Origin of the sequence: Kosakonia sp., from assembly GCF_032104925.1 — a bacterium.
Lineage (GTDB): Bacteria > Pseudomonadota > Gammaproteobacteria > Enterobacterales > Enterobacteriaceae > Kosakonia.
The window spans coordinates 56,606-112,604 of record NZ_DAMCGF010000001.1 but is presented as its reverse complement, the minus strand read 5'-3'; the positions used below and the strand labels follow the sequence as shown (position 1 = coordinate 112,604).

At 53.3% G+C, this 55,999-nt stretch carries 58 protein-coding genes and 1 other annotated feature (1 of these 59 only partly in view); of the genes, 25 read left to right on the top strand and 33 right to left on the bottom strand.

Annotated features, from left to right (window positions below; translation table 11 throughout):
* The 11 genes from RT644_RS00600 to fumD all read right to left on the bottom strand — a co-directional run.
* Positions 1 to 382: the 5' portion of a glutathione peroxidase gene (locus RT644_RS00600; protein ID WP_016496335.1), read on the bottom strand. Its footprint begins 170 nt before the window's first position; only the first 382 of its 552 coding nucleotides appear in the window; the start codon lies at positions 380 to 382; its stop codon lies beyond the left edge, outside the window.
* 34 nt (positions 383 to 416) lie between these two features.
* Positions 417 to 1,397, bottom strand: a complete 981-nt coding sequence (btuC, locus tag RT644_RS00595; RefSeq protein ID WP_313625034.1) for a vitamin B12 ABC transporter permease BtuC — start codon at positions 1,395 to 1,397, stop codon at positions 417 to 419.
* A gap of 100 nt (positions 1,398 to 1,497) precedes the next feature.
* Positions 1,498 to 1,797, bottom strand: a complete 300-nt coding sequence (gene ihfA / locus RT644_RS00590; RefSeq protein WP_006820203.1) for an integration host factor subunit alpha — start codon at positions 1,795 to 1,797, stop codon at positions 1,498 to 1,500.
* 4 nt (positions 1,798 to 1,801) lie between these two features.
* Entirely contained in the window at positions 1,802 to 4,189 is a 2,388-nt protein-coding gene (gene pheT / locus RT644_RS00585) for a phenylalanine--tRNA ligase subunit beta (protein ID WP_313625032.1), read from the bottom strand.
* Positions 4,190 to 4,203: 14 nt separating this feature from the next.
* A complete protein-coding gene (gene pheS / locus RT644_RS00580) occupies positions 4,204 to 5,187 on the bottom strand; it encodes a phenylalanine--tRNA ligase subunit alpha (protein ID WP_313625030.1) in 984 nt (327 codons plus the stop codon).
* Between the two features lie 40 nt (positions 5,188 to 5,227).
* Positions 5,228 to 5,352 (bottom strand) — a sequence feature (Phe leader region).
* Complete coding sequence (pheM, locus tag RT644_RS00575) at positions 5,303 to 5,347, bottom strand: pheST operon leader peptide PheM (protein ID WP_001386830.1); 45 nt, start codon at positions 5,345 to 5,347, stop codon at positions 5,303 to 5,305. Its footprint overlaps the feature before it by 45 nt.
* Before the next feature lie 119 nt (positions 5,353 to 5,471).
* A complete protein-coding gene (rplT, locus tag RT644_RS00570; protein WP_013366084.1) occupies positions 5,472 to 5,828 on the bottom strand; it encodes a 50S ribosomal protein L20 in 357 nt (118 codons plus the stop codon).
* A 49-nt stretch (positions 5,829 to 5,877) separates the two neighbouring features.
* Positions 5,878 to 6,075 (bottom strand): 50S ribosomal protein L35, encoded by a 198-nt coding sequence (rpmI, locus tag RT644_RS00565; protein WP_001124225.1) that lies wholly within the window; start codon positions 6,073 to 6,075, stop codon positions 5,878 to 5,880.
* A 92-nt stretch (positions 6,076 to 6,167) separates the two neighbouring features.
* Positions 6,168 to 6,710, bottom strand: a complete 543-nt coding sequence (infC, locus tag RT644_RS00560) for a translation initiation factor IF-3 (protein ID WP_071908164.1) — start codon at positions 6,708 to 6,710, stop codon at positions 6,168 to 6,170.
* 3 nt (positions 6,711 to 6,713) lie between these two features.
* The gene (gene thrS / locus RT644_RS00555) at positions 6,714 to 8,642 is read right to left on the bottom strand and encodes a threonine--tRNA ligase (RefSeq protein ID WP_313625028.1); all 1,929 of its coding nucleotides are present in this window, start codon (positions 8,640 to 8,642) and stop codon (positions 6,714 to 6,716) included.
* Positions 8,643 to 9,228: 586 nt separating this feature from the next.
* Positions 9,229 to 9,441, bottom strand: a complete 213-nt coding sequence (gene fumD / locus RT644_RS00550; RefSeq protein WP_097407051.1) for a fumarate hydratase FumD — start codon at positions 9,439 to 9,441, stop codon at positions 9,229 to 9,231.
* A 278-nt stretch (positions 9,442 to 9,719) separates the two neighbouring features.
* Here fumD and RT644_RS00545 point away from each other — a divergent pair, with 278 nt between their 5' ends.
* Complete coding sequence (locus RT644_RS00545) at positions 9,720 to 11,165, top strand: flagellin (RefSeq protein WP_313625025.1); 1,446 nt, start codon at positions 9,720 to 9,722, stop codon at positions 11,163 to 11,165.
* 166 nt (positions 11,166 to 11,331) lie between these two features.
* On the opposite strand, the gene RT644_RS00540 is transcribed toward RT644_RS00545, so the two are convergent.
* Positions 11,332 to 11,547, bottom strand: coding sequence for a hypothetical protein (locus RT644_RS00540; RefSeq protein ID WP_045511646.1), 216 nt, complete (start codon positions 11,545 to 11,547; stop codon positions 11,332 to 11,334).
* 265 nt (positions 11,548 to 11,812) lie between these two features.
* The gene (locus RT644_RS00535) at positions 11,813 to 12,568 is read right to left on the bottom strand and encodes a YdiY family protein (protein WP_044489379.1); all 756 of its coding nucleotides are present in this window, start codon (positions 12,566 to 12,568) and stop codon (positions 11,813 to 11,815) included.
* Between the two features lie 291 nt (positions 12,569 to 12,859).
* Here RT644_RS00535 and pfkB point away from each other — a divergent pair, with 291 nt between their 5' ends.
* From pfkB to RT644_RS00520, 3 genes are all read left to right on the top strand, one after another.
* The gene (gene pfkB, locus RT644_RS00530; protein ID WP_313625022.1) at positions 12,860 to 13,792 is read left to right on the top strand and encodes a 6-phosphofructokinase II; all 933 of its coding nucleotides are present in this window, start codon (positions 12,860 to 12,862) and stop codon (positions 13,790 to 13,792) included.
* Between the two features lie 111 nt (positions 13,793 to 13,903).
* On the top strand, positions 13,904 to 14,194 hold the full coding sequence (gene ghoS / locus RT644_RS00525) for a type V toxin-antitoxin system endoribonuclease antitoxin GhoS (RefSeq protein WP_020453994.1): 291 nt from the start codon (positions 13,904 to 13,906) through the stop codon (positions 14,192 to 14,194).
* A 104-nt stretch (positions 14,195 to 14,298) separates the two neighbouring features.
* Positions 14,299 to 15,159 (top strand): fructosamine kinase family protein, encoded by an 861-nt coding sequence (locus RT644_RS00520; protein WP_045511531.1) that lies wholly within the window; start codon positions 14,299 to 14,301, stop codon positions 15,157 to 15,159.
* Between the two features lie 44 nt (positions 15,160 to 15,203).
* On the opposite strand, the gene RT644_RS00515 is transcribed toward RT644_RS00520, so the two are convergent.
* Entirely contained in the window at positions 15,204 to 15,740 is a 537-nt protein-coding gene (locus RT644_RS00515; protein ID WP_097407048.1) for a YniB family protein, read from the bottom strand.
* Between the two features lie 144 nt (positions 15,741 to 15,884).
* Between RT644_RS00515 and hxpB the strand changes: the two genes are divergently transcribed.
* The 4 genes from hxpB to RT644_RS00495 all read left to right on the top strand — a co-directional run bounded on the left by hxpB (position 15,885) and on the right by RT644_RS00495 (position 19,671).
* Positions 15,885 to 16,553: a hexitol phosphatase HxpB gene (gene hxpB, locus RT644_RS00510; protein ID WP_313625017.1), complete on the top strand. Its 669-nt coding sequence runs from the start codon at positions 15,885 to 15,887 to the stop codon at positions 16,551 to 16,553.
* Positions 16,554 to 16,699: 146 nt separating this feature from the next.
* A complete protein-coding gene (gene kduD, locus RT644_RS00505) occupies positions 16,700 to 17,461 on the top strand; it encodes a 2-dehydro-3-deoxy-D-gluconate 5-dehydrogenase KduD (protein WP_020453998.1) in 762 nt (253 codons plus the stop codon).
* A 97-nt stretch (positions 17,462 to 17,558) separates the two neighbouring features.
* Positions 17,559 to 18,149: a metal-dependent hydrolase gene (locus RT644_RS00500; RefSeq protein WP_313625015.1), complete on the top strand. Its 591-nt coding sequence runs from the start codon at positions 17,559 to 17,561 to the stop codon at positions 18,147 to 18,149.
* 130 nt (positions 18,150 to 18,279) lie between these two features.
* Positions 18,280 to 19,671, top strand: a complete 1,392-nt coding sequence (locus tag RT644_RS00495; protein WP_313625013.1) for an L-cystine transporter — start codon at positions 18,280 to 18,282, stop codon at positions 19,669 to 19,671.
* An 85-nt stretch (positions 19,672 to 19,756) separates the two neighbouring features.
* Here RT644_RS00495 and cedA read toward each other — a convergent pair whose 3' ends face one another.
* On the bottom strand, positions 19,757 to 19,999 hold the full coding sequence (gene cedA / locus RT644_RS00490; RefSeq protein ID WP_017456539.1) for a cell division activator CedA: 243 nt from the start codon (positions 19,997 to 19,999) through the stop codon (positions 19,757 to 19,759).
* Positions 20,000 to 20,214: 215 nt separating this feature from the next.
* On the opposite strand from cedA, the gene katE reads away from it, so the two are divergent.
* Positions 20,215 to 22,470, top strand: a complete 2,256-nt coding sequence (gene katE, locus RT644_RS00485; protein WP_313625011.1) for a catalase HPII — start codon at positions 20,215 to 20,217, stop codon at positions 22,468 to 22,470.
* A gap of 68 nt (positions 22,471 to 22,538) precedes the next feature.
* Here the strand turns inward: katE and osmE are convergent, their stop codons facing one another.
* Positions 22,539 to 22,877 (bottom strand): osmotically-inducible lipoprotein OsmE, encoded by a 339-nt coding sequence (gene osmE, locus RT644_RS00480; RefSeq protein WP_017456537.1) that lies wholly within the window; start codon positions 22,875 to 22,877, stop codon positions 22,539 to 22,541.
* Between the two features lie 253 nt (positions 22,878 to 23,130).
* Here osmE and nadE point away from each other — a divergent pair, with 253 nt between their 5' ends.
* Both nadE and cho read left to right on the top strand, forming a co-directional pair.
* Positions 23,131 to 23,961 carry an ammonia-dependent NAD(+) synthetase gene (gene nadE / locus RT644_RS00475; protein ID WP_020454002.1) on the top strand — a complete coding sequence of 277 codons (831 nt, stop codon included), beginning with the start codon at positions 23,131 to 23,133 and terminating at the stop codon, positions 23,959 to 23,961.
* Positions 23,962 to 24,043: 82 nt separating this feature from the next.
* Entirely contained in the window at positions 24,044 to 24,907 is an 864-nt protein-coding gene (gene cho / locus RT644_RS00470) for an excinuclease Cho (protein ID WP_313625008.1), read from the top strand.
* Here cho and ves read toward each other — a convergent pair.
* The 7 genes from ves to RT644_RS00435 all read right to left on the bottom strand — a co-directional run bounded on the left by ves (position 24,904) and on the right by RT644_RS00435 (position 32,605).
* A complete protein-coding gene (gene ves, locus RT644_RS00465) occupies positions 24,904 to 25,461 on the bottom strand; it encodes an environmental stress-induced protein Ves (protein ID WP_020454004.1) in 558 nt (185 codons plus the stop codon). The two genes, cho and ves, sit on opposite strands and share 4 nt — an antisense overlap.
* A 309-nt stretch (positions 25,462 to 25,770) precedes the next feature.
* The gene (gene spy, locus RT644_RS00460; protein WP_045511546.1) at positions 25,771 to 26,250 is read right to left on the bottom strand and encodes an ATP-independent periplasmic protein-refolding chaperone Spy; all 480 of its coding nucleotides are present in this window, start codon (positions 26,248 to 26,250) and stop codon (positions 25,771 to 25,773) included.
* A 314-nt stretch (positions 26,251 to 26,564) separates the two neighbouring features.
* Positions 26,565 to 27,530 (bottom strand): succinylglutamate desuccinylase, encoded by a 966-nt coding sequence (astE, locus tag RT644_RS00455; RefSeq protein WP_313625002.1) that lies wholly within the window; start codon positions 27,528 to 27,530, stop codon positions 26,565 to 26,567.
* An 11-nt stretch (positions 27,531 to 27,541) separates the two neighbouring features.
* Positions 27,542 to 28,867: an N-succinylarginine dihydrolase gene (astB, locus tag RT644_RS00450; protein WP_313625000.1), complete on the bottom strand. Its 1,326-nt coding sequence runs from the start codon at positions 28,865 to 28,867 to the stop codon at positions 27,542 to 27,544.
* Entirely contained in the window at positions 28,864 to 30,342 is a 1,479-nt protein-coding gene (gene astD / locus RT644_RS00445) for a succinylglutamate-semialdehyde dehydrogenase (protein WP_313624998.1), read from the bottom strand. Before astD ends, astB begins: the two co-directional genes overlap by 4 nt.
* A complete protein-coding gene (gene astA, locus RT644_RS00440) occupies positions 30,339 to 31,388 on the bottom strand; it encodes an arginine N-succinyltransferase (protein WP_020454009.1) in 1,050 nt (349 codons plus the stop codon). The genes astD and astA overlap by 4 nt, the downstream gene beginning before the upstream one ends.
* Positions 31,385 to 32,605, bottom strand: a complete 1,221-nt coding sequence (locus RT644_RS00435; RefSeq protein WP_160270557.1) for an aspartate aminotransferase family protein — start codon at positions 32,603 to 32,605, stop codon at positions 31,385 to 31,387. Before RT644_RS00435 ends, astA begins: the two co-directional genes overlap by 4 nt.
* Positions 32,606 to 33,039: 434 nt before the next feature.
* Between RT644_RS00435 and xthA the strand changes: the two genes are divergently transcribed.
* The 3 genes from xthA to RT644_RS00420 are packed head-to-tail and all read left to right on the top strand — an operon-like array spanning position 33,040 to position 35,129.
* Positions 33,040 to 33,846, top strand: a complete 807-nt coding sequence (gene xthA, locus RT644_RS00430; RefSeq protein ID WP_160270560.1) for an exodeoxyribonuclease III — start codon at positions 33,040 to 33,042, stop codon at positions 33,844 to 33,846.
* A 3-nt stretch (positions 33,847 to 33,849) separates the two neighbouring features.
* The gene (locus RT644_RS00425) at positions 33,850 to 34,713 is read left to right on the top strand and encodes a sulfurtransferase (protein WP_313624994.1); all 864 of its coding nucleotides are present in this window, start codon (positions 33,850 to 33,852) and stop codon (positions 34,711 to 34,713) included.
* Positions 34,713 to 35,129, top strand: a complete 417-nt coding sequence (locus tag RT644_RS00420) for a pyrimidine (deoxy)nucleoside triphosphate diphosphatase (protein ID WP_020454013.1) — start codon at positions 34,713 to 34,715, stop codon at positions 35,127 to 35,129. Before RT644_RS00425 ends, RT644_RS00420 begins: the two co-directional genes overlap by 1 nt.
* On the opposite strand, the gene RT644_RS00415 is transcribed toward RT644_RS00420, so the two are convergent.
* Positions 35,095 to 35,382, bottom strand: a complete 288-nt coding sequence (locus RT644_RS00415) for a DUF1496 domain-containing protein (RefSeq protein ID WP_020454014.1) — start codon at positions 35,380 to 35,382, stop codon at positions 35,095 to 35,097. The two genes, RT644_RS00420 and RT644_RS00415, sit on opposite strands and share 35 nt — an antisense overlap.
* Before the next feature lie 235 nt (positions 35,383 to 35,617).
* On the opposite strand from RT644_RS00415, the gene gdhA reads away from it, so the two are divergent.
* Positions 35,618 to 36,961, top strand: coding sequence for an NADP-specific glutamate dehydrogenase (gdhA, locus tag RT644_RS00410; protein ID WP_020454015.1), 1,344 nt, complete (start codon positions 35,618 to 35,620; stop codon positions 36,959 to 36,961).
* 29 nt (positions 36,962 to 36,990) lie between these two features.
* Here the strand turns inward: gdhA and RT644_RS00405 are convergent, their stop codons facing one another.
* Entirely contained in the window at positions 36,991 to 38,946 is a 1,956-nt protein-coding gene (locus RT644_RS00405) for a DNA topoisomerase III (RefSeq protein WP_160270566.1), read from the bottom strand.
* 4 nt (positions 38,947 to 38,950) lie between these two features.
* Positions 38,951 to 39,994 carry a selenide, water dikinase SelD gene (gene selD / locus RT644_RS00400; RefSeq protein WP_045511568.1) on the bottom strand — a complete coding sequence of 348 codons (1,044 nt, stop codon included), beginning with the start codon at positions 39,992 to 39,994 and terminating at the stop codon, positions 38,951 to 38,953.
* A 264-nt stretch (positions 39,995 to 40,258) separates the two neighbouring features.
* Between selD and phoC the strand changes: the two genes are divergently transcribed.
* Entirely contained in the window at positions 40,259 to 41,005 is a 747-nt protein-coding gene (phoC, locus tag RT644_RS00395) for an acid phosphatase PhoC (RefSeq protein WP_020454018.1), read from the top strand.
* Positions 41,006 to 41,030: 25 nt separating this feature from the next.
* Here phoC and RT644_RS00390 read toward each other — a convergent pair whose 3' ends face one another.
* The 3 genes from RT644_RS00390 to RT644_RS00380 form a co-directional block, all read right to left on the bottom strand.
* Complete coding sequence (locus RT644_RS00390) at positions 41,031 to 41,609, bottom strand: hypothetical protein (RefSeq protein WP_313624986.1); 579 nt, start codon at positions 41,607 to 41,609, stop codon at positions 41,031 to 41,033.
* 14 nt (positions 41,610 to 41,623) lie between these two features.
* On the bottom strand, positions 41,624 to 42,202 hold the full coding sequence (locus RT644_RS00385; protein ID WP_233500381.1) for a hypothetical protein: 579 nt from the start codon (positions 42,200 to 42,202) through the stop codon (positions 41,624 to 41,626).
* A 109-nt stretch (positions 42,203 to 42,311) separates the two neighbouring features.
* Positions 42,312 to 42,863, bottom strand: a complete 552-nt coding sequence (locus RT644_RS00380; protein ID WP_097407034.1) for an NAD(P)H nitroreductase — start codon at positions 42,861 to 42,863, stop codon at positions 42,312 to 42,314.
* A gap of 162 nt (positions 42,864 to 43,025) precedes the next feature.
* Between RT644_RS00380 and sppA the strand changes: the two genes are divergently transcribed.
* The 3 genes from sppA (at position 43,026) to pncA (ending at position 46,609) form a co-directional block, all read left to right on the top strand.
* Positions 43,026 to 44,879 (top strand): signal peptide peptidase SppA, encoded by a 1,854-nt coding sequence (gene sppA, locus RT644_RS00375; RefSeq protein WP_313624980.1) that lies wholly within the window; start codon positions 43,026 to 43,028, stop codon positions 44,877 to 44,879.
* A 61-nt stretch (positions 44,880 to 44,940) separates the two neighbouring features.
* Positions 44,941 to 45,957, top strand: coding sequence for an asparaginase (ansA, locus tag RT644_RS00370; RefSeq protein ID WP_086869499.1), 1,017 nt, complete (start codon positions 44,941 to 44,943; stop codon positions 45,955 to 45,957).
* Positions 45,958 to 45,967: 10 nt separating this feature from the next.
* Positions 45,968 to 46,609: a bifunctional nicotinamidase/pyrazinamidase gene (pncA, locus tag RT644_RS00365; RefSeq protein WP_313624975.1), complete on the top strand. Its 642-nt coding sequence runs from the start codon at positions 45,968 to 45,970 to the stop codon at positions 46,607 to 46,609.
* Positions 46,610 to 46,651: 42 nt separating this feature from the next.
* On the opposite strand, the gene RT644_RS00360 is transcribed toward pncA, so the two are convergent.
* The gene (locus RT644_RS00360; protein ID WP_020454025.1) at positions 46,652 to 46,927 is read right to left on the bottom strand and encodes a YeaC family protein; all 276 of its coding nucleotides are present in this window, start codon (positions 46,925 to 46,927) and stop codon (positions 46,652 to 46,654) included.
* Between the two features lie 38 nt (positions 46,928 to 46,965).
* The gene (msrB, locus tag RT644_RS00355; RefSeq protein WP_020454026.1) at positions 46,966 to 47,379 is read right to left on the bottom strand and encodes a peptide-methionine (R)-S-oxide reductase MsrB; all 414 of its coding nucleotides are present in this window, start codon (positions 47,377 to 47,379) and stop codon (positions 46,966 to 46,968) included.
* A 343-nt stretch (positions 47,380 to 47,722) separates the two neighbouring features.
* Here msrB and gapA point away from each other — a divergent pair, with 343 nt between their 5' ends.
* Both gapA and RT644_RS00345 read left to right on the top strand, forming a co-directional pair.
* Positions 47,723 to 48,718, top strand: coding sequence for a glyceraldehyde-3-phosphate dehydrogenase (gene gapA / locus RT644_RS00350; protein WP_020454027.1), 996 nt, complete (start codon positions 47,723 to 47,725; stop codon positions 48,716 to 48,718).
* Between the two features lie 75 nt (positions 48,719 to 48,793).
* Positions 48,794 to 49,678, top strand: a complete 885-nt coding sequence (locus tag RT644_RS00345) for a D-hexose-6-phosphate mutarotase (protein ID WP_313624972.1) — start codon at positions 48,794 to 48,796, stop codon at positions 49,676 to 49,678.
* Positions 49,679 to 49,720: 42 nt separating this feature from the next.
* Here the strand turns inward: RT644_RS00345 and RT644_RS00340 are convergent, their stop codons facing one another.
* Together RT644_RS00340 and RT644_RS00335 are read right to left on the bottom strand one after the other, a co-directional pair.
* Entirely contained in the window at positions 49,721 to 50,578 is an 858-nt protein-coding gene (locus tag RT644_RS00340; RefSeq protein WP_313624971.1) for an aldo/keto reductase, read from the bottom strand.
* Positions 50,579 to 50,667: 89 nt separating this feature from the next.
* Positions 50,668 to 51,414 (bottom strand): MipA/OmpV family protein, encoded by a 747-nt coding sequence (locus tag RT644_RS00335; RefSeq protein ID WP_020454030.1) that lies wholly within the window; start codon positions 51,412 to 51,414, stop codon positions 50,668 to 50,670.
* Positions 51,415 to 51,755: 341 nt separating this feature from the next.
* Here RT644_RS00335 and RT644_RS00330 point away from each other — a divergent pair, with 341 nt between their 5' ends.
* From RT644_RS00330 to RT644_RS00315, 4 genes are all read left to right on the top strand, one after another.
* Positions 51,756 to 52,895, top strand: a complete 1,140-nt coding sequence (locus tag RT644_RS00330) for a D-alanyl-lipoteichoic acid biosynthesis protein DltD (RefSeq protein ID WP_313624969.1) — start codon at positions 51,756 to 51,758, stop codon at positions 52,893 to 52,895.
* 126 nt (positions 52,896 to 53,021) lie between these two features.
* Complete coding sequence (locus RT644_RS00325; protein ID WP_097407029.1) at positions 53,022 to 54,140, top strand: MBOAT family O-acyltransferase; 1,119 nt, start codon at positions 53,022 to 53,024, stop codon at positions 54,138 to 54,140.
* Positions 54,137 to 55,570 carry an AMP-binding protein gene (locus RT644_RS00320; RefSeq protein ID WP_313624967.1) on the top strand — a complete coding sequence of 478 codons (1,434 nt, stop codon included), beginning with the start codon at positions 54,137 to 54,139 and terminating at the stop codon, positions 55,568 to 55,570. The genes RT644_RS00325 and RT644_RS00320 overlap by 4 nt, the downstream gene beginning before the upstream one ends.
* Positions 55,571 to 55,586: 16 nt before the next feature.
* A complete protein-coding gene (locus RT644_RS00315; protein ID WP_020454034.1) occupies positions 55,587 to 55,808 on the top strand; it encodes an acyl carrier protein in 222 nt (73 codons plus the stop codon).
* Positions 55,809 to 55,999 lie beyond the last annotated feature (191 nt).

The following is a 55,999-nucleotide window of genomic DNA, read 5'->3' as shown; positions in this document are numbered from 1 at the left end:
CGTAGAAACCGCTGCCCTGAGGTGCAACGGCCTTCGGCGCTGCGGCAACCAGCTTTTTATACAGCGGGTGACGTGCTTCGCCATTCACATCGATTTTGCTGAACAGCGGAAATGTTACGCCATACGTGGTGCTACAGAAGGTTTTAATTTCCTCTTCTGAACCCGGTTCCTGGCCGAGAAACTGATTGCAGGGGAAACCGAGTACGGTAAAACCTTCACTTTCAAATTCTTTTTGCATCTGCTCCAGCTGTTCGTACTGCGGCGTCAGCCCACATTTCGAGGCGACGTTGACCAACAGCAGCACCTTGCCGTGGTAACCGGCAAGCGTTGTCTGCTCGCCATCGATAGTCTTAACTTCAGTATTGAGAATATCCTGTTGCATAGCGTCACCTTAATGAATGTTATGGTTTGCGGGCTCAACGCCCGGCTCTCAATAATAGCCAGATAAATACCGGCGCGCCCAGCGTCGAGGTCACAACGCCTATCGGCAACTCGGCCGCACTGAGCGCCAGACGCGCTATCACATCGGCAAATAACAGTGCCACCGCCCCTGCCAGTGCGCAGCCAGGCAGTAATGCCCGATGATCGGTCAAACCGCACAGACGTAAGATATGTGGAATAACCAGACCGATAAAACCAATTGAGCCTGCCAGCGCGACGCTTACCCCGACCAGCCAGCCCGTGGCTACCACCAGCACGTTTCGCCATATCCACATCGGTAACCCTAACTGGCGCGCGGAAATGTCTCCCAGCGCCAGCATATTCAAGGGCCGGGACTGGAAACAGACCCAAATGATGACTGGCACCAGCGCCGCCATCAGCCAACTTTGTTGCCAGTCCACGCCACCGAAACCGCCCATCATCCAGTACATCAACTGGCGCAAATCGAAGGAGGAAGAGAAATAGACGGCCCAGGTCATCAATGCGGTACAGATAATACCCAACGCGACACCAGCCAGCAGTAAACGGCTGGTAGAGATATGGCGGCGCGCGAAACGCAGCAGAATCAGCGTCACAACGAGCGCGCCAGCGATCGCACAAACGCCGAGCGCCCAGCCAGGGAGCAATCCGCCACCCAGCAATACAGCAGCAATGAGCCCAACGCCCGCACCGCTTGAGACACCAAGCAATCCTGGTTCCGCAAGCGGGTTTTCGAACAGTGCCTGCATCACCGCACCGCACAACGCCAGTGCAGCCCCAACCAACAACACGGCTAGCGTGCGCGGCAAACGAATTTGCCAGACAAACAGTTGCCCATCCGGCGTAAACCAGGCGCCCGGAAAAATCCATTGATCGCCCGCGCAGAGACTAAACAGCAGCGCGAAGAGTAAGAGCAGCAGTAATCCACCCAGCCAGCGGCGGTTGCGTTGCTGTTGAAGATGAGCGTATGCCAGCATGTTTTCCGTTTTCTTGGTCAGCAAGGCCACTGATTCTAAGGTTGATGCCGGATGCTGAAAAGAAAAAAGGCCGCGATGCGGCCTTTTTAATTAGTTCATATCATTCAGCTTTGGGCGAAGCGTTTTCGACACGGCTCTTTAACTTCTGGCCGGGTCTGAAGGTCACCACGCGCCGGGCTGTAATGGGAATATCTTCGCCCGTTTTTGGATTACGACCCGGACGTTGATTTTTGTCGCGCAAATCGAAATTGCCAAAGCCGGAGAGTTTTACCTGCTCACCGTTTTCCAGAGCACGACGGATCTCTTCGAAAAACAGCTCTACCAGCTCTTTTGCGTCCCGTTTGCTAAGCCCAAGCTTATCAAACAGATATTCTGACATTTCAGCTTTTGTAAGCGCCATAGGTTCAATCCCTCAATGATGCCTGGAATCGCTCTTTTAATGCCTCTACACATCTGGCAACGGTAGCGGCAATCTCCTCTTCTTCGAGTGTACGGCTGGTATCCTGAAGGATCAGGCTAATGGCAAGGCTCTTATACCCTTCCGCTACACCCTTACCGCGGTACACGTCAAATAAGTTTACGCCAACTACCTGATTTACGCCAACTTTCTTACATTCGCCCAAAACATCTGCTGCAGGCACATTTTCTGCGACCACGACAGCGATATCACGACGGTTCGCAGGGAAGCGCGAAATCTCCTGAGCCTGAGGAACCACGCGGTCTGCAAGCGCATTCCACTCCAGTTCAAATACCAGTGTGCGGCCGTTCAGATCAAGCTTACGTTCCAGTTCCGGGTGAACAACCCCAATAAAACCAATGCGCTTATCTTTCAGATAAATCGCTGCAGATTGGCCTGGGTGCAGTGCAGGATTCGTTTCCGCGCGAAACTCAATGGCGGAAAGTTTACCTGTAAGTTCCAGCACGGACTCAAGATCGCCTTTTAAATCGAAGAAATCGACGCTTCCTTTCACCAGATCCCAGTGCTCGTCATAACGGTTACCGCAAATCGCGCCGGCCAGCATCACATCCTGACGGATGCCAAGATTAGCTTGCGTATCAGGTACAAAGCGCAGGCCGGTTTCGAAAATACGCACACGGCTCTGCTGACGATTCTGGTTATAAACGATAGTGCCGAGCAAACCGGTCCACAGAGAGAGGCGCATCGCCGACATCTCGCTGGAGATTGGGCTTGGCAGGATGAGTGCTTCCTCACCTGGATGAATCAGTTGCTGCAGCTTCGGATCGACAAAGCTGTAAGTAATGACTTCCTGGTAGCCTTTATCGTTAAGCATGGTTTTAACACGCTTCATCGACAGGTTTGCTTCGCGGTGCTCGCCCATAATCAGGCCAGCCTGCACCGGCTCATCAGGAATATTGTTGTAGCCATAAACGCGAGCAACTTCTTCGACCAGATCTTCTTCAATTTCCATGTCGAAACGCCAGCTCGGGGCAACCGCCAGCCACTCGTCCTGGCCTTCAGTCACTTCGCAGCCCAGGCGGTTCAGAATATCGCTGACCTGTTCGTCGGCAATATGATGACCAATCAGACGATCCAGTTTGCTACGGCGCAAACGGATGGTCGCGCGTTTCGGCAGAGTGGCTTCATTAGTGACATCAATCACCGGGCCGGCGTCACCGCCGCAGATATCAAGCAGCAGACGCGTGGCGCGTTCCATCGCTTTGTATTGCAATTGTGGATCGACACCACGCTCATAACGATGAGAAGCATCAGTATGCAAACCGTGACGGCGCGCGCGGCCAGTAATGGACAGCGGGTTGAAGAAAGCACATTCCAGCAGCACGTTCTGCGTTTCGCTGTTTACACCAGAGTGCTCACCACCGAAGATACCGCCCATTGCCAGCGCTTTGCTATGGTCGGCAATCACCAGCGTGTCTGCGTTCAGTTTGGCTTCATTACCGTCCAGCAGCACCAGGGTTTCACCCTCTTTCGCCATACGCACCACAATGCCGCCATCCAGGCGGTCGCGGTCAAACGCATGCATCGGCTGCCCCAGTTCCAGCAGCACGTAGTTGGTAACGTCCACAACGGCGTCAATCGAGCGAATGCCGCAACGGCGCAGCTTCTCTTTCATCCACAGCGGAGTTGGCGCTTTGACGTTAATCCCTTTCACTACACGGCCAAGGTAGCGCGGACAGGCCTCTGCCGCTTCCACAGTAATCGGCAGCGTATCGGCGATGGTAGCGGCAACGGGTGCGATATCCGGCTCGGTCAGCGGAGATTTGTTGAGCACCGCAACATCACGCGCCACACCGATGATCCCGAGGCAATCGGCACGGTTCGGCGTCACGCTGATTTCGATGGTGTTGTCATCCAGTTTTAAATATTCACGGATATCGGTGCCGATCGGCGCATCTGCAGGCAGTTCAATAATGCCGGTATGATCGTCAGAAATACCCAGCTCGGAGAAAGAACAGAGCATGCCTTCCGACGGCTCGCCACGCAGTTTTGCCGCTTTGATTTTGAAATCGCCCGGCAGTACCGCACCGACAGTGGCGACCGCGACTTTGAGCCCAAGGCGACAGTTTGGCGCGCCACAGACGATGTCCAGCAGGCGCTCACCGCCCACGTTTACTTTCGTTACGCGCAGTTTGTCGGCGTTCGGGTGCTGAGCGCACTCCATCACTTCGCCCACGACCACGCCATGAAATGCACCGGCAACCGGTTCAACCCCATCGACTTCAAGACCCGCCATGGTGATTTGCCCGGACAGCGCTTCGCTATCAATGGCTGGATTAACCCATTCGCGTAACCACAGTTCACTGAATTTCATTATTTTGCCTGCCTTTATTTAAACTGTTTGAGGAAACGCAAATCGTTTTCGAAGAACGCGCGCAAGTCGGTGACACCGTAACGGAGCATTGTCAGGCGCTCCATCCCCATACCGAATGCAAAACCTGAGTAAACTTCCGGATCAATACCGACATTACGCAGTACGTTCGGATGCACCATCCCGCAGCCAAGTACCTCCAGCCATTTGCCGTTTTTACCCATGACATCCACTTCCGCTGAGGGCTCAGTAAAAGGGAAATAGGATGGACGGAAGCGGATCTGCAAATCTTCTTCAAAGAAGTTACGCAGGAAGTCGTGCAGCGTACCTTTCAGATTGGTGAAGCTGATATTTTTATCAACAATCAGCCCTTCCATCTGATGGAACATCGGAGTGTGCGTCTGGTCGTAGTCGTTACGATATACACGGCCCGGCGCAATAATGCGGATCGGCGGCTGCTGATTTTCCATCGTGCGGATCTGTACACCTGAAGTCTGGGTACGCAACAGACGGGTTGCGTCAAACCAGAAGGTGTCGTGATCAGCACGCGCCGGGTGGTGGCTTGGGATGTTCAACGCATCGAAGTTATGATAATCATCTTCGATTTCCGGACCCGTGGCGACAGTAAAGCCAAGCTCACCAAAGAAGCTTTCGATGCGGTCGATTGTGCGGGTCACCGGATGCAAACCGCCATTCTCAACTCGCCGCCCCGGCAGCGACACATCAATAGTTTCGGCAGCCAGGCGTGCATTTAATGCAGCATTTTCAAGGTCCGATTTACGCGCGTTCAGCGCTTGCTGCACTTGCTCTTTCGCTTCGTTGATCACCGCACCCGCAGCCGGGCGCTCTTCTGGCGGCAGCTCACGCAGGGTGGTCATCTGAAGGGTCAGGTGCCCTTTCTTGCCCAGGTATTCGACGCGTACGTTGTCCAGCGCGGCGACATCTGAAGCATCGTTAATGGCTGCCTTCGCACTGGCAACCAGCTCTGCGAGATGTGACATGGTTTTCCTCGTTATATGACGATATTTACAAGCGGCAGATATAAAAAAAGCCTCCACAAGGGAGGCTTTCTGGCGCTGTTTTCCGTTTCTTCTTTCACGCGCTAGCCTCCCGGATTCAGGTGCTAAAGTAAAAAAAGAAGCGGAAAATAGCAGCATTCATGCTTGCGTTACCTTAACAGGGTAAGTGGCGGTGATGGCTTATTGAAAACGCATCACGGCAAAATGTCAATGCATTGATAATGTTAAAGCAAAAGAGGGAGCTAAGCTCCCTCTCTTAAACTGGCTTACGCCAGAGCTGCTTTCGCTTTTTCAACCAGGGCAGTAAATGCCACTTTGTCGAATACTGCGATGTCAGCAAGGATCTTACGGTCGATTTCAACAGAGGCTTTTTTCAGGCCGTTGATGAATTTGCTGTAAGAAATACCGTTCTGACGTGCTGCTGCGTTGATACGTGCAATCCACAGTTGACGGAACTGACGCTTTTTCTGACGACGGTCACGATAAGCGTACTGACCAGCTTTGATAACAGCCTGGAAGGCAACACGGTAAACGCGTGAACGCGCGCCGTAGTAACCTTTAGCTTGTTTCAAAATTTTCTTATGACGTGCACGTGCAATCACACCACGTTTTACGCGAGCCATATGCTCTCTCCTGTATCTATATTCTTAAAAAAGTTAAAAGGTTAACGACTTATGCGTACGGCAGGCACGCGATTACCAGGCCCAGATCGCCTTTAGAAACCATGGCTTTCGGACGCAGGTGACGTTTACGCTTGGTAGCTTTTTTGGTCAGAATATGACGCAGGTTAGCGTGCTTGTGCTTAAATCCACCTTTACCGGTTTTTTTGAAGCGCTTAGCAGCACCGCGTACGGTCTTAATTTTTGGCATTTTTTAACTTCCACTTCGCATTGTTAATAAACGAAACAAAGGCGAACTGAACCCGTGAGCTTGTGGCCCACAGGTTTAGTTACTTGATGGCCTTACTGTTTCTTCTTCGGAGCAAGCACCATGATCATCTGGCGGCCTTCGATCTTCGTTGGGAAGGATTCGACTACTGCCAGTTCAACCAGATCTTCTTTCACGCGATTAAGCACTTCCATACCGATCTGTTGGTGGGCCATCTCACGACCGCGGAAACGCAGCGTGATTTTGGCCTTATCGCCCTCTTCGAGAAAGCGAATCAGGCTGCGGAGTTTTACCTGATAGTCGCCTTCATCTGTACCAGGTCGGAATTTGATTTCCTTAACCTGAATAACTTTTTGCTTCTTCTTCTGTTCCTTAGAAGATTTGCTCTTTTCATAGAGGAACTTGCCGTAATCCATTATACGGCAAACGGGCGGCTCGGCGTTAGGGCTAATTTCGACTAAATCGACCCCGGCTTCTTCAGCTTTTTCCAGAGCTTCTCTGAGACTCACAATACCAAGCTGCTCGCCTTCCAGACCTGTTAAGCGAACTTCCGTGGCGCGAATCTCGCCATTAATACGATTGGGACGCGCCGTTTGAACTCGTTTTCCGCCTTTAATACCTTATTCCTCCAGTTGTTGAAGACTGCGGCTGCGAATCTCTTGTTGCAGCTTCTCGATAACATCATTTACGTCCAGGCTACCCAGGTCTTTACCGCGACGGGTACGCACAGCTACTTTGCCGGCTTCAACCTCTTTGTCACCACAAACCAGCATATAAGGGACACGACGTAAAGTGTGCTCGCGGATTTTAAAGCCAATCTTCTCGTTTCTCAAGTCTGCTTTTACACGAATGCCCGCATTTTGCAGTTTACGGGTCAATTCGTTAACGTATTCAGCCTGCGAATCAGTGATGTTCATCACAACTACCTGCACGGGGGCAAGCCAGGTTGGGAAGAAGCCCGCAAATTCCTCAGTCAGGATGCCGATAAAGCGCTCCAGAGAACCAAGAATTGCACGGTGAATCATCACCGGGACTTGTCGCTCGTTACTTTCGCCAACATAAGAGGCATTCAGACGAGACGGCAAGGAGAAGTCCAGCTGGACAGTACCGCACTGCCATGCACGATCGAGGCAGTCATACAGGGTAAATTCAATTTTCGGACCATAGAATGCGCCTTCACCCAGTTGATACTCAAACGGGATATTATTCTCTTCCAGCGCCACAGCCAGGTCCGCCTCAGCACGATCCCACATCTCGTCGCTACCGATACGTTTTTCCGGACGAGTGGAGAGTTTGACGACGATCTTCTCGAAGCCAAAGGTGCTGTACATATCGTAGACTAAACGAATACAAGCGTTCACTTCATCACGCACCTGCTCTTCTGTACAGAAGATGTGAGCGTCATCCTGAGTGAAGCCGCGTACACGCATTAAGCCATGCAGAGCGCCTGACGGCTCGTTACGATGGCAACTACCGAACTCTGCCATACGTAACGGCAGGTCGCGGTAGGATTTTAAGCCCTGGTTAAAGATCTGAACGTGACCCGGGCAGTTCATCGGCTTGATGCAATATTCACGGTTCTCAGAAGACGTCGTAAACATGGCATCTTTGTAGTTGTCCCAGTGGCCGGTTTTTTCCCACAGCACACGGTCCATCATGAACGGGCCTTTCACTTCCTGATACTGGTACTCTTTCAGTTTAGAACGTACGAAAGTTTCCAGTTCGCGGAAGATAGTCCAGCCATCGTTATGCCAGAACACCATACCCGGCGCTTCTTCCTGCATGTGATACAGATCGAGCTGTTTCCCGATTTTACGGTGATCGCGTTTTGCCGCTTCTTCCAGACGTTGCAGATAAGCGTTCAGCGCTTTTTTATCTGCCCACGCGGTACCATAGATACGCTGCAGCATTTTATTATTGCTGTCACCGCGCCAGTAGGCACCCGCTGTTTTCATCAATTTGAAGTGATGGCAGAAACGCATATTCGGCACGTGCGGACCACGGCACATGTCGACATATTCCTGATGATGATACAAGCCAGGCTTGTCATCATGGGCAATATTTTCATCAAGGATCGAAACTTTATAGCTTTCGCCGCGTTTAACAAACGTTTCACGCGCCTCTTTCCAGCTTACTTTCTGCTTGATGACATCGTAGTTTGTTTCGGCGAGCTCATGCATACGCTTTTCGAGCGCGTCGATATCTTCCTGGGTCAGCGTATGGTCAAGATCAACGTCATAGTAGAAACCGTTATCAATAACCGGACCAATAGCCATTTTGGTGTTGGGCCAAAGTTGCTTAATCGCATGACCTAACAGATGCGCGCAGGAGTGGCGAATGATTTCCAGTCCGTCCTCATCTTTTGCGGTGATGATGGCAAGTTTGGCATCGCTGTCAATCACATCGCATGCATCTACCAGTTCACCGTTGACGCGGCCAGCGATACAGGCTTTCGCCAGTCCCGGACTGATATCCAGCGCAACATCCATTGGGCTTACAGCGTGGTCGTAATGGCGTTGGCTGCCATCAGGAAGAGTAATTACAGGCATTTCATTTCCTTAATTTGCAGTGGTGCCCCGCACCAAAGAGCACATACAAAATGAGAGATCAAAGATATAACAGCCGCGACGATAAGTTTTCTCGCTTCACTCTGCGGAATCTGTACAGCGTAGAGATCAACTGCTACCTGATACCCTTACCTGCCGCTGTTAAGTACCCGGCAATAGTACACATTTGCGAAGGGGGTTGAAAGGATTAGTGTGACTCAGCTCAAGAGTGCGGCTTTATTGCAGTTTCAAAACTCCGCACAGAAAACGTTTCAAAAACAACCACCCAACCTAAGGATTGTCTGAATTTTTACCAAATTCTTGACATAGCGGTATCTCAAGCCGTTTATTTGGCTACCCGTTAACACCTAACCTACTGATAAAACATGGTAATCCTTTACTTCGTTATTATTTTCGCGCTTCTCGCGATCATTATTTTTTCGTTTTATAAGCACCACAGCATGAAGTCATCCCGCTCCCTTCCGGGCCGTTACAAGAAACGGCGTCAATAACGCCACCTTCGTTGACCAGGTATGACTGTTCAGAAAGGCACGCACGTGCCTTTCTTTATCATATCCAACCTGCTTTTTCAGGCGTTGTAACCTAAAGCGCGGATCACGGTTTCCATCGCTTCTTGCGTTAGCCCGGAACGCTTAATTTTTGTATTGGCCAACATAGTTCTGACCACCCCGGCAATCACAATATGTTTAGGTTCTTGTCCGAGATCGCGCATCTCCAGCACGACTTTCCCCACTACACGGCACATTTCGTCATATAACGCTTCGTCTTTTGATGTTCCCATTTCACCTCCGGTGGCGATGGTTTTGATAAGCAGCCTGCCTCACGAAGAATGCGGCTTACATCTGTAAAAAGAGTCAGTAAAGCATATTGTTAGCAACAACTGTACACTGCCTCTATCACCTGGCAGCGTGAAGAGGTAACGCAACAGGCTTTTTTCTGCACGCCATCTATTTTCAGACACTTGCACAAAGTTAAATTTTTCCGCGAATTTACCTTAAAGTTACTCACCCCTTTGCCGATGATTAATTCATTAGCGGTCTGAATGAATTAATGACGGTAATGCAGGCAATCAATCATAATGAGTTTATCGGGCTGAACCTCACTACCCGAAAAAAAACGTCTTCTTCGCTTCAGGAAAGTATTGAACGTCTGTCATCGGGGTTGCGCATTAATGGCGCAAAGGATGATGCTGCCGGGCAGTCTATCGCTAATCGCATGCGCTCTAACGCCAGTGCGGATAGCGTGGTATCGCGTGGTCTTGATGATGCTATCAGTATGGCACAGACCGCCGATAGCAGTTTGAACACTGTTAGCGAACTTCTGATCCGGGCGAAAAGCCTGGCCATACAGTCAGGAAATAGCACCCTCTCGGAGAATGACCGGCAAAGCATTCAGAACGAATATCAAAATATTCTTAACAATATTCAGTCAATCTCAGAGGGTACCGAGATTTTTGGACGATACCCGTTGGCTACTGATTCACCCGAACTGCCACCGGAGTTGATTGGTGATGTGCCGCCGTTAAACGTCAAGTTTCCGGTTCAGGGTACCAATTATTCGTTCAGTTCAGGCATTGTCTCGCTGGCTTACATCCCTGCCGGTTCGACGAATATTGCTATTACCATTGATTCACTGGGCCTGGATGATGACATCCAGTTATTCACGCGCGATGGTAAGCATCTGGCCGGTACACCAATTAACGGCGCAGCCCCGGACTATACATGGAAAAGTCGTGGCATCACGGATTCAGCGAAAGCGACCAGCCGGGTTCTGACCGAAGCCAACGGTTTTGCGCATGGCGCTACCTACGACGATTCTTTACTGATTGATGGCGGCGCAGCCTGGGCGCTAAACGGTAGCGAAACGCTGAATTACAACGGTATGGCTATTGCTTACAGCGGCGATGGTGACCGTTACGAACCGGGCAATGCTTACAATGATGGTAGCAACGGTTCAAACCGACTTGAGCGCGTAAAGATCGATAACGTTACGGAAGATTTGGTGGTGATGATCGTCGGCAGTGGCTCTTTCACCAGCAACTTAACCTGGGGAACGCTGCCAAAACCAACAATAACGCCGGCGGAACCGCCGAAGCAGAGTCGCCCGTGGGAGGTCGTAACCAGCGCGAACGTTGGGGATGATATACAATCCGTAACCATGCCAGCCACTCCGGCTGATGTGAAATCACTGGGTTTAAACGCGACATCCTTGCAAACGGCGGCCTCAGCAGGTGTCGCAATGGGTGCGCTTGACAAAGCACTCGAGAAAGTAAGCGGCTGGCGCGCGCAATATGGCGCGTATATCAATCGTTTTGAATCGAATAAATCGGTACTGGCACAGCAAAATGTTGCAACACAAGCGGCGCAGAGCCGGATTGAAGATGCGGATTACGCGCTGGAAGTCAGTAAGATGGCGAAAGCGCAGATATTACAGCAGAGCCAGGATATGGTGCTAAAAGTCGCTAACCAGTCTGCAGAAAATATTCTGGCGCTTCTTCGTAGCTAACATTGTATTTTCACTTCATTTAATAACAGCACTTAATAACAAAATCATTTTTCGTCCGCAGCGAAATAACCTTATCTTACAAAATCCGCATTGCCGCACAAATACAAAAAACCGGTACGACTAAATCCGGTTTTTTTCAAAGTTAATGAATTAACTGAAAATGTATTTAGTTCCACTCGCCCGCAACCAGGGTATGTGCGTTAAACGCATTGTCATTTGAACCCTGCGTGGAATGAGACACCGGAACCATATTGGAACCCGCTTCAATGTTGGTGATGTTAGTGTTAGTCTGGCTGGCAGTTACTGCAGGCTGAGCCGCGAAAACGCCAAAAGAGAGTGCAGAAAGCACGACGGCGACCGCAGCGGTTTTGATTTTTTTCATAATTAAATTCTCATACTTGAATAACAACATTAACTGGCTGGGCTTTTTTTGCCCGTGTTCTTAGTGTAGATCTGGATCACACTTTTGCACAGTCAATTTATTTATCTATTCGTGTCAAATAAACTGAATGTGTAACCCAAATATTAATTGTGAGGAAATTATGAAGAGAAAAGAATACTTAAACGAAATTGAAAATAAATAGTGGAATGAAAAGAGCACAAATTAACAAATAAAAAAGATGGGCCGATATTTTCGGCCCAACAAATTACATTTTATAGCCTAACGTTACCGTCGTTCTGCGATCGGTATGATCCGGCGCCGTTGACGGTGGCTGGGAGTTCCAGGTCAGGTTATACGCAACTTTCAGAGCAAAGTGCGCGTTAATCGCTACGTTCAGCGCTGTTTCAGAGTTCACGGTGGTATCGTCCGCACCAAATACGGAAACACCCTGCGTGAATTTCGTGGTATCAGTCATCTGCCAGGCGTAGGTGCCGGAAGCATAACCGAGCCCAGTCGTTTTCGTGTTGCCGTCGGTGTACTTGTCATAACGAACACCAGGACCGAATTCAAAGCGCAGGCTGTGAACCGGACCATTCAGGAACTGACGACCATAACCAGCAGTCAGCACGTCGCGATCGCTATAGCCGTTATAGCGGTCAGTTAACCAGCTCGCCTGGCCAAACAGGTAATCGTAATCCGTCATGTTATAACGGCTACGGCCACCTACTGCGTATTTTTCAGACGAACGCACATCATTTGACGATGTATTGCTGGCGTTGCCCCACAAAGACCAGGCGGTAGTCTCGCCGTACCAGGTCAAGGTGGAATCAGCAGTCAAAGAGGAACTCTTTGTATTGCCGGACTGAGCCAGATAACCACCGTTTACACCGCCTTCAAACGGCGCTTTAGCGGTAGAGGGATCATCCATGACAGTAAAAACGGTATCATCTGCAAACGCGTGCATTGATACAAACACACCCGCCGCCATCACAAGCACGGGTACTGTCTTCAAAAGCTTCATTTATTTAGAGTCCGAACAGCAAAAAAAGAGACCAACACGGTCCCGGAAACTTTCATTAGGATCAATGACCAGCGGTCCAAAGAAAGGTAACAAATTATAAAAAGGCCGCTTAAACAGATCAATGAAATCTTATTTGATTTTTTGAATAAGAGGGATCTCAAAACAGCAAAAAAGGTTATTAATAACTGCTGCGCATTAAATCAATATCATTTTGAAATCATGCCCTTAATTCCTTTCCCTTCGGCCTTAACAGTGCCAGGCTTACATCAGTCTGAGAAAAAGGAGGTCAACATGGCAGCTATATACACCCTTACGCTGGCGCCTTCGCTTGATAGCGCGACACTGACGCCACAAATTTATCCCGAAGGTAAACTGCGTTGTACAGCACCCGTTTTTGAGCCAGGCGGCGGCGGCATTAATGTTGCACGCGCGATTGCCCATCTGGGCGGTAAAGCAACGGCAATATTTCCCACTGGCGGCGCAACGGGTGAACATCTCACCGCATTACTGGCAGATGAGAACGTACCGACCGTAACCGTAGCCACACAAGACTGGACGCGGCAGAACCTGCACGTTCATGTCGAGTCCAGCGGTGAGCAATACCGGTTTGTTATGCCTGGTGCCGCATTGAATGAAGACGAGTTTCGCCAGATTGAAGAGAAAGTCCTGACGATTGAGCGCGGCGCGATTTTGGTGATAAGTGGCAGTCTGCCTCCGGGTATTGAGGTTGAAAAGCTGACACAGTTAGTGAAAGCCGCGCAAAAACAGGGAATTCGTTGCATTGTCGATAGCTCGGGCGAGGCGCTAAACGCAGCGCTCGCAATTGGTAATATCGAACTGGTAAAACCCAACCAGAAGGAGTTGAGCGCGCTGGTCGGCAGAGAGCTAACCCAGCCTGATGATGTGCGCAAAGCTGCGCAGGAGATCGTTCAGGCGGGCAAAGCCTTGCGCGTGGTCGTCTCCCTTGGCCCGCAGGGAGCGCTGGGCGTGGATGCTGAAAACTGTGTTCAGGTCGTACCGCCGCCGATGAAAAGCCAAAGCACGGTGGGCGCTGGCGACAGCATGGTTGGCGCAATGACGCTCAAACTTGCACAAGATGCGCCTTTTGATGACATGGTGCGTTTCGGCGTCGCCGCCGGGAGTGCAGCCACCATCAACCAGGGTACTCGTTTGTGCGCGCAGGAAGACACGCAAAAGATCTACGACTATTTGCGCCATGCCTGACATACCTCCCCTTCCGACTGGAAGGGGAAATATCAAATATCTCCGCGGTGGTCGACAAATGTCACTCGCCGTCTATGCTAAAAAAACATCAAGATAACAACGAGGTGAAAGATGGGCAGCGATGGCATCACCCGCTACGTAGTTGAGGTCAAATTTCATGACCAGACGCTGACAGACATCAATGAGATCAATAACCACTTTACACGTGCCGGCTTTCTCCTCACGATGACGGATGATAACGGCAACGTACACGATCTTGGCACCAATACGTTCGGTTTCATCAGTGCGCTTAATGAAAAAGAGGTTCATGCGCTGGCAAGTGGGCTTGCTGAAAGCGCCGTGGACGAAGAGACGGAAATCACTGTCACCACCTGGGAGGCGTTCCAGAAACAGGAACATTAAGTGCCTTTCCACCGTTGCGTATGCCGGGCGTGCGTTAAGTCGGATTTTTCAACAGCTGTAGTGCGCTAACCTTATGATCTGGCTGATTACATGGGAGAGACATCATGTGGCAAGCGATAAGTGGTCTGTTAAGCGAACAACTGGGTGAAGGCGAAATTGAACAACGCGACGAACTGCCCGGTGGCGAAATCCATGCCGCGTGGCACGTACGCTACGCCGGGCGCGATCTCTTCGTAAAGTGTGATGATCGCGCACTGCTCCCCATTTTTACGGCCGAAGCCGATCAGCTCGCCCTGCTGGCACGCAGCAATACCGTGCGTGTCCCTGCGGTTTGGGCGGTGGGTAGCGACCGCGACTACAGCTTTCTGGTTATGGAGTATCTTCCTGCCCGCCCGCTTGATGCGCACAGCGCGTTTCAGCTGGGTCAGCAGTTAGCGCGCCTGCACCAGTGGAGCGATCAGCCGCAGTTTGGCCTCGATTTCGACAACGATCTTTCCACCACGCCGCAGCCCAACGCCTGGCAGCGCCGCTGGTCAACGTTTTTTGCCGAGCAACGCATTGGCTGGCAGTTAGAACTGGCGGCGGAAAGAGGGCTGGAGTTTGGCAATATCGACGCGATTGTCGAACACGTTCAGCAACGGCTGAGTTCTCACCAGCCGCAACCCTCGTTATTGCATGGCGATCTTTGGTCGGCCAATTGCGCCCTTGGGCCTGACGGCCCTTACATCTACGACCCGGCTTGCTACTGGGGCGACCGTGAGTGTGACCTGGCGATGCTGCCGCTGCACCCGGACCAGCCGCCGCAAATCTATGACGGTTACCAGTCCATCTCCCCGCTTCCTCCAGATTTCCTCGATCGCCAACCCCTTTACCAGCTTTACACTTTGTTTAATCGGGCAATCTTATTCGGTGGCGAACATCTGGTGAATGCGCAAAAAGCGCTGGATCGCGTGCTGGCGGCGTGAGTGTTGTGCTCAGACCCGGGGCGCAACGCCTCGGGTTTGAGGTGTTACAGAAAACCGAGCAGCGTAAAGAAGAAATAGCCTGCAACAATGATTATCACCGGTAATACATAGAGCGGGAAAATTTGCAGAAAGATGGTGTGATGTGGCACCACAATGCGTGCTTCAATCTGCTCACGCGTTAACCCTTCCGGTCCTTTGGCTTTCTCGAGGATCATCTGATTTTCCACGCCTTCACGCAGAAACCGCGCCTGGCGACTCATGCGCGCACCGGACGCCTGCAGCGCCAGCCCGACAAAGATCAGTACATAGATAATCCAGAACATGATGTTCAGATTTTGGTGGAAATCAGGCGTTGGCGAGTTGTACCAAAAAAGATTCAGGAATGGCGTGTTAAAACGCATCATCTCGATGATTACATGGGCGAAATCAAGCATCACGGCATTGATGCCCGGCTGTTTTTCGCTGTGATCGTACATAAACTTCAGTACAGAAATTATGGTCGAAATGACGGCTGGAATAAAAATCACCCAACCCAGAACGCGTTTCAGTACGGCGATGCGTCCAGCTTGTTGATACGTCATGGATTCCCCTTGTAAGTGACGCACTGTTTGCGCCTTAGTCTACCTTCTGATAACCATTTTCGCCTGATCTTTAAAGGCAGTATGATGAATGCTTAACCATAATTTCGCTTTTATCCCTGCAAAATCCGTGAATAGAGAGGTGTTATGTCTGCCCCGCGACAAATTCTTGCTGCCATTTTTGATATGGATGGATTACTGATTGACTCTGAACCGCTCTGGGATCGCGCCGAACTCGAGGTTGTGGCAAGCCTTGGCGTCGACATTTCAAGGCGCAATGAGTTACCGGATACGCTTGGCCTGCGCATCGATATGGTGGTTGAAATGTGGTATGCCCAGCAGCCGTGGAATGGTCCGGGCCGTCAGGAAGTCACCGAACGCATCATTCAGCGCGCCATCTCCCTAGTTGAGGAAGAGCGCCCGTTGCTGCCTGGCGTACGTGAAGCCGTCGCGCTATGTAAAAACAGCGGACTGGCAGTAGGGCTGGCATCCGCGTCGCCACTGCATATGCTGGAAAAAGTGCTGACTATGTTCGATCTACGCAACAGTTTCGACGCACTCGCCTCCGCGGAAAAGTTACCCTACAGCAAGCCGCACCCGCAGGTTTATCTGGACTGTGCGGCAAAACTGGGCGTAGACCCGCTCACGTGTGTAGCGCTGGAAGATTCGGTTAACGGCATGATTGCCTGCAAAGCGGCGCGGATGCGTTCCATCGTTGTGCCGGATGCCGAACATCGCACGGACCCGCGTTATGTGCTTGCTAACGTGAAACTCGAAAGTCTCGAACAGCTTACCCTGACACATTTGCTCGGTTAATTTCTCCTCTGGGGTGATACCGGTCGCCCCATCACCTCTCATTTTTGAAACAGCATTTCATTTTTATTTGTGTTTTCGCTGTCCACCTTCTATCCTGATCTTCAGGCGCAGATGCCCAGACAACAATTTATAACGCCGGAGTAAATATGATACTGGAAGCCTTTAAGCTTGCGGGTAAAGTGGCTATCGTCACCGGGTGCGACACCGGGCTGGGTCAGGGAATGGCATTAGGGCTTGCGGAAGCGGGCTGCGACATCGTTGGTGTTGGCCGCAAAGTGCCGCAGGAAACCGCCTCCCGCGTGCAGGCCCTAGGACGCCGTTTCCATGCAATTCAGGCAGATCTTCGCCACCAGCAGGGTCTTGAGGAGGTGGTTAAGCAAGCCGTTGCGACATTTGGGCACATTAACATTCTGGTGAATAACGCGGGCACGATCCGCCGCTGCGATGCCATTGATTTCAGTGAGCAAGACTGGGATGACGTGATGAACCTGAACCTGAAAACGGTCTTTTTTCTCTCTCAGGCGGTGGCACGGCAATTTATCGCTCAGGGTAATGGCGGTAAAATCATTAACATCGCCTCGATGCTCTCGTACCAGGGCGGTATCCGCGTGCCTTCATATACGGCGTCCAAGAGCGGGGTCATGGGGCTGACACGTTTACTGGCAAACGAATGGGCGCCCCATCAGATTAACGTGAACGCGATAGCACCCGGCTATATGGCGACCAATAATACGCAGCAATTGCGCGAAGATGCGGAACGCAGCCAGGAGATCCTTGAACGTATCCCGGCCGGACGCTGGGGAGAACCAGAAGATCTGAAAGGCGCTGCGGTGTTTCTGGCCTCAAAAGCGGCGGATTATATTAATGGTTACACCCTTGCCGTTGATGGTGGCTGGCTGGCGCGTTAAGCGCTCAGGATTGTGACAAAGAGTTACACCGTCACCTCTTCCGCCTACTGTACAAACATCCTATACTGTATGCATCGACAGTTGAGTGAGTTTGACCATGACGGCGGAAGGACACCTGCTTTTTTCCATTGCTTGCGCGGTGTTTTCCAAAAACGCTGAGTTAACGCCCGTCCTCGCCCAGGGTGACTGGTGGCATATTGTCCCGTCCGCTATTCTCACCTGCCTGCTGCCGGATATCGACCATCCCAAATCCTTTCTCGGGCAGCGTCTGAAGTGGATATCAAAACCTGTCGCCCGCGCTTTCGGCCATCGCGGATTTACGCATAGCCTGCTAGCGGTTTTTCTGGCACTGACGCTCTTTTATTTAAAAGTACCAGAAAGCTGGATAGTGCCCGCCGATGCGTTACAGGGAATGGTGGTGGGTTATCTCAGCCATATTCTGGCGGACATGCTTACTCCTGCGGGTGTACCGCTGCTCTGGCCCTGCCGCTGGCGCTTTCGTCTGCCGCTGCTGGTGCCGCAAAAAGGGAATCAACTGGAGCGCGTATTATGTATGGCGCTCTTTACATATGCGGTATGGATGCCGCAAACATTGCCCGAAAACGGAGCAGTCCGCTGGTCATCGCAGATGATAACGTCGCTGCAAGATCAGTTTAATCGCTTTATTCATCAGCAATCTGAACATTAAACCGGCATTTCTAAGGCTTTTGATATAACCCATTCCATTTGGATATAAGCCCGTTTCGGCACTTCTGCTAACCTTGCGCAACAGGAGCGGCCGAGAAGGCCGACCGAATAATGATATCAGGAGAACGGGAATGAATTTTCCACTCATCGCGAACGTTGTAGTGTTCGTGGCACTGCTGTTTTTGCTGGCGCAGGCGCGTCACAAACAGTGGAGCCTGGCAAAAAAAGTACTGGCCGGTTTAGGCCTTGGCGTGATCTTTGGTCTCGCGCTGCAGGCAATCTATGGTTCTGATAACCCGGTACTGAAAGATTCCATCCAGTGGTTCAACGTCGTCGGCAATGGCTATGTTCAGTTGCTGCAAATGATTGTCATGCCGCTGGTTTTCGCCTCAATTTTGAGCGCCGTTGCGCGGCTGCATAACGCGTCACAACTGGGCAAAATCAGTTTTCTGACCATCGGTACATTGTTGTTCACCACGCTTATCGCTGCGCTGGTGGGGGTACTGGTGACCAATCTGTTCGGTTTGACGGCGGAAGGACTGGTGCAGGGAACGGCAGAAACTGCGCGTTTGAATGCTATTCAGAGCAACTATGTCGGCAAAGTGGCCGATCTCACCGTGCCGCAATTGCTGCTCTCTTTCGTACCGAAAAACCCGTTTGCCGACCTGACCGGCGCAAACCCAACCTCAATTATCAGCATCGTTATCTTCGCTGCTTTCCTTGGCGTTGCGGCACTGAAGCTGCTGAAAGATGATGCGCCGAAAGGCCAGCGCGTTCTGACCGCTATCGATACGCTGCAAAGCTGGGTGATGAAACTGGTACGCCTTGTGATGCAACTGACACCGTATGGCGTGCTGGCGCTGATGACCAAAGTTGTCGCCGGTTCTAACATTCAGGACATCATCAAGCTGGGCAGCTTCGTTATCGCCTCTTATCTTGGCCTGGGCATTATGTTTGTAGTGCACGGTCTGCTGCTTGGCGTGAACGGCGTTAGCCCGCTGAAATTCTTCCGTAAGGTATGGCCGGTACTGACATTTGCCTTCACCAGCCGCTCCAGCGCTGCATCCATTCCGCTGAACGTGGAAGCGCAAACGCGTCGTCTGGGCGTACCGGAATCCATCGCCAGCTTCTCCGCCTCTTTTGGTGCAACCATTGGGCAGAACGGCTGTGCGGGGCTTTACCCGGCAATGCTGGCAGTGATGGTAGCCCCGACCGTTGGCATCAACCCGCTGGATCCGCTGTGGATCGCCACTCTGGTAGGGATTGTCACCGTGAGTTCCGCAGGCGTAGCAGGCGTTGGTGGTGGTGCGACTTTTGCCGCGCTTATCGTGCTGCCTGCGCTGGGCCTGCCGGTAACGCTGGTGGCGCTGCTGATCTCTGTTGAACCGCTTATCGATATGGGCCGTACCGCCCTGAACGTCAGTGGTTCCATGACCGCCGGTACGTTAACCAGCCAGTGGCTGAAACAGACCGATAAAGCGGTACTGGACAGTGAAGAGGACGCCGAACTGGCGCACCGTTAATCACCCGGCATGAAATAAACAATGCCACTCGCTCCCTGGGGCATTGATTGACAATGAAAACCGCCTGCAATGTCAGGCGGTTTTTTTACTCTTCTTCTATCTCGCCTTCCTGGCGCATTTGCAGCGCCCAGCGCTGCGCGGCTTCCGGGACACTAAAGATCGGCGAGCGGCGAAACTTTTCCCCCATCAACACAAACGCCACATACTTGCCACGCAGCAACCAGACATCACGATAGCCATCCACTTTTGAGGCGTGATCGGGGGGAGCCGGTTCGACACGCGGGACATAGCTGATAATGGCTCGGTTTTGTTGACGATAAGATTTCATAAGCGATGCGTTCTACAGACAAATTCTTCAAACATTAAAGACCTATCATAGCCGATTGTGAGCCTGTACGTCGCGCCTGGCACCACTTTCTCTGATTTTTCACTTCCTTGCCGCATCCTGATTAACCAGGTTAACGCAGCACGTTGTTCTATAGTTAGAAGGGTTTTAAGGAAACATCGACCATTTTTCAGCAATGAAAACAGGAGACGAGTTCAATGTCGCACAACGAGAAAGACCCTCATCATCACGCCCCGGTTCATGACGCTAACGAATCCCGCCCAGGGCTGGACTCCCTGGCCCCTGAGGACAATTCGCACCGCCCTTCCCCGCGCCCCACAGCACCTGGCGAGCAACCGACCGCGCCGGGGAGCATGAAAGCGCCGGACACGTCGAATGACAAACTGAACGCGCTGGAGCCTTACCGCAAGGGCGGCGAAAATTATCCCCTTACCACTAACCAGGGCGTGCGCATTGCCGATGACCAAAACTCCCTGCGCGCGGGAAAACGCGCCCCAACACTGCTGGAAGACTTTATCCTGCGGGAGAAAATCACCCATTTCGACCATGAACGCATCCCTGAACGTATCGTGCATGCGCGCGGGTCGGCGGCACATGGTTACTTTCAGCCCTATCGTAGCCTGAGTGATATTACCAAAGCGGATTTTCTCTCTGATGCGGATAAAATCACCCCGGTATTTGTCCGTTTTTCTACCGTGCAGGGCGGCGCGGGTTCAGCGGACACCGTTCGTGACATCCGCGGGTTTGCCACCAAGTTCTACACCGAAGAAGGCATTTTTGACCTGGTTGGCAACAATACGCCGGTCTTTTTCATTCAGGATGCGCATAAATTCCCCGATTTTGTCCATGCGGTAAAACCAGAGCCGCACTGGGCGATCCCGCAGGGTCAAAGCGCGCATGACACCTTCTGGGACTATGTGTCGTTACAACCGGAAACCTTACATAACGTGATGTGGGCGATGTCCGATCGCGGCATTCCGCGCAGTTATCGCACGATGGAAGGTTTTGGCATCCACACATTTCGCCTGATCAACGCCGAAGGCAAAGCCACGTTTGTGCGCTTCCACTGGAAACCGCTGGCAGGCAAGGCATCGCTGGTGTGGGACGAATCGCAAAAACTGACCGGGCGCGATCCGGATTTCCACCGTCGCGAGTTATGGGAAGCCATTGAGGCCGGCGATTATCCGGAGTATGAGCTGGGGTTACAGCTGATCCCGGAAGAGGATGAATTCAAATTTGATTTCGACCTGCTGGATCCAACCAAACTGATTCCCGAAGAACTGGTTCCCGTGCAGCGCGTCGGAAAAATGGTGTTAAACCGTAACCCGGATAACTTCTTTGCCGAAAACGAGCAGGCTGCGTTCCACCCAGGGCATATCGTGCCCGGTCTGGATTTTACCAATGACCCGCTACTGCAGGGGCGTCTGTTCTCCTATACCGATACGCAAATCAGCCGACTTGGCGGGCCGAACTTCCATGAAATCCCCATCAACCGCCCAACTTGTCCATACCATAATTTGCAGCGCGACGGCATGCACCGCATGGAGATTGACACCAATCCCGCTAACTATGAACCGAACTCCATCAATGATAACTGGCCGCGGGAAACACCGCCCGGCCCGAAACGCGGTGGTTTCGAGACTTACCAGGAGCGCGTCGAAGGGGAAAAAATCCGCGAACGCAGCCCCTCATTCGGTGAATATTACGCACATCCTCGCCTGTTCTGGTTAAGCCAGACACCGTTTGAACAACGCCATATTATTGACGCTTTCAGCTTCGAGTTGAGCAAAGTAGTGCGCGCGTATATTCGCGAACGTGTGGTGGATCACCTGGCGCACATTGACGTGCATCTGGCGCAAGGTGTAGCGGAAAACCTTGGTATAACCCTGAGCGACGATCAGTTAAATATCGCCCCGCCGCCGGAAGTGAATGGATTGAAAAAAGATCCTTCGCTGAGTCTTTATGCCATCCCGGATGGCAACGTGAAAGGCCGGGTGGTGGCAGTTTTACTGCATGATAAGGTTAGCGCAGCGGATGTACTCAACGTATTGCAGGGGCTGAAAGCCAAAGGCGTTCATAGCAAGCTGCTCTATGCGCGAATGGGCAACGTGACTGCGGATGATGGCTCCGAATTACCGATTGCCGCCACCTTCGCCGGATCGCCGTCGCTGACGGTAGATGCCGTCATTGTTCCCGGCGGCGATATCAGCGATATCCTGCAGAATGGCGACGCGAAATATTATCTGCTGGAAGCCTATAAACACCTGAAAACCATCGCGCTTGCGGGTGATGCACGGCAGTTTAAGCGCTTACTGGAGGTGGATGACCAGGGAGAGGACGGTATTGTCGAGGCGGATAACGCCACGGCGAACTTTATGGATGATTTTCTGACGCATCTTGCGGCGCACCGCGTCTGGTCGCGCATCAGCAAAATCGATAGCATCCCGGCGTAAGCATTATTGCAGCCATAAAAAACCGGCCAACTGGCCGGTTTTTTATTTGCTCAGGCTAAAAACCGAAATTACTGCTTAGCTTGCGGGTCGGTATCATACTCAGCGCAGGTCTGGTAACCGGAGTTCATGACGTGACCAGTTTCATCCAGCGCAACGAAATAGGTTTCGGTTTTGCCGTCACGTTGACCCAGAATATAGGTCTGGCAAGTACCGCGCGCGTGGATCATCGTAACTTCAGAAGAAGGACGGCCAGCAACCTGCATAACCTGCTGGCGGCTCATGCCTTTTTTCACATCTTTCACCACCGGCTGAGAAACCTGATCTTTTGCACGATCGTAAGCCGTACAACCCGCCAGCATAGTCAGCACTGCAGCTGCGCCCAGAATTCCTGCGATGTTCTTATTCATATTCCATCCTCTTTTGTATCCGCTTGTGTATCAGCGTGTTATCTAAGCCTGGAATATAAAATTGCATTTTTCAACTAACAGACGGCATTGGTATAACTTTCGGAGAAATCTAATAAAAGTGAGATAAGCTGCTAAAACGCCGTAAATTGCGGCACTCAAATCTGTGATCCTTGTCGTTTTACCGCCAAAGGGTTAATTTGGCCCTATTATCTATTTGCACCCTGCAAAGCAGGACAACACAACGGAGGGGTAAATGACTCTGCAACAAGAGATTATTCAGGCGTTAGGCGTGAAGCCCACGGTCAATGCCGAAGAAGAAGTTCGCCGCAGCGTGGACTTTCTGAAAACCTATCTGAAAACCTATCCTTTTTTGCAAACGCTGGTGCTTGGCATTAGCGGTGGCCAGGACTCCACGCTGGCCGGGAAAATCAGCCAGATGGCAATCAGCGAACTGCGCCAGGAAACGGGTAATCAAGCATATCAGTTTATCGCCGTCCGCCTGCCTTACGGTAAGCAAGCGGATGAACAGGATTGCCAGGATGCCATCGCGTTTATTCAGCCGGATCGCGTTCTGACCGTCAATATCAAAGCCTCAGTGCTGGCAAGCGAGCAGGCGCTGCGTGACACAGGCATCGAACTGAGCGATTTCGTGCGCGGCAATGAAAAAGCGCGCGAACGTATGAAAGCGCAATACAGCATTGCGGGCATGACGAAAGGCGTGGTGGTTGGTACCGACCATGCCGCCGAAGCGGTGACCGGTTTCTTCACCAAATATGGCGATGGCGGCACTGATATCAACCCGCTTTTCCGCCTGAACAAACGCCAGGGTAAACAGTTGCTGGCTTACCTGGGCTGCCCGGAACACCTTTATAAAAAAGCGCCAACGGCCGACCTGGAAGACGATCGCCCTTCACTGCCCGATGAAGCCGCACTGGGCGTAACTTACGAAAATATCGATGATTATCTGGAAGGGAAAACGCTGGACGCCAGTATCGCGAAAATCATTGAAGGCTGGTATGTGAAAACGGAGCACAAGCGCCGCCCGCCTATTACCGTATTCGACGATTTCTGGAAACAGAAATAACCCACAGGCGGCGCAAGCCGCCTCTTTTTTAGACACTTATTGGCTGCTATACTGGATGGGTAAACAGTATCAGGAGTCTTTTGTGGTCAGGCGTCAATCCGCCCCGCGTCTTGAATTCGAAGCGGCGGCAATCTATGAATATCCGGAACATCTTCGTCCGTGGCTGGAAGCAATGCCCAAACAGCCCGGCGTCTATATTTTTCACGGCGAAAGCGAGGCGATGCCGCTTTATATCGGTAAAAGCGTCAATATCCGCAGTCGTGTGCTGTCGCACCTGCGCACGCCCGATGAAGCGGCGATGCTGCGTCAGTCGCGGCGTATTACCTGGATTTGTACCGCCGGGGAGATTGGCGCGCTGTTGCTCGAAGCGCGGCTGATTAAAGAGCAACAGCCGCTATTTAATAAGCGTCTGCGCCGTAATCGACAGCTCTGCTCGCTTCGCCTTAGCGGTGAAAAACCGCAGGTGGTGTATGCCAAAGAGGTAGATTTCTCCTCCTCTCCCAATCTGTATGGCCTGTTTGCCAACCGTCGCGCCGCATTGCAAGCGCTGCAGTCGATCGCTGATGACGAAAAGCTGTGCTACGGGCTGCTGGGTCTGGAATCGCTAAGTCGCGGCCGGGCTTGTTTTCGATCCGCATTACAGCGCTGTGCCGGGGCATGTTGCGGCAAAGAGACGCGTGAAGCACATGATGAACGCTTAGCTGCTGCGATGGCACGCCTGCAACTGGTCTGCTGGCCATGGCGCGGCCCAATCGGGCTAAAAGAGAGCTCTGCGGGAATGACGCAATATCACATTATTCACAACTGGCTATGGTTAGGTTCAGTTGATGAGCCCGCCGCTGCCGCGCAACTGCTGCGTTTACCGGCGGGTTTCGATCATGACGGCTACAAAATTCTCTGCAAGCCGCTGCTTTCCGGGGAGTACGAAATCATTGAACTGGGTTAATGGCCGGGCAGCCAGGTGATTTCACTGAACAGTAATTGCCCTTCTGACTTTAGCAACCGCAGAGTTTGTCGCCCTTCCTGCCAGTAGGCGCCCTGATCGGCGGTCAACAATTTATCGCCTAATTGCCACGCCCCGCTCAGAACGAAAATAACGCCGCCGCGTGTACCAATAGTGGTAAAGGTGCGATCGGCGATACGCACTTTCGCCTGGCAGCGATCGCGGCGCGTCATCACGTTAAAATCCAGCGACATGCGCCCGTCTGAAAGTTCAGCCCTGACTGGCTGCTCACCGGCAAAAGTAAAGGGCTGGTGGTGTTTAAGCGTGTGGCTGAAAGCGCCTCCGCCGTTCAGCGTCACTTCGCCGCCTTCTATAAGGGTTATTACTCGATCCACACCGGGAAATTGCGGAAAATCACCGTTGCTGGCCAGCGAAGCGATACTGGCTCGCCAGTTAAAATCACGTGTTGCGGGCGGAAAACAGCAAATTTCTCGGGTTTCGCCCGCCCCATTACGCCAGAGATTTACCGGCATTTTACGGATATCAAAGAATTCCATCATCACTCCTGAAGGGCGCGGTGCTTAACCTGCGCCGCTGCCTCTTCGGACAGCCTGCATCATTGTTATTGTTTACTTTGCCATGTGTGAGTTATCGGCAGCCGACGCGATTTGCCTTAGGCTACTGCGCAATCAGACATGTAAAAAATCATAAATTTCAGATAAGTAACATCGCCGCAAAAACGGGTTTAACGAGGATACCGCGCCAGTAGCGGCTGGCAAGAGGGAAACAAGAAAAAACCGCCGGTTCTGCCCATCACGTAAAACAAGCGATGAGCAAAACCGGCGGTCTTAAGGAGGGGCGCTGAATTATTCAGCAGGTGCAGGAGGCATTTTACCTTCCGCTGCCGGATGTTCTGTCAGACGCTTCTCAAAATTCGCATTGAACTGCTTTTTCTGTTCCGGGGTCAGAATGTTGTAAATCTTGTTCTGCGTCTCCATACGTTTCAGCATAACGTCTTTATGCTGCTGTTCCATTTTGGTGATTTGCGCTTCAGCTTTCGCGCGGTCAAAGCTGTCGCTGGTAATGATGTCATGCATTGCGCGCATCTCTTCCACCGGCGGACGTTTCATCTCTTCGCGCTGGCTTTTCATGATCTCGCGGATTTGCTGTTTCTGCGCATCGGTCAGGTTCAGACCTTTGAACATCATGTCGTGCGGGCCTTTACCTTTGTGGTGCATCATGGGTTGCGCGTCAGCGGGTGCGGCGGTGGTATCCGCAGCATGAGCCAGACCTGCAGCGCCAAAAGCCAGGGTAGAGGCAACAAACAGAGCAGTCAATTTACGCATAATTTTATTCCTTACTTCGGTTTTACTTACGGCGGTTGCCGTGTTGACGCTAATCACTTTACTGGCTTTATCGTCAATTAATCAGAGCGACGGTAAAACAATGAAAGTGTAAATATCATTTTTACGTCAAATGTGAAGGAAATAAGGATAAAGCGTGGAGAGTCGAAAGTTAAATATTCAATATACTGATTAAAAAGGAATTGTGGATAATTTTAAATTAACGTGATTTATTAATAAAGCGCTTCAACAGGATAATTCTGCAATTTATTTAAGAAAACCATAAAAATAAGCCCTGCGTGAACAGGGCTTGCTGTTTAATTAATTTTCTCGAGCATTAATCCGGCACGTAAGCCAATGGCAACATTCGGATTCGGAAACAAAACATACTCCTGCTCATGTTGCACCACATACCGCTCGCCGCGATCTTCTGCCAGCAAAGTACCCGCGTTGAAGGCCGTAAAATTGAGTGTATCCGCACTCATGAAGAGTTTAAATTCTTCACTGTGGCGGGTCAGTTGCTGCACCACCCGATAGCGCAGCGGCGTGTTTTCCGTATCCGGTGCGGGTTCGCCCGCCAGTAACGCCGCCAGCGCCCAGGCCGTGCGCTGGAACTGGCTTAGATCGTTTTCACCAAATGGTAACGCTTTGCCAAGCTCCAGTGTGCAAGCCAGCGCATTAAAATGCTCACAGCTGTAATGGGTAAAGGTGCCGCCCGGCGCCTGGTGAAACACCAGCGCCTCCAGTCCTGCGTCACCCAGCCATTCCAGAAACGGTTCATCCCAGGGCTCGGCTCGCTGTGGCAGCACGCCAAAGCGCACATGATGCGAACCGCGGATCGCGGTATGTAAATCCAGATGCCAGCACACCTCATCGCCCGCCGCAAAGAAATGCGTCACCGCTCGTTCAAGCTGGGCGGCGCGCACTGTTTCATCGTTGGGCGGCAACTGCTGCCAGCGGCCACCAAACATCCGGTTGAGATCGTTATGCAAAAATCGCTTGTTTTGCGCCAGCGCCTGCGGGTTTCCAAGGATCACCAGCAGCCGCCAGGTGAGCGGCTGTTCGCCCGCAAAGACATTCTTAAGCAACAGATCCAGCATCTCCACCGGCGCGGTTTCATTACCGTGGATAGCACACGAGATGACCAGCGATCGCCCGACGGATTGTCTCGGGATCAGTTCCAGAATCCCTTGTTCGTGCCACAACCAGTGAATACCGCCCGACTCCCCTGACATTTTTCGCGGGATATCGCCCGCAAGCGTTGCAGCAAGAAAGTTATCCATACGGCCTCCGGTTAACGCTGGAAGGGATACACCGATCCCAGATTCAACAACTGCGTTAATCGGTCCAGCGCTTCCCGCCCCTCGCGTAAAAGCTGCGGATCGGCTAAATCCGCTTGCGTCAGCCGATCGCGATAGTACCGATCCACCCAGTCATTGAGGGTGGCAAACAAACTGTCATTCATCATTACCGCCGGGTTAACGGCCTGCTGCTCCGCCTCGGTTAGCACCACACGCAAGCGCAGGCACGCCGGACCACCGCCGTTCGCCATACTTTCACGCAGGTCAAATACTTTAAGCTCACTGATCGGGTTATCCTGCGCCAGCAGCGTGTTCAGATAGCGCCACACACCGGCATGTTCCTGCGACTCCTGCGGCAATACCAGCAACATGCTGCCATCATCACGACTCAGCAGTTGGCTGTTAAACAGATACGTTGCCACCGCATCACTAACCGAAACAGCCTGCTGCGGAACTTCAATTGCCATAAATCCCGGTACTTTAGAGTGTAGCTCGGCCAGCACACGAGCCTGGTTAGCAAAGGCCAGTTCGTGACAAAAAAGCACCTGCCGGTTCGAAACGGCAATCACATCGTTATGAAACACGCCCAGATCGATAACGCCCGGGTTTTGCCGGGCGAAAACCACCTGCTCCGCGCGCACCTGATTGATACGCGCCACCGCCTCACTGGCTTCGCGCGTCTGGCGCGCCGGATAGCGCGCCGGGGCATCCTGGCTTGCGTACTCCCGGCCATAAACGAAGAGTTGCACACCCGCTTCGCCGTAATCCCCGCCAAAGCGGTTATGGTTCGCCGCGCCTTCATCGCCAAACATGGCAACCTGCGGCAGCGCCGGGTGGACAGCAAACGCTGTTTCATCGCGAAAGATGGCGCGCAGCACGGCTTCTGTGGTCGGGGCTTCCATTGCGCGGTGGAATTTATTATTCAGGTTAGCAACCGTAAGATGCACTTTGCCATCCAGCGCATCCGCCGACGGGCAGACGGTAGCCGCGTTTGCGACCCACATCGACGATGCCGAGCTGGCAGCGGAGAGGATCTGCGGCGCTTGTGCGGCAGCTTTTTCCACTACCTGCTCATCGCTGCCGCTGAAACCAAGCTGCCGCAAGACCGCGATATTAGGGCGCTCCTGCGGCGGGATCACCGCCTGCGGGAAACCCGCGTCGGCGAGCGCTTTCATTTTCAGTAGCCCCTGCTTTGCCGCCAGTTTCGGGTTAGAAACCTGAAAACGGTGGCGGGTCGAGGCCTCATTACCAAAAGATAATCCGGCGTAATGGTGCGTTAGCCCAACCAGGCCATCGAAGTTAACCTCACGTGCTTTCATGGCTGCGCCTCGCGAGAGAAATCCAGCCCCGGGTTGAGCGTCTGTGGCAATATCAACACAGGAGATTCAAGACTCGCCATCGGCCAGGCGCAGTAATCCGCTGCGTACCACGCGCTGGCGCGATGGTTACCCGAGGCACCCACGCCACCAAACGGCGCGGTACTGGCAGCACCGGTCAACGGTTTATTCCAGTTGACGATCCCGGCGCGCGCTTCCAGCAGCAGTTGATCAAATTTTTGCCGATCCGGTGAAATTAACCCGCAGGCCAGCCCGTAGCGCGTGTCGTTCGCCATACGGATTGCCTGATCAAAATCGTCATAGCGCCAGACACACAGCAGCGGGCCAAAAACTTCTTCGTCCGGCACTCCCGCCACGTCCGTCATCTCGATAATCCCCGGCGTCAGCAGCGAGGTTCCTTCCGCTAACAGACGCGGTGCCAGCAAGGTTTTACCGCCGCGAGCTTCGTGCGCCTGCCAGGCCTGGTAAACCTGCTGCGCCGCCTGGGGTGAAATCAGGCCACCGAAAAACGGCGCGGGTTCCGCATCCCAGGCCTGCGGTTGCAGCCGCGCGCTCACTTCCACCAGCCGCGCCAGAAAGTCATCGCCCGCTTTAGAACGCTTAACCAGTAAGCGGCGTGCGCAGGTGCAACGCTGCCCGGCGGTAATAAATGCTGACTGGATCGCCAGATGGACGGCGGCATCGGTATCGTCAGGATCTTCAACAATTAGCGGGTTATTGCCACCCATCTCCAGCGCGAGAATTTTTTCTGGCTGCCCGGCAAGCTGGCGGTGAAGCTGATATCCCGTATTGGCGCTGCCGGTAAATAACAATCCGTCCAGCCCCGGTAATGCGCTCAGCGCCTGGCCGGTCTCACGCCCGCCCTGCACCAAATTCAGCACGCCTGCGGGCAAACCCGCTTGCTCCCAGAGTTTGACCACCGCTTCGCCGGTCCACGGCGTGAGTTCGCTGGGTTTAAAGATCAATGTATTACCCGCGAGCAAGGCCGGGATAATATGCCCATTCGGCAGATGACCAGGGAAGTTATACGGCCCGAAAACGGCCAGCACGCCATGCGGGCGATGGCGCAGTGTTGCGGCACCATCTGCCATCTCCGTGTGTTGTTCCCCGGTACGCACGTGGTACGCCTTGACCGATATTGAGGCTTTGTTGATCATCGCCGTCACTTCGGTCGCCGCTTCCCAGCGCGGCTTACCGGTTTCGCGGGCGATGATTTCGGCAAGCGCCGCTTTGTTGGTCTCGAGCAGCGCCGCGAATTTCTCGACAATCGCCTGGCGCTCAGTAAAAGTCTGCCGCGCCCACTGTGGGAAAGCGTCGCGCGCGGCCTGATACGCCAGCGCCACTTGCTCGCTATCGGCATCAAAGCCGTGCCACAACGCTTCGTGGCTTACCGGGTTGGTTTTGACGCGGCGTTCGCCCTGGCCTGTTACCCAGTCACCCTTAATCCATAAACTCATTTTGTTTTCTCCTCGCCACTTTTCTCTTCGGCACACAGGCGCACCAGCCGCACGGTATCCCCCGGCTGGCACTTCAGCGCATCCAGTTCGGCAGCCGTTAAGAGCAAACGCTCGGTGTTTGGATCCGCGTAAATAAGCATGGCGCGGAATTGCTGGTACTGCTCATTGGAGACCATACACGCGGGCCATTCACCCGGTGCACGCTGGCCTTCGCCTGCCGTCACCAGGCGGCTTTTGCGAATCGCCCGCACCCGGTCAACATCGCATTCGAGCGTCGGCCCGCCATCAAAAATGTCGACATAGTTACGGTAGCGAAAGCCCTCTTTTTCCAGCACCGCACGGGCCGGTGCCGTCTGTGGATGCACCTCGCCAATCACCGCTTGCGCCTCTTGTGAAAGAAAGTGGGTATAAATAGGGTGCTTTGGCATCAGCTCCGCGATAAAGGCTTTTTGCCCGGTGCCGCACAGATAATCCGCCCGGCTGAACTCCATCGAAAAGAAACGCTTGCCCAGGCTCTCCCAGAAAGGCGAATAACCGTGCTCGTCAATCACGCCGCGCATCTCGGCCACTACTTTCTCATTAAAGCGCTCGCGGAATGCCGCCATAAACAGAAAGCGGGATTTCGACAACAGATAACCGTTGCCCTCTTTACGCCAGGCGGGATCGAGAAACAGTGTGCAGAGTTCGCTGCTACCGGTGTGGTCGTTACTGAGAAACAGCGTTGGCAGCGCGTTATAGACATTCAGCTCTTTCGAAGCATGAACCTGGGTCCCGACCCGGTAGTTATACCAGGGATCGTTCAGACCCACCGCAACCTCAATGGCGCAAATGCCCGCCACCTCGCCGCTTTGCGTCTCTTCCAGTACAAAAACATACCCTTGCTCACCCTTCGGCAGCTCGCCCTGCCAGGTACGGCGCGAACGTTCAATCCGCGCAGCAAGCGTTGCTTCATCAACCGGCAACGACGTCAGGCCGCCACCGGTTTTTCCGGCCAGCCGCATCAGTGCCGGTAAATCGCCTTCGGCGACAGGACGGATCACCATCATGATGCGTTCTCCGCAATGAATTTTTCACAGGCGCGGGCAACACGCGCAAGCCCGTCGCGGATCTCTTCTTCGCTGATATTCAACGCCGGAGCAAAACGCAGCACATTGCCACCGGCAATCAACACCATTGCGCCTTCTGTCGCCGCCAGTTGTGAAAGTTGTTTCGCTTTTCCGGCATACTCAGGAGCCAGTTGACAACCGATCAGCAACCCTAAGCCGCGGATTTCACTGAACAGGTGATAACGGTCATTGATCGCCGCAAGCTGCTCCGTAAACCATTGATGGCGTTGCTTCACGCCAGTCAGGGTTTCCCGCGTGTTGACGATATCGAGCAACGCACCCGCCACCGCGCCGGCCAGCGGGTTACCGCCGTAGGTCGTACCGTGAGTACCGACATTCATCACTTTGCCAAACTGTTCGGTGGTCAGCATCGCGCCAATCGGGAAACCACCGCCCAACGCTTTTGCCGTGGTCAGCGCATCCGGCGTCACACCGTAATGCATATAGGCATACAGCTCGCCGGTGCGACCAACGCCGGTTTGCACCTCATCAAAAATCAGCAGCGCGTTATGACGGGTACACAGCTCGCGCAACCCTTGCAAAAACGCCTGGCTGGCTGGCACCACGCCGCCTTCACCCTGCATCGGCTCGACAATAACGGCACAGGTATCGTCATTAATTAAGGCGCTGGCGGAGGCCAGATCGTTGAACTGCGCATGCTGGATTTGCGGCGGCAACGGCGCAAAATCCTGCGAATAAGCCGGTTGACCGCCCGCGCTAACGGTAAATAAGGTGCGTCCATGGAACGCATTCTTGAACGCGACAATGCCGCTTTTATGCGGGCCAAAGGTATCGTGGGCATATTTGCGCGCCAGCTTCAGCGCCGCTTCGTTTGCCTCGGCACCGGAGTTACAAAAGAAGGCGCGATCGGCAAAGGTCGCGTCCAGCAGGCGTTTCGCCAGTTTCAGCACCGGCTCGTTGGTGTAACCGTTGCCGGTATGCCAGAACTTCGCCGCCTGCTCGCTGAGCGCTTTACACAGCGCGGGATGCGCATGCCCCAGCGCATTCACCGCAATCCCTCCGGCAAAGTCGACATACTCTTTACCCTGCTGATCCCACAAGCGGGAGCCCTCACCGCGTACCGGAATAAAAGGTGCAGGCGCGTAGACAGGCAGCATCCATTGATCAAAGTTTTCACGCGTAATTGACAGAGACATAGCGACCTCATCCGGTAAATAAATAGTTGATAAAATGTTAACGAATATGAACGTTTTCGCTGTAAATGTAGATTGCACGGTTCGTGCCAGCCAGCGATAAAAATGCATAAACGACTTTCAGCAACGAAATTTCAATAACTTAAAACCTATCGCCATTCACTTTATTTGCATAAAAAGTGAATAATCAGAGATCCAAATGAGGTGGAGAGGGAGGAAAGACGCCTGTTTATGCAATTAGAAATTTTAATTATAGAACTGTGATCATCAGCGAAATTAATTTACAGCGTACGCCCTGTTTTAGTGCGTTTCGCCCTAAATAAGGGCACGTGATGCGCCAGTGCGCATCGGCGGCGGCGATATCAATAAGTGGCGGTGGTTAAATGTAAATTCTGCTAACATCTCTGCATCTTTCACTCTGCTAAATGGCTGCGACTATGAAATTTGTCTCTTTTAATATCAATGGCCTGCGCGCCCGTCCTCACCAGCTCGAAGCGCTGGTTGAGCAACATCAGCCGGACGTCATCGGCCTGCAGGAGACCAAAGTCCACGACGATATGTTTCCGCTCGAAGATGTCGCACGGCTGGGTTACAACGTTTTTTATCACGGACAGAAAGGCCACTACGGCGTGGCATTGCTGACCAAAGAGACGCCGATTTCCGTGCGTCGCGGCTGGCCGAACGACGGTGAAGAAGCGCAGCGCCGCATTATCATGGCGGAGATCCCCTCGCCTATCGGCGATATCACGGTGATTAATGGCTATTTCCCGCAGGGCGAAAGCCGCGACCACCCGCTGAAGTTCCCGGCGAAAGCGAAGTTCTACCAGGACTTGCAGAACTATCTCGATACAGAACTCGATAAAACAAAACCGGTGTTGATCATGGGCGATATGAATATCAGCCCGACAGACCTTGATATCGGTATCGGTGAAGAGAACCGCAAACGCTGGCTGCGCACCGGTAAATGCTCCTTCCTGCCGGAAGAGCGCGAATGGATGGAGCGTCTGAAAGGCTGGGGGCTGGTGGATACGTTCCGCGAAGCCAACCCGGAAACGCAGGATCGCTTCTCGTGGTTTGATTACCGCTCAAAAGGCTTCGACGATAACCGCGGCCTGCGTATCGATCTGCTGCTGGCAAGCCAACCGCTGGCGGAGCGCTGCATTGAGACGGGTATCGATTACGACATTCGCAGCATGGAAAAACCGTCCGACCACGCACCGGTGTGGGCCAAATTTAAGGTCTGACCGATGACGCCCGCGCGTTCTCCGTGGGTTTGTGCAACGTGGCTGGCGGATCTGCTGCAACACCGCCCGGTTACCGCTGGCCCGCAGGGCGAGTGGCGGCTGCTGGAAGTGGGCTGTGACGCTGAACACCGCTATCGCGCCGGGCATATTCCCGGCGCAGATTATATTGATACCCGCGAAGTAGAAAGCCTGCCGCTGTGGAATGTGCTCAAGCCAGAACAATTACGCCAGGTGCTGCTCAGTCATGGCCTGCGCGCGGAGAGTGCCGCCATCCTTTACGGCCGCGGCAATTATGCGGCGGAGCGGATGGCGCACATTTTGTTATACGCCGGGATCAGAGAGGTTCACTTACTGGATGGCGGCTGGCAGAGCTGGTTACGCGCCGGTTTCGCCCGGCAAACCGGTGCAGCGTCAGGCATCAACCCGCAATCGGATTTTGGCGTGAATATCCCGGCGCGGCCTGAGCTTCTGCTCAATATGGCGCAAACCCAGCAGCGTCTGGCGCAGCCCGACACATTGCTGGTCAGTATCCGCAGTTGGCCTGAGTTTAGCGGTCAGACAAGCGGTTACGACTATATCGCCGCTGTCGGCGATATTCCCGGCGCCCGCTGGGGGCAGGCAGCAGGCGACAGCCAGTTGATTACCAATTTTCACCATGCGGACGGCACGGTGCGAAACCCGTCTGAGATCGCCGCACTCTGGCAACAACAGCACATCACTGGCGATAACCCGGTGATTTTTTATTGCGGTACCGGCTGGCGCGCCTCGTTTGCCTTTTTTATTGCCCGCGCGCTCGGCTGGGCAGATATCGCCGTGTATGATGGCGGCTGGTTCGAATGGAGCCAGCACACTAACGGAACGCAGTAATGACCCTTCTGAAAACCCTGGATGTCGTGGCCGCCATCATTGAGCGCGACGGCAACATTTTACTGGCACAGCGACCCGACCATGCCGATCAGGCCGGTCTGTGGGAATTTGCCGGTGGAAAAGTAGAAGCCGGGGAAACACAGCCGCAGGCGCTAACGCGCGAGTTGCGGGAAGAGTTGGGTATTGATGCTGTACCTGCGCGCTATGTTGCCAGCCATCAGCGGGAGGTTTCCGGGCGGCTGATTCATTTGCACGCCTGGCATGTGGTGAATTTTAGCGGTGAACCGGTACGTCACTATCACCGCGCGTTATTGTGGTGCTTACCCGCCGAAGCGCTAAAACTGCCGCTGGCTCCGGCGGATATTCCGCTGCTGGAAGCGTTTATGGCTTCACGCGCCGCCACACCAGCGGGTTAGTGGAAATGGCTCTCTCATCGCGCTGGCATTGTAATAACACCCCCTCGGTTTTGATAACCGCCCCTTCGCTGTAGTTTTGATTACCGTATACGCAGCATTGCATGCAGGGCTGCGTGGTCTGCGTCTGCCCACCGGAGCTGAACACTTCCGGCGGCACATTCACCTCGATCCCCGGCGACGGTAAACGTTCAGCCAGCACGCTGGTTGAGGCAGCAACCAGTAACGCTGCTGCTATCCACTTAATTCGGGCCATAACTTGTCCTTTTTGATTGACGCCACTCATTACTATAACGGATCTCTGCAGCAGGACTTTAATTTCACCGATCATCGTTTTTAGTTATGACAGATTGCCAATTATTAATTTGCCTGGTGTGCGTTTTTTTCCCTTGCGGCCTATAGCTTTGCGGATGTTATAGTCCGGAAGTGCCCGCTTTTTGCGCACCACCATCACAACAAATTCACCACAACAATAAGAGACTCTTATATCTATGGATCAGACGCACTCTCTTGCATCATTTCTCCAGTATGTCGAACAGCGTGACCCGCACCAGCCGGAGTTCTCCCAGGCCGTTCGTGAAGTGATGACTACCCTCTGGCCCTTCCTTGAAGCTCACCCGCGTTACCGCCAGATGTCATTACTCGAACGCCTCGTTGAACCGGAGCGCGTGATCCAGTTTCGCGTCGCCTGGGTTGATGACCGCAATCAGGTGCAGGTTAACCGCGCGTGGCGCGTACAGTTCAGTTCGGCTATTGGCCCTTACAAAGGCGGTATGCGTTTTCACCCGTCGGTAAATTTGTCGATCCTCAAATTCCTCGGCTTCGAACAAACGTTCAAAAACGCGCTCACTACACTGCCGATGGGCGGTGGCAAAGGCGGCAGTGATTTCGATCCGAAAGGCAAGAGCGATGGCGAAGTGATGCGCTTCTGCCAGGCGCTGATAAGCGAACTGTATCGTCATCTTGGCGCGGATACCGACGTGCCCGCCGGAGATATTGGCGTCGGCGCACGCGAAGTCGGTTTTATGGCCGGGATGATGAAAAAGCTCTCCAACAATACCGCTTGTGTGTTTACCGGGAAGGGGCTGTCGTTTGGCGGCAGTCTGATCCGCCCGGAAGCGACGGGTTACGGCCTGGTCTATTTCACCGAAGCGATGCTCAAGCGTCACGGTCTTGGCTTTGAAGGGATGCGTGTGGCGGTTTCCGGCTCCGGCAACGTGGCGCAGTACGCGATTGAAAAAGCGATGGCTTTTGGCGCACGGGTGATTACCGCGTCGGACTCTGCCGGTACGGTGGTAGATGAAGCCGGATTTAACCGTGAAAAACTGGCCCGTCTGTGCGAGATCAAAACCAGCCGCGACGGCCGTATAGCCGATTATGCACGGGAATTTGGTCTGACATACCTCGAAGGCAAACAGCCGTGGTCAGTGCCGGTCGACATCGCGCTGCCATGCGCCACGCAAAATGAGCTGGATATCGACGCGGCGCGCGTATTGATTGCCAACGGCGTAAAAGCGGTGGCGGAAGGTGCCAATATGCCTGCCACCATTGATGCCACCGAACTGTTCCTCGAGGCGGGCGTGCTGTTCGCGCCGGGGAAGGCGGCTAATGCAGGCGGGGTTGCCACCTCCGGTCTGGAGATGGCGCAAAATGCCGCTCGTATGGGCTGGAAAGCGGAAAAAGTGGATGCGCGTTTGCATCACATCATGCTGGATATTCACCAGGCTTGCGTTGAGTACGGTGGCGAAGGCAAACAGACGCACTATGTGCGCGGTGCCAACATCGCGGGCTTCGTGAAAGTCGCCGACGCGATGCTGGCGCAGGGCGTGATTTAATAAGCTGGCCGGGTAACAGCGAAAACGCGTTATCCGGCCGCAGATGCCGCGTCACCGCCCGCCTCTGCTGATGGCGGGCGTTTCTTCCCGCGACCTTTGGCAAACGGTTTTTTCTTCTCACCGCCCGGTGCCACCAGCCCACGGAACTGACGCACCGGCGTGTTGCGCGCCTGGTGAATCAACTCGTGCAGTGTCCCCACCAGCGGCTGCATAAAGTCCTGATAGCGGCACTCTTTCTCACTGATTTGCGTCAGCACCGACTCCCAGTGCGCGGTCATATCAGGCCGCGCCGCCATCTCCGGCAGCGAGTGGATCAACGCCCGTCCCGGTTCGGTCGAGTGGATGTAGCGCCCTTTTTTCACCAGAAAACCGCGCTTAAACAGCAGTTCGATAATCCCGGCGCGCGTCGCCTCGGTGCCCAGACCATCGGTAGCACGCAGAATTTTCTTGAGATCCTTGTCCTGTACGAAACGCGCAATCCCGGTCATCGCCGACAGCAATGTTGCATCGGTAAAGTGGCGCGGCGGCTGGGTCTGGCGCGCGACTACTTCGCCTTTTTCGCACAGCAATTCGTCGCCTTTTGCCACCACCGGCAGCGGAGTGCCGTCGTTCTCTTCATCGCGCTCTTTCGAACCAAGCAGCGTGCGCCACCCGGCCTCCGCCAGAAAACGCGCTTTGGCGATAAACTTGCCGTTGGCGATGTCGAGATCGATCTGGCACTTGCGGAACACCGCATCCGGGCAGAACTGCATCAGATACTGGCGAGCAATCAGGTTATAAACATTAGCTTCGTTATCGCTGAGATTGACCTTCGAGGCGCGGGCCGTCGGGATAATCGCATGGTGGGCATCGACTTTTTTATCATCCCAGCAGCGGTTGCGCGTGTCCGGGTTCACCACCGGCTGCGGCAACAAATCCGGAGCATGCGCACCAATCGCGTTCATCACCGCGTGTCGTCCGGCAAAATGCTCTTCCGGTAAATAACGACAATCAGAACGCGGATAGGTGATCAGCTTGTGGGTTTCGTAGAGTTTCTGGCAAATATCGAGCACATTCTGCGCACTAAGCCCATAGCGTTTTGCCGCTTCAATTTGCAACGCCGAAAGCGAAAACGGCAGCGGCGCGAGTTCTGATTCCCGTTTATCGTTATAGGCCGTCACCAGCGCGGGTTGGCCGCTAATGCGGTTCACCACATGCTCCGCCAGTGGACGATGCAAGAGGCGCCCCTCTTCGTCCTGATAAGGTTCACACGCCTCGCTCGGCTGCCACAGGGCGGTAAAGCGCTCCCCGGCTGGCGTGACGATATGCGCTTTCACCTCAAAGAAATCTTTCGCCACGAAGTTCTCAATCTCTTCGTCACGACGCACCACCAGCCCCAGCACCGGCGTTTGCACGCGTCCAACGGAGAGCACGCCCTGATAGCCGGCATTGCGCCCCAGCAGCGTATAAGCGCGGGTCATGTTGATGCCATAGAGCCAGTCGGCACGGGCGCGCGCCAGCGCCGACACACACAGTGGAATAAATTCGCTATTTGCCCGCAGGCGCTCAATCGCCCGCTCTACCGCCTGCGGATTGAGATCGTTAATCAGGCAACGCTGCACCTGCTGGCGTTTTTCAGCTGGCAGTTGCAGGTAGTCAATCACTTCGTCAACCAGCAACTGCCCTTCACGATCCGGGTCACCGGCGTGCACCACCTGTTCGGCATCGGCGAGCAGGCGTTTGATAACATTGATTTGCTTAAGCACCGACGGGCGCGGCTGCAACTGCCACTTTTCCGGCACGATCGGAAGATCGGCCAGGTTCCAGCGTGCATAGCGGCTGTCGTAGACGTCCGGCTGCGCCTGCTCAAGCAGGTGACCAATGCACCAGGTCACCACCTGACCATTACCGCACTCAATATAGCCGTCGCCTTTGCGATGCGGCTTCGGCAGCACATCGGCAATGGCACGCGCCAGACTGGGCTTTTCGGCAATAAATAACCGCATAGGATTAACGGATCTCGATCATCGGGCGACCGCCGCGTGCGCTGACCAGTTCACCAATCGCGCTCAGTTGAATACCGTATTCCGCTGCCGTCGCTTTAACTTCCTCTTCTGCACCCGGTGCCACCGCCAGCAGCAAACCGCCGGACGTTTGCGGATCACACAACAAATCGCGCACCGCCGTCGGCATCTCTCCCATCAGATGACCATAGCTGGCGAAGTTACGCTGGGTACCGCCGGGCACTGCGCCCTGGGCGATGTACTCTTCCACACCCGGCAATTTCGGCACATCCTGATACCAGACCTGCGCCTGTACACCCGCGCCCTGGCACATTTCACTCAGGTGACCGAGCAGGCCAAAGCCGGTGACATCGGTCATCGCTTTTACGCCGTCGATCCCGGCAAAGGCGGCACCGGCAAGGTTCATGCGGCACATCACTTCCGTTGCCAGACCAACGTGTTCCGGTTTGAGCAGCGATTTTTTCTCCGCCGTGGTTAATACGCCAATGCCCAGCGGTTTGGTGAGGAACAGTTTGCAGCCCGCCTGGGCGGTGCTGTTTTTCTTCACGCGTTCGGTTGGTACCACGCCAGTTACGGCAAGGCCGAAAATCGGCTCCGGCGCGTCGATTGAGTGACCGCCCGCCAGCGCGATCCCCGCCTGCTGGCAGGCAAAACGCCCACCGTCGATCACCTCACGCGCGATTTCCGGTGCCAGTTTGTCGAGTGGCCAGCCCAGAATGGCAATCGCCATAATCGGTTTGCCGCCCATCGCGAAAACGTCGCTAATGGCGTTGGTCGCGGCAATGCGGCCAAAGTCGAAGGGGTTATCGACAATCGGCATAAAGAAGTCGGTGGTGCTGATAATGCAGGTACCGTTACCCAAATCGTAAACGGCGGCGTCATCACGCGTTTCGTTGCCGACAAGCAGGTTCGGGTCGAGAAACTTCGCCTGCTCGCTATGCAGAATGGTATCCAGCACTTTGGGGGAAATTTTACAACCGCAACCGGCTCCGTGGCTGTATTGCGTTAAACGAATGGCTTGCTCGCTCATGGACATCTCCTGTCATTGCAATCGCGCTATGGTAGCGCTCAAATGCGGAGCTGGTAAGTCTGGCAACCTTAATTCGCGCGTTATTGCTCATTAAGCAAACGAAACAGAGATTGCATACGATGATTTTTCGCTCGTAAACTTCATATTTATAACTACATCGGCCATTTTGCGAGTCACCGCAATGTTCTTTTTGGCTTTTCATGACAGAAATATGACAGCAGCCACTGAGGGCTACAGATGCTTTTTTACACAAAGGAACCGCTCATGAAAAAAAATATCCTCGCGTTTTGTCTTGCTAGTTTGCTCTCTACCAGCGCTTTTGCTCTGGTTCCATCCGGGAATGATGCCACCACCAAACCTGATCTTTATTACCTGAAAAATGCGCAGGCGATTGATAGCCTGGCGCTGTTACCACCACCGCCGGAAGTCGGTAGCATCGCGTTTTTAAACGATCAGGCGATGTACGAGCAGGGCCGCTTGCTCCGTAACACCGAGCGCGGCAAACAGGCAGCGGAAGACGCAAACCTGAGCAGCGGCGGCGTGGCAAACGCCTTCTCCGGCGCATTTGGCTCACCGATCACCGAGAAAGACTCCCCGCAGTTGCATAAGCTGTTGACCAATATGATCGAAGATGCAGGCGATCTGGCAACCCGCGGCGCGAAGCAAAAATATATGCGTATCCGCCCGTTTGCCTTCTACGGCGTACCAACCTGCAACACTAAAGAGCAGGATTCACTGGCGAAAAACGGCTCTTATCCGTCCGGTCATACCTCTATCGGTTGGGCTACCGCACTGGTGCTGGCAGAGATTAACCCACAGCGTCAGGATCAGATCCTCAAACGCGGCTACGACCTGGGGCAAAGCCGGGTGATTTGTGGCTACCACTGGCAAAGTGACGTGGACGCCGCGCGCATTGTTGGCTCCGCTGTCGTTGCCACTTTGCATACTAATCCGGCGTTCCAGCAACAGTTGCAGAAAGCCAAGGACGAGTTTGCCGCCCAGCATAAGTAAACCGCACGCCCGGACGGGCGTGCTTTTACGATGATCCCTTCGCGTTTTTCAGGTTATAGAGGCGTTGTACCCGCTGCGCCTCTACGATGATGTTGGCTACATCTTCACGCGTGAGCGCCAGCTGGACGGGGTCAGAGAACAGGAAAATATCCCCTCTGAAAATAAACAACGGTTCATCCGTACCCGCTTCATTAACCACGGAATAGTGATTGCTGACATAGTCCGCACGCGCATTAATCTGCGCCTTTTCAGCCTGTCGGGTGGCCAGCGGCTTATCAGCCCATGCCAGAAACGCGTCAAAGGGCTGCAGATCGCGTGTCAGGTGAGTGACTTCGATTTTGTGCAACTGAACAAAAGCATTACCGTAATCAATGGTAAAACGTAACCACGCATCACTATCGGCGATTTGCACCGGGAATGTGCGCGTCGAAAAACTAACGCGCACGCCAGTTGCCGCATTGAATGTGGCATAGATGACCGGACTGTTTTCCGTCTCCCAGGTGCGCAATGTCATAACTTTATCGACTTTATTCGCTACCTCAATGCAGCCCGTCAGTGAGCCAGCCAACAGCAGCATCACGGCAGTGGATATCAGACGTTTCATCAGCATTCCACCGCTTAGCGATAAACTTTGGTGTGGAACAGATTGTAATCATACGGGCACTCATTCAGTGCCCACACCGGTGCCGGAGTATCTTTGCCTTCGGTAACGTCCGTGATCATAATTTCGTGGGTGTAGTAGCCGCCGGGCAAGGTGTATACCTCGTAGCTGTGCCCCGCTTTTGGCGATACGCTGCGAAATGATTCATGCACGGTTTGCGAATAGGTGGTTTGCGAAACGGTGACATAGCCGATGCGCAAGAACTGGCCAGGCTTAACGGAAAACTCCATCACATCTTTGCCCTGTAATGGCGAGCTGGCGGGTAACGGGGCAATACCAGCGATTTTTTTATTGCGGGTGGATTTAATGCCAAGGATATTCACTGCGGATGTCAGCGATTTTTGATCGACCTGACGAAGGCAACTTCCCGACTGCTGGTAAATTTCTGCCACCAATGGTGTCGCATAGTTTTCAACGCGTAGCTTTGCCGCATCCGCTGCTGAGTAATCGTCCATCGTGGAAGTGGAGATGGTGCAACCTGCCAGCGTCATTGCCCCCACAATTACCATCCCTGCTTTCATTTCGCCACGCATCATCTTTCCTTATTTTTCCTTAATAAGAACACGTTATCGGCGAAAGCAGACTGGACTTTAAAAGAAAACGGCTGCGGCAGAGTTGTCGCAGCCGTCCGATATCAGGCGGAGCTTAGAAACGTGTCACGAACGGCGTGGTATCCGGTACGGTAACAGTGGTCGAGGCTTTCAGTTGCGGTGTGCCGAGATACAGAAAACCGACGATTTTATCCTGTTCGCGGCAGTCAAATGCCTGGCGAACCACCGGGCTGTCGGTCAGCGGGCCTGTGCGCCAGATTCCGTTAAACCCCTGCGCCAGCGCCGCCATCTGCATCGCCATTACCGCGCAGCCGGCAGAGAGCAACTGCTCCCACTGCGGGACTTTATGGTGAATGTCGCATTTTGCCACCACCGCGATGATTAACGGTGCGCGAAAAGGCGATGTACGCGCTTTTTCGACGCCTTTTTCATCCTGGCCTGCGGCAATCGCGGCCTGCTCCAGCGTCTGACTGAAACGTTCGCGTCCTTCCCCTTCGATGACAAAAAAGTGCCATGGCTGAAGCGTACCGTGATCCGGCGCGCGCATCCCCGCACGCACAATGTTATCCAGTTGTTCACCTGCCGGGGCCGGTTCTGCCAGCCGTGATGCGCTACGACGATTGACGAGCAGCTCAAGTGCGTCCATTAGTTAAACTCCTGTATTGAAATTTGTTCACAAAATTAACACGGGCGTAGAAATTGTTACAGCGCCGGAGGCGATTCCTGCTGACAAGTGGCAGCGGGGTAATTAGGATAACCACACTTTGCCGCTCGGGCAGCGGTGGTCGTTAACTACCAGGGAGAATACATGCGAACCCTTTGGCGTATTATTGCCGGTTTTTTCAAGTGGAGCTGGCGATTGCTGAACTTTATCCGCAAGCTGGTGCTGAATCTTTTCTTTATTTTGTTGGTGCTGGTTGTCGCAGGCGTGTGGATGCAAATGAGCGACAGCAAAACCAGCAGTAACAGTAGGGGCGCATTGCTGCTGGATATTTCCGGCGTAGTGGTGGACAAAACCTCGGCCAGCAGCCGGCTTGGCGCGCTGGGCCGCCAGTTGTTTGGTGCCAGTTCGGATCGTCTGCAGGAAAACTCACTGTTTGACATCGTCGATACCATTCGCCAGGCGCAGCATGACCGGAATATCACCGGGATTGTGATGGATCTGAAAAATTTCGCTGGTGCCGATCAACCATCGATGCAGTATATCGGCAAAGCGCTGCGTGAGTTCCGCGACAGCGGTAAGCCGGTTTATGCCGTGGGCGACAATTACAGTCAGGGCCAGTATTACCTTGCCAGCTTCGCCAACAAGATCTGGCTGTCGCCGCAGGGTGTGGTTGATCTGCATGGCTTTGCCACCAACGGCCTCTACTATAAATCGCTGCTTGATAAGCTGAAAGTCACCACCCACGTATTCCGCGTCGGCACCTATAAATCCGCCGTTGAGCCGTTTATTCGCGACGATATGTCCCCGGCAGCACGCGACGCAGATAGCCGCTGGATTAATGAGTTGTGGCAGAACTACCTCAACACCGTTGCCGCTAACCGCCAAATCACCGCGCAGCAGGTCTTCCCGGGCGCGCAAGCGATGCTGGATGGGCTGCGTAAAGTGGATGGCGACACGGCAAAATATGCGCTGGACAACAAGCTGGTGGATGAGCTGGGCTCGGCAACCGATGCGGAAAAAGCAATGGTTAAACAGTTTGGCTGGAGCACGGAGGATAAGAACTTCCGCGCGGTCAGCATGTATGATTACCAGGCGAAAAAACCGAGCGATGCCGGCGATACTGTGGCAGTGATTTTCGCTAACGGCGCGATAATGGACGGCGAAGAGACGCCGGGGAACGTAGGCGGCGACACCACTGCCGCACAGATCCGCGACGCACGTCTGGATCCGAAAGTGAAAGCCATTGTGCTGCGCGTCAACAGCCCAGGCGGCAGCGTCAGCGCATCGGAAGTGATCCGCTCAGAACTGGCGGCAGCCCGCGCGGCAGGTAAACCTGTCGTGGTATCAATGGGCGGCATGGCGGCCTCCGGCGGCTACTGGATCTCGACACCGGCGAACTACATTGTCGCCAGTGCCAGCACGCTGACCGGCTCGATTGGTATCTTCGGGGTTATCAACACGCTGGAAAACAGCCTCGACAGCATCGGCGTGCATACCGATGGCGTAGCAACCTCGCCGCTGGCAGATGTCAGCATGACCAAAGCGCTGCCGGACGAAGTTTCGCAGATGATGCAGTTGAGCATCGAGAATGGCTACAAACGCTTTATCACGCTGGTGGCGCAGTCGCGCAACAGTACGCCTGAGCAGGTTGATAAAATCGCCCAGGGTCACGTCTGGACCGGCCAGGATGCGAAAAATAACGGGCTGGTCGATGCGTTGGGCGATTTCGACGACGCGCTGGCGAAAGCGGCTGAGCTTGCGAAACTGAAACAGTGGCATATCGATTACTACGAGGAAGAGCCGACATTCTTTGATCGGCTAATGGATAGCATGTCCGGTTCGGTAAGCGCCATGCTGCCAAAAGCATTGCAGGCATATTTGCCCGCGCCACTGGCAAGCGCTGCGCTACAGATGAAAGCTGAAACCGACAAACTGGCGGTGTTTAACGATCCACAAAATCGTTATGCGCTCTGTCTGAACTGCGCCAATATCCGCTAAAATCACCTGACCATGTCCCCTCCACCGGAGGGGATTTTTTTGATGAAGCCAGAATATAACTATGCAAAAAAAATCCATTTACGTTGCCTACACGGGCGGTACTATCGGTATGCAACGCTCAGAACACGGCTATGTGCCGGTTTCCGGTCACCTGCAACGTCAACTGGCGCTGATGCCTGAATTCCATCGCCCGGAGATGCCTGATTTCACCATCCATGAATATGAGCCGCTGATGGATTCGTCCGATATGACACCGGAAGACTGGCAACATATCGCAGACGATGTGAAAGCGCACTATGACGATTACGATGGTTTTGTCATTCTGCACGGTACAGACACGATGGCCTACACCGCATCGGCACTGTCGTTTATGCTGGAAAACTTAGGCAAACCGGTTATTGTGACAGGGTCACAAATCCCGCTCGCCGAACTGCGTTCTGATGGCCAAATCAACCTGCTTAATGCGTTATATGTGGCGGCGAATTTCCCGATTAACGAAGTGACGCTGTTCTTCAATAACCGTCTGTATCGCGGCAACCGCACCACCAAAGCGCACGCTGATGGTTTCGACGCGTTCGCTTCGCCTAACCTTGCGCCATTACTGGAAGCGGGTATTCATATTCGCCGCCTGGGCACGCCGCCCGCGCCGCACACCACGGGAGAACTGGTTGTCCACCCGATCACCCCGCAACCGATTGGCGTGGTAACGATTTATCCAGGCATTTCCGCCGATGTGGTGCGTAACTTCCTGCGCCAGCCGGTAAAAGCGCTGATCCTGCGTTCTTACGGCGTGGGTAATGCGCCGCAAAACGGTGAGTTTCTGAAAGAGTTACAGGAAGCCAGCGCCCGCGGCATTGTCGTGGTCAACCTGACACAATGTATGTCCGGCAAGGTCAACATGGGCGGCTACGCCACCGGCAACGCCCTCGCCCATGCAGGTGTGATTGGCGGCGCAGACATGACCGTGGAAGCGACGTTGACAAAACTTCACTACCTGTTAAGCCAGGATCTGGACGCTGATTCCATTCGCACCGCCATGACACAAAACCTGCGCGGTGAACTGACGCCGGATGAATGAGGAGGCTCGTATGACGCAACGCGCACTGCTGCTGGTTGATATGCAGAATGATTTTTGCGCTGGCGGCGCGCTGGCGGTAGCCGAAGGTGACAGCACGGTTGATGTTGCTAATGCCATGATGACGTGGTGTAAGACACGCGGCAATGCCATCGTGGCAAGCCAGGACTGGCACCCGGCCGGACATGGCAGTTTCGCCAGTCAGCACCACGTCGCGCCGTTCACAACTGGCGAACTGGCCGGGTTAACCCAAACGTTTTGGCCCGATCACTGTGTACAAAACAGCGAAGGCGCAGCGCTGCATCCGTTGCTAAACCAGACAGCTATCGATGCGGTGTTTTACAAAGGGGAAAACCCGCTGATTGACAGTTACAGCGCGTTTTTCGATAACGGCCATCGTCAGGAAACCGCCCTGCACAACTGGTTGCAGCAGCACGGCATCCGCGAACTGGTAATTCTCGGTTTAGCCACCGATTACTGCGTGAAATTTACCGTGCTGGATGCGCTACAACTTAGATACGAGGTGAATGTCATTACCGACGGTTGCCGTGGCGTGAACCTGAATCCGCAGGACAGCACGCAGGCGTTTATGGAGATGTCAGCGGCTGGCGCGACGCTCTATACGCTCGCGGACTGGCAGGAAACGCATGCCTGATGATGCCCCTGCCGGATGGCGTTGCGCCTCCGGCATGGCGACTTACGATTTAAACGTCGCGATCGGCTTTGGCGAAATGCCAAAATCCTCTTTTAATTGCTGCTTACTTTTCATCACCATCTGGCCGTTGGTATCAATGGTCATGTGCTGCGCCTGCGTGTTATTGCGCGCCTGCCACAGCATCACCAGTTGCAGACTGTTCTCTTTTTGCTCTGCTGTCAGCGCAACCCCATCCGGCCATTTACCTAACTCAACGGCCGTTACCAGGCGCTGGTAGATCTCCGGCGTCATGCTGTTAACGATTTGATCAAGATTCATCTTTGAAAACTCCGTGGAATAATTGCTGAATCGTTTTTTCAACCCTGAGATCGTTCGCCATTTTCGTCATCCGTAAAACTCAGGGAAGCAGAGTTGACGCAATAGCGTTCGCCGGTCGGTTGCGGACCATCCGGAAAGACGTGCCCCAGATGCGCATCACATTTTCCACAGCGGATTTCCACGCGTTGCATGCCATGCGAATAATCGTTGATATAGCGAATAGCGTCTTCGCTCACCGGCTCAAAGAAACTTGGCCAGCCGCAACCAGAATCATACTTGGTTTGCGAATTGAACAGCGCGGCGTCACATACCAGACAGTGATAAACCCCGTCGCGTTTGTTATGCAGAAAACGCCCGGTGAACGGCGGCTCGGTGCCATGGTTCTGCGTCACGTAAAACTGCATTTCAGTCAGTGTTTTTTTCAGGTCGTCTTCAGAAGAATTATGCGCCATTTGCTCACGCCTCACGGTAAAAACTCGACAACTTTTCACCCTGATTCTAACAAAACATTAACACTGCGGCGTTAACTTTTGTTCTAAACTTATTTGTTGCGGTAAAGCAGCCGGTGAATTGTGATTAATCTCACATTTTTATCCTGTCTGACCTTTAAAATTCCAGGCAGCGCCCCTATATGGGGAGCATGCTCAAAGGAAGAGTGAGGCGAGTCAGTCGAACAAAGGTTATGCGGAGGATTGATTTGTCGCAATGATTGACACGATTCCGCTTGACGCTGCGTAAGGTTTTTGTAATTTTACAGCCAACCTTTTATTCACTAACAAATAGCTGGTGGAATATATGACTATCAAAGTAGGTATCAACGGTTTTGGCCGTATCGGTCGCATTGTTTTCCGTGCTGCTCAGGAACGTTCTGACATCGAAATCGTTGGTATCAACGATCTGTTGGACGCTGATTACATGGCGTACATGCTGAAGTATGACTCCACTCACGGTCGTTTCAACGGTACCGTAGAAGTGAAAGACGGCCACCTGGTTGTTAACGGCAAAACCATCCGTGTTACTGCTGAGAAAGACCCGGCTAACCTGAAATGGAACGAAATCGGCGTTGACGTTGTTGCTGAAGCTACCGGTATCTTCCTGACCGACGAAACCGCTCGTAAACACATCACCGCTGGCGCGAAAAAAGTTGTTCTGACTGGCCCGTCCAAAGACAACACCCCGATGTTCGTACGTGGCGCTAACTTCGACAAATATGCTGGCCAGGACATCGTTTCCAACGCTTCCTGCACCACTAACTGCCTGGCTCCGCTGGCAAAAGTTATCAACGACAACTTCGGCATCATCGAAGGTCTGATGACTACTGTTCACGCGACCACCGCCACTCAGAAAACCGTTGATGGCCCGTCTCACAAAGACTGGCGCGGCGGCCGCGGCGCATCCCAGAACATCATCCCGTCCTCTACCGGTGCTGCTAAAGCTGTAGGTAAAGTACTGCCGGAACTGAACGGCAAACTGACTGGTATGGCGTTCCGCGTTCCGACTCCGAACGTATCTGTTGTTGACCTGACCGTTCGTCTGGAAAAAGCTGCGTCCTACGAAGAAATCAAGAAAGCCATCAAAGCCGCTTCTGAAGGCCCGATGAAAGGCGTTCTGGGTTACACCGAAGACGACGTGGTTTCTACCGATTTCAACGGTGAAGTTTGCACTTCCGTGTTCGATGCTAAAGCTGGTATCGCACTGAACGACAACTTCGTGAAACTGGTTTCCTGGTACGACAACGAAACTGGTTACTCCAACAAAGTTCTGGATCTGATCGCTCACATCTCCAAATAAGTTGAGATGAGAACATGATCTCAAAGAGCGACTTCGGTCGCTCTTTTTTTGTTTTGAAGACAGAGGATTGCGTTAATGATTAATAAAATTTTTGCACTTCCGGTAGTCGAACAAATTACCCCTACTCTCTCCCTGCGCAAAATGGACGAGCTGGACGTTATCGTCGTTGACCATCCGCAGGTTAAAGGTTCATTCGCCTTACAGGGCGCACATCTGCTCTCATGGAAACCGCAGGGCGAAGAAGAAGTCCTGTGGCTGAGCGGCAACACGCCGTTTAAAAATGGCGTCGCACTGCGCGGCGGCGTGCCGGTCTGCTGGCCGTGGTTCGGCCCGGCAAAACAGCAAGGCCTGCCAGCGCATGGTTTTGCGCGCAATCTGCCATGGGCGCTGAAGGCGCATAACGAAGACGCCAGCGGCGTTGTACTGACCTTTGAACTGCAGAGCAGCGATGCATCGCGCAAATTCTGGCCACACGACTTTACGGTGTATGCCCGCTACAAACTGGGCGCGACCTGCGAAATGGAGCTGGAAGCTCATGGTGAGTTTGAAACCACCTCGGCGCTGCACACCTATTTCAATGTCGGTGATATCGCAGCCGTAAAAGTGAGTGGTCTTGGCGATCGCTTTATCGACAAAGTGAACGATGCGAAAGAAGATGCACTGGCCGATGGTGTACAGACGTTCCCGGATCGCACCGACCGCGTCTATCTGAATGCGGAAGCCTGCAGCCTGATCCACGACAGCGCGCTTAACCGCACCATTGAAGTCATCCACAGCCATAACGCAAATGTCGTGGCGTGGAACCCCGGCCCGGCACTCTCCGTCAGCATGACTGACATGCCGGATGACGGTTACAAAACGTTTGTCTGTGTGGAATCGGTTAACGCGACCGTGCCGCAGAAAACCACTGAAGAGAAGCCGTCCCGCCTGGCGCAGACTATCCGCGTCGTTAAACGCTGATCCTGCCGACCCTCTCCCGACAGGAGAGGGTTATTACTCCTGTCACACCACGTCGAGTGGCGTTTTACGGCCTGGTGCCGGGAACGCGTTGTCCAGCCGTATTAACTCTTCGCTGCTTAACGTGATATTCAATGCCGCCGCATTTTCCTGCACATGCGGCACGCTGGACGCCTTGGGAATGGCAATCACGCCCTGGTGGCTTATCACCCATGCCAGTAAAATTTGCGCAGCGCTCACCCCATGAGCCGCGGCAATCTCGCGCACCGTGCTGTTTTCCAGCAAACCATCGCGCAGGCGGCCAGCCTGAGCCAGCGGACAATAGGCCATCACTGGCATTACCCGTTGCTGGCACCACGGCAGCAGATCATATTCGATGCCGCGTGAACCAAGATGATACAGCACCTGATTTGTCGCACAGGCGTCCCCGCCACGCACGCCCATCAGTTCCTGCATATCACTGTGATCCAGATTTGAAACGCCCCAGCGGCGTATTTTGCCCTGCGCGATCAACGTTTCCATCACCTCGACGGTTTCAGCGAGGGAGTAGTTACCACGCCAGTGCAGCAGATAGAGATCGAGAACCTCTGTTTTCAGGCGACGCAGGCTGGCTTCGCAAGCCTCGATGGCTTTCTTGCCGCCCGCATTCCATGGATAAACTTTGGAAACCAGGAACACCTTGTCACGCAAACCGCCCTGTAAGGCTTCGCCGACCACTTCTTCCGCTCCGCCGTCAGCGTACATTTCCGCCGTATCAATCAACGTTAATCCCAGATCGATACCCGCGCGCAGCGCATCCACTTCTTTCTGACGCAGTCGCGTGTTTTCACCCATGTACCATGTGCCCTGGCCAATGGCGGGTTGTGAAACCTGGCCTGCAAAAACCACTTTTTTGTCTGCCATATTCTCCTCCTGCTAAACGTTGCACCGTAAAGCAAAACAGGGCCAATGGCCCTGTTTTATTGCACAGATCGCACTATTCAACTGCACAATCAGAAGCGGTACGTCACCCCGGTAGACAACAGACCGCCCCAGGATTTATCCACCATCGGGCTGTCTTTGATCTCATCCGACAGATGGGTGTAACGGCCCGTGCCGTACACGGTCCAGCTGTCCGTCAGACGGTAGCTGACCGTTAGCTCCAGATAGGGACTCCAGCCATTATCCGGATCGTAGCTTTTCAGCCCGCTGCGACGCGCTTCATCGCGCGACACACCGTAGTAGTATTGGTTCAGGTTATCGCTGGCCCACTCAACACCGACGCCCGGCGTGACGCTCAGCGCACCGTTGTTGTAGTTGTACAACCAGCCGATATCCCACAGAACGCCGTTGCTGTTATCCAGCACATCGCCCGCCAGTGTGGTGCGCAGGAAACCGTACTCGGTATTGTGAATGTATGAAAGCCCCGCCATCATCGTCGCTTTACGGCGATCCAACTGACGCAACTGGTTATTATCACTGTCTTTTGGTTTGAACTCCCATGGGAAGTAAAACGCGGTGATGGAGAGTTTATCCGCCTGGTCATTCCACAGGTAATAACCGCCGCCTAAGCCGCGAAACCAGAAATTATCACTTTCATAGGTGATAACAGGAACCGGCAGGACACGTTTATCATACTGTTTATACGGGGATTCAACGACGCCTACGCCAGCGCCCAGTGAAAAGGTATTTTCTGCATTTGCTGCAAAAGCGCAGGACGCGGTCAGCACGCCCAGTGCCACGAGTTTGATTTTGGTCACAGTCCTTTCTTTCCTGTAGTCAAATAATTGGCGCAAGAAGTTTAACCGCCCGCGCCAGCCTACCCAAATTTTTTTACCTAAACATTACAAAAAAACGCAAATTCGATGGGACGAAAAGCCCGCCATCATCGGGGCAATAAAACACTTTCCCGCCCTGTTCATTAAACCTGTTCGGCCATTTCTGGTGATAAATGACGCGCTGTACATACCGTTACACGGCAGTGCTCATCATCTGTCATAAGGCTGGTATATAGTGTCGCGGAAACAGAGATCGATTCCTCTGTAATGTTAAAAAACAACATATTTTAAACAAATGAATATCAAGTAATTTTAATTTTATAATGAAAATCAAAAATACTTTCTGCCTACATTTCCTGATGGCGTTTCTCGCCATCCTGTTCCTCTGCGTTCATCCGCTGTTGACCCGTTTTGATCCGCCGCTTAAATTCCAGCCGCTGATTAAAGCAATGGATGGTACGGCAAAAGAACAGGCGGAAAAAATAGCCACTATTTCTCATGCCCTGCAGGGTAATGCGATTTTTTTCATCGGCGCATCGGAAGTCGCCACCTCAGAAGATGAACCTTACGCTGTATATAATTACCTTAATAATGATTTACACCGTAATGTTGTTGCCTTTGGTGACAGTTTTGATGATAGCGTCACCCATTTTCTTCTGCTGTCTCGCTTTAAGAATGACCTTAACGCAAACAGTAAAGTCGTTTTACTGCTCGCGCCCGATAGTTTTTATTCAACCGGCGTACCTCCGGCTATTTTCGCGAATAATTTTCCGGCACCGGTTTTTAATCCTTTAATGCAGGATGAACAAGCACGACCATTCCTGGTCAACTACTTACGCCATATCAATAAAAAAGAGACCAGCCATTTAACCTTTGAACAAATGAAAATTGCTGGCTGGGATCTGGATAATATCTGGCAAGAAGTCAGTTACGAATTTGCTAATTTCTGCACACTGATTAAAAACGACTGGCTGGCGTTGCTGGACGTTGAAGCGTCACCCGCACGCCCCTGGCCTGTACAACCCGCTGTTGATATCACGCCGAACTGGGAACATGAACTGGCCCACGCCCGCGAACTGAACGAGGCGCGCCAGGAAAGCGCAGACACCTTGTGGATGGACAAAACGGTTTATCAACCCGGCGAAAAACCAGAAGTATGGGACGATTCGCCCGTTGAGCCGGAACAGTTGAAAGCGTTTCGCGCCATGATTAAGTTGCTGAAAGAGCACCACGTTCAGGTGGTAGTCATTATCGATGCGATAAACCGTCGTGCGGTACAAAACCCTGAGCTGGTGCAGCCTGCGGTAACGCAAACCACCGCCATCCTGAAAGAAAACCAGATCCCCTATTTTGATATGTACTCCATGCCGTATCAGGACGGCTGGAACTGGGATCGCCTGCATCCTACCGATCTGGCATGGGTACCGATGGACCGCTTTATTATTGAGAGTTTTAAACGATGAAATACGCTATTCGCCTGTTTTTCCTTTATCTCTTACTGGCGGTCACCGTTATCGCGTGGTCCTCTGTTGATGAAAGCATGAATTTAAAAGTGCACTTTGAATATCAAAAGTTCTGAGGAATGAATGATGTACAGCTCCGGAACCTTTTTCTTTTTTCTCTTTTCCTCGGCGTTGTTATTTGCGCTGGTTAACCGCGTGCTGCGCTATCGGTTAACTTACTTATGCGCTTTTTCCGTGCTGGCGGCCTTTGGCTGGGGATATATATTTCAGGGCGACTATATCGTTCCCGTCGCGGTTTTTATCAGCTTTTATATCCTCGTCACCTTAAAAGAGAAAGGCTGGTTAAAAACCTGGCAGGCGGTAAGTTTAACATTAGTGCCTTTGTTTGCGGTGAAATTACACCTGAATAACCATTGGGGCATGATTGGCTTATCTTTTATGACCTTTCGCGCCATCGATGTTTTGCTCTATCGCAATAAAAAAGACGGCAACAATGTTTTGCACTACTTCTGTTACCTGTTTATGCCGTTTATTATTCTGGCCGGCCCAATGTACCGCTGGCGGACGTGGATAACGGATATTAATAAACCGGTGTTTACGCTCACGCGTGAGCAATTTCTCATAGCCGCAGAGCAAATTTTCACCGGCATCGTGCAGAAATTTTTATTCGCCATGCTGATCGATAACCTGGTGATCCAGGACTGGAGCCACCGCCCATTTACATTAAGTGTCGGCGTCGTGATGTCGCTCGCCTACAGCGCTTACCTCTATTTTGATTTCGCCGGTTACAGCAATATGGCCATCGGTGCCGCTCGTTTGTTTGGCCTCAACGTTCCGGCAAACTTTAATATGCCGATTCTGGCGAAAAACCCGCAGGATTTCTGGCGTCGTTTCCACATCAGCCTTTCAGAGTGGCTGCGCGATGTGGTGTTTATGCCGATTTATATGAATTTAATGAAGCTCGACTTTTTCCGTCAGAACAAAACACTGGCGCAGAATATTGGTATTTTCTGCACGCTGTTTTGTATGGGGGCATGGAACGGGCTCGAACGGCACTATGTGATTAGCGGCGCGCTGTTTGGCGCCATTTCTGTGGCGCACAACATGCTGCTGTGGTCAGCCAAACGTAGCCCGGTGCTGAACCGCTGGCTGCAATTCCCCACGATCCTCTTTTTGGGACGCCTGTTAACGCTGGCAAGCGCTGCGGCATCTCTTTACATTTTTAGCGGAATGTCACCTCTATGAACCTACACTCTGACCTCCAGGCGCTGCAGGATTTCCTGCGTGCGGCATTACTCGATCCCGCCCGCCCGCATCAGTTAGCGATAAGCGGCAGCGATGAAGCACTTAACTGGCAACAGCTCTCTGGCGCGGTGACAGACTGGGCCGAACGCTATCAGCGCTGTCAGCCTTCGCCGGCGACGCCAGTGGTGTTGTACGGCCACCAGCAGGCGGAATTCGCCGTCGCTATCTATAGCTGCCTGCTGCATAACATTCCTTACATTCCGGTAGATTGCATCTATCCGCAGGAACGGTTGAAAGAGATTTGCCATCTCGCCAGCGCGCCGTACTACTACGACGTAGCGACCCGGCAGTTTGTGCCGACCGGTGAAATCGCCCAGCCGCTGGCAGAGCCGGATCTCGCCTATATCATGTTCACCTCCGGCAGCACGGGTAAACCGAAAGGCGTGCAGATCGGCCGTGAAAGCGTGTGGCACTTTATGCAGTGGGTGCGTCAGGATTTTGCCTTGCCGGAAGTACCGGTACTGATGAATCACGCGGTGTTCAGCTTTGACCTGTCACTGATCCCATTGCTGGCAAACCTGGCAACCGGCGGTCATATCGTGCTGAACGCCAAAGAGGATATCGCGGCAGAAAACTGGCTTGATCGCCTGAAAAGTAACGCGGTCTCAGTCTGGGTTTCCACCCCCTCTTTCGCTTACCAGAAACTGCTCTCGCCGCAATTCAACAGTGATTATTTGCCCGCGCTCGGCGTGTTTGTGTTTATCGGCGAAGTGCTAAACAAAGCGCTGGTCAAACAGCTTCGCCGCCGCTTCCCGCAGGCCAAAATCCTCAACTCCTACGGCCCGACCGAAGCGACTATCGCCACTACCGTTGTCGAAATCACGGACGACATCCTCGCCAGCGAAAACGATCTGCTGCCGGTCGGCACCATGATGCCAGAGAGCAGAATGGAGATTACCGCCGACGGTGAGCTGGTTATTTGGGGCAAAAACGTGATGCGCGGTTATCTCGGCCTGCCGCAGGAGAACGCGGCGAAACTGTTGCACCGTGAGGGCGAAGCCTGGCGCGGCTACAAGACCGGTGATCTGGGCTACGAAGATGGGCTTATTTACTGCCAGGGCCGCAACGACAGCCAGATCAAGCTCAACGGTTATCGCATCGAAATTAACGAGATTGAAAACCGCCTGCTGGCGATGTCCGGCATTCGTGAAGCGGTGGTATTACCGCTAATGAAAGCGGGCGGCGGCGTGCTGCGTATCGCGGCATTCTGCGTAACAAATCTCGCGCCGGACGCGATTAAACACTCGCTTTCACAGGTGGTGCCGCCATACATGGTGCCGTCGCAAATCATCATCCAGGAGGCTTTGCCGCTGAATCCTAACGGCAAAATCGACCGCAAACTGCTGGACACCCATGCCCGCAGCAACTGAATACACAGGAAAAATCATGGAACAAGAAATTCTCGCGCTGTTTGAAAAGATTTTATCCCGCAAAGTGGGCTTTCACGATGAGCTGATTGAGTCCGATATTCTCGACTCCATCCTCGCCGTCGATATGGTGCTGGAAGTGCAGGACGTTTACGGCTGCATGATCCCACCAACAGAAGTCGCCAGCGTGCTGAAAACCCCAGCGGATCTCGCGCAATACATTGAAGAGCACCGCAGCTAACATGTCATTTTACGGTGCCGGGCATTGCCGCCTGGCACCGCGTCTTTCGTTTTGCTGGCGACAACCCCCCTGTTAATCCTGCCTGTCATCATCCTTTAACACAGCTCGCGTACTTCTGTTGTCGATAATCTTTCCGCTTCGGCGAAGTGACCATGACGGCGTCACTTTTTCTATACTTGCGATCCCGCACA

What these genes read in the sequence shown, in the direction of transcription:
- fumD (WP_097407051.1), bottom strand. Translation starts at nt 9,441, where the DNA reads ATGGGAACATCAAAAGACGAAGCGTTATATGACGAAATGTGCCGTGTA.
- RT644_RS00495 (WP_313625013.1), top strand. Translation starts at nt 18,280, where the DNA reads ATGAATTTTCCACTCATCGCGAACGTTGTAGTGTTCGTGGCACTGCTG.
- RT644_RS00385 (WP_233500381.1), bottom strand. Translation starts at nt 42,202, where the DNA reads ATGATGCGTGGCGAAATGAAAGCAGGGATGGTAATTGTGGGGGCAATG.
- btuC (WP_313625034.1), bottom strand. Translation starts at nt 1,397, where the DNA reads ATGCTGGCATACGCTCATCTTCAACAGCAACGCAACCGCCGCTGGCTG.
- RT644_RS00405 (WP_160270566.1), bottom strand. Translation starts at nt 38,946, where the DNA reads ATGCGGTTATTTATTGCCGAAAAGCCCAGTCTGGCGCGTGCCATTGCC.
- osmE (WP_017456537.1), bottom strand. Translation starts at nt 22,877, where the DNA reads ATGAATAAGAACATCGCAGGAATTCTGGGCGCAGCTGCAGTGCTGACT.
- cedA (WP_017456539.1), bottom strand. Translation starts at nt 19,999, where the DNA reads ATGAAATCTTATCGTCAACAAAACCGAGCCATTATCAGCTATGTCCCG.
- astD (WP_313624998.1), bottom strand. Translation starts at nt 30,342, where the DNA reads ATGAGTTTATGGATTAAGGGTGACTGGGTAACAGGCCAGGGCGAACGC.
- selD (WP_045511568.1), bottom strand. Translation starts at nt 39,994, where the DNA reads ATGAGCGAGCAAGCCATTCGTTTAACGCAATACAGCCACGGAGCCGGT.
- astB (WP_313625000.1), bottom strand. Translation starts at nt 28,867, where the DNA reads ATGAAAGCACGTGAGGTTAACTTCGATGGCCTGGTTGGGCTAACGCAC.
- RT644_RS00545 (WP_313625025.1), top strand. Translation starts at nt 9,720, where the DNA reads ATGCAGGCAATCAATCATAATGAGTTTATCGGGCTGAACCTCACTACC.
- RT644_RS00515 (WP_097407048.1), bottom strand. Translation starts at nt 15,740, where the DNA reads ATGACGTATCAACAAGCTGGACGCATCGCCGTACTGAAACGCGTTCTG.
- pheS (WP_313625030.1), bottom strand. Translation starts at nt 5,187, where the DNA reads ATGTCACATCTCGCAGAGCTGGTTGCCAGTGCGAAGGCAGCCATTAAC.
- ves (WP_020454004.1), bottom strand. Translation starts at nt 25,461, where the DNA reads ATGGAATTCTTTGATATCCGTAAAATGCCGGTAAATCTCTGGCGTAAT.
- RT644_RS00330 (WP_313624969.1), top strand. Translation starts at nt 51,756, where the DNA reads ATGAAAATCAAAAATACTTTCTGCCTACATTTCCTGATGGCGTTTCTC.
- pfkB (WP_313625022.1), top strand. Translation starts at nt 12,860, where the DNA reads ATGGCAGCTATATACACCCTTACGCTGGCGCCTTCGCTTGATAGCGCG.
- RT644_RS00500 (WP_313625015.1), top strand. Translation starts at nt 17,559, where the DNA reads ATGACGGCGGAAGGACACCTGCTTTTTTCCATTGCTTGCGCGGTGTTT.
- RT644_RS00380 (WP_097407034.1), bottom strand. Translation starts at nt 42,863, where the DNA reads ATGGACGCACTTGAGCTGCTCGTCAATCGTCGTAGCGCATCACGGCTG.
- RT644_RS00425 (WP_313624994.1), top strand. Translation starts at nt 33,850, where the DNA reads ATGACGCCCGCGCGTTCTCCGTGGGTTTGTGCAACGTGGCTGGCGGAT.
- RT644_RS00315 (WP_020454034.1), top strand. Translation starts at nt 55,587, where the DNA reads ATGGAACAAGAAATTCTCGCGCTGTTTGAAAAGATTTTATCCCGCAAA.
- ansA (WP_086869499.1), top strand. Translation starts at nt 44,941, where the DNA reads ATGCAAAAAAAATCCATTTACGTTGCCTACACGGGCGGTACTATCGGT.
- xthA (WP_160270560.1), top strand. Translation starts at nt 33,040, where the DNA reads ATGAAATTTGTCTCTTTTAATATCAATGGCCTGCGCGCCCGTCCTCAC.
- RT644_RS00420 (WP_020454013.1), top strand. Translation starts at nt 34,713, where the DNA reads ATGACCCTTCTGAAAACCCTGGATGTCGTGGCCGCCATCATTGAGCGC.
- ghoS (WP_020453994.1), top strand. Translation starts at nt 13,904, where the DNA reads ATGGGCAGCGATGGCATCACCCGCTACGTAGTTGAGGTCAAATTTCAT.
- spy (WP_045511546.1), bottom strand. Translation starts at nt 26,250, where the DNA reads ATGCGTAAATTGACTGCTCTGTTTGTTGCCTCTACCCTGGCTTTTGGC.
- ihfA (WP_006820203.1), bottom strand. Translation starts at nt 1,797, where the DNA reads ATGGCGCTTACAAAAGCTGAAATGTCAGAATATCTGTTTGATAAGCTT.
- RT644_RS00325 (WP_097407029.1), top strand. Translation starts at nt 53,022, where the DNA reads ATGTACAGCTCCGGAACCTTTTTCTTTTTTCTCTTTTCCTCGGCGTTG.
- katE (WP_313625011.1), top strand. Translation starts at nt 20,215, where the DNA reads ATGTCGCACAACGAGAAAGACCCTCATCATCACGCCCCGGTTCATGAC.
- RT644_RS00360 (WP_020454025.1), bottom strand. Translation starts at nt 46,927, where the DNA reads ATGAATCTTGATCAAATCGTTAACAGCATGACGCCGGAGATCTACCAG.
- rpmI (WP_001124225.1), bottom strand. Translation starts at nt 6,075, where the DNA reads ATGCCAAAAATTAAGACCGTACGCGGTGCTGCTAAGCGCTTCAAAAAA.
- hxpB (WP_313625017.1), top strand. Translation starts at nt 15,885, where the DNA reads ATGTCTGCCCCGCGACAAATTCTTGCTGCCATTTTTGATATGGATGGA.
- rplT (WP_013366084.1), bottom strand. Translation starts at nt 5,828, where the DNA reads ATGGCTCGCGTAAAACGTGGTGTGATTGCACGTGCACGTCATAAGAAA.
- RT644_RS00345 (WP_313624972.1), top strand. Translation starts at nt 48,794, where the DNA reads ATGATTAATAAAATTTTTGCACTTCCGGTAGTCGAACAAATTACCCCT.
- RT644_RS00340 (WP_313624971.1), bottom strand. Translation starts at nt 50,578, where the DNA reads ATGGCAGACAAAAAAGTGGTTTTTGCAGGCCAGGTTTCACAACCCGCC.
- RT644_RS00540 (WP_045511646.1), bottom strand. Translation starts at nt 11,547, where the DNA reads ATGAAAAAAATCAAAACCGCTGCGGTCGCCGTCGTGCTTTCTGCACTC.
- RT644_RS00390 (WP_313624986.1), bottom strand. Translation starts at nt 41,609, where the DNA reads ATGAAACGTCTGATATCCACTGCCGTGATGCTGCTGTTGGCTGGCTCA.
- RT644_RS00535 (WP_044489379.1), bottom strand. Translation starts at nt 12,568, where the DNA reads ATGAAGCTTTTGAAGACAGTACCCGTGCTTGTGATGGCGGCGGGTGTG.
- pheT (WP_313625032.1), bottom strand. Translation starts at nt 4,189, where the DNA reads ATGAAATTCAGTGAACTGTGGTTACGCGAATGGGTTAATCCAGCCATT.
- astA (WP_020454009.1), bottom strand. Translation starts at nt 31,388, where the DNA reads ATGATGGTGATCCGTCCTGTCGCCGAAGGCGATTTACCGGCACTGATG.
- nadE (WP_020454002.1), top strand. Translation starts at nt 23,131, where the DNA reads ATGACTCTGCAACAAGAGATTATTCAGGCGTTAGGCGTGAAGCCCACG.
- phoC (WP_020454018.1), top strand. Translation starts at nt 40,259, where the DNA reads ATGAAAAAAAATATCCTCGCGTTTTGTCTTGCTAGTTTGCTCTCTACC.
- RT644_RS00415 (WP_020454014.1), bottom strand. Translation starts at nt 35,382, where the DNA reads ATGGCCCGAATTAAGTGGATAGCAGCAGCGTTACTGGTTGCTGCCTCA.
- gapA (WP_020454027.1), top strand. Translation starts at nt 47,723, where the DNA reads ATGACTATCAAAGTAGGTATCAACGGTTTTGGCCGTATCGGTCGCATT.
- thrS (WP_313625028.1), bottom strand. Translation starts at nt 8,642, where the DNA reads ATGCCTGTAATTACTCTTCCTGATGGCAGCCAACGCCATTACGACCAC.
- kduD (WP_020453998.1), top strand. Translation starts at nt 16,700, where the DNA reads ATGATACTGGAAGCCTTTAAGCTTGCGGGTAAAGTGGCTATCGTCACC.
- RT644_RS00435 (WP_160270557.1), bottom strand. Translation starts at nt 32,605, where the DNA reads ATGTCTCTGTCAATTACGCGTGAAAACTTTGATCAATGGATGCTGCCT.
- pncA (WP_313624975.1), top strand. Translation starts at nt 45,968, where the DNA reads ATGACGCAACGCGCACTGCTGCTGGTTGATATGCAGAATGATTTTTGC.
- gdhA (WP_020454015.1), top strand. Translation starts at nt 35,618, where the DNA reads ATGGATCAGACGCACTCTCTTGCATCATTTCTCCAGTATGTCGAACAG.
- msrB (WP_020454026.1), bottom strand. Translation starts at nt 47,379, where the DNA reads ATGGCGCATAATTCTTCTGAAGACGACCTGAAAAAAACACTGACTGAA.
- RT644_RS00320 (WP_313624967.1), top strand. Translation starts at nt 54,137, where the DNA reads ATGAACCTACACTCTGACCTCCAGGCGCTGCAGGATTTCCTGCGTGCG.
- RT644_RS00520 (WP_045511531.1), top strand. Translation starts at nt 14,299, where the DNA reads ATGTGGCAAGCGATAAGTGGTCTGTTAAGCGAACAACTGGGTGAAGGC.
- astE (WP_313625002.1), bottom strand. Translation starts at nt 27,530, where the DNA reads ATGGATAACTTTCTTGCTGCAACGCTTGCGGGCGATATCCCGCGAAAA.
- sppA (WP_313624980.1), top strand. Translation starts at nt 43,026, where the DNA reads ATGCGAACCCTTTGGCGTATTATTGCCGGTTTTTTCAAGTGGAGCTGG.